At 52.4% G+C, this 57,671-nt stretch carries 54 protein-coding genes and 2 tRNA genes (1 of these 56 cut by a window edge); 11 read left to right on the forward strand and 45 right to left on the reverse strand.

The annotated features are described in order from the left end of the window. Positions 1 to 556: the 3' portion of a response regulator transcription factor gene (locus FRIGORI9N_RS10605; RefSeq protein ID WP_159570585.1), read on the forward strand. It extends 80 nt beyond the left edge of the window; only the last 556 of its 636 coding nucleotides appear in the window; its start codon lies beyond the left edge, outside the window; the stop codon is at positions 554 to 556. Here the strand turns inward: FRIGORI9N_RS10605 and FRIGORI9N_RS10610 are convergent. Then, complete coding sequence (locus tag FRIGORI9N_RS10610; protein WP_159570588.1) at positions 542 to 1,933, reverse strand: ATP-binding protein; 1,392 nt, start codon at positions 1,931 to 1,933, stop codon at positions 542 to 544. The genes FRIGORI9N_RS10605 and FRIGORI9N_RS10610 overlap by 15 nt on opposite strands. A gap of 74 nt (positions 1,934 to 2,007) precedes the next feature. Then, positions 2,008 to 2,175, reverse strand: a complete 168-nt coding sequence (locus FRIGORI9N_RS10615) for a DUF1328 domain-containing protein (RefSeq protein WP_138518522.1) — start codon at positions 2,173 to 2,175, stop codon at positions 2,008 to 2,010. Between the two features lie 192 nt (positions 2,176 to 2,367). Here FRIGORI9N_RS10615 and FRIGORI9N_RS10620 point away from each other — a divergent pair, with 192 nt between their 5' ends. Beyond that, entirely contained in the window at positions 2,368 to 3,300 is a 933-nt protein-coding gene (locus FRIGORI9N_RS10620) for a diacylglycerol kinase family protein (RefSeq protein ID WP_159570591.1), read from the forward strand. Positions 3,301 to 3,335: 35 nt separating this feature from the next. Here FRIGORI9N_RS10620 and FRIGORI9N_RS10625 read toward each other — a convergent pair. The 22 genes from FRIGORI9N_RS10625 to FRIGORI9N_RS10730 form a co-directional block, all read right to left on the reverse strand. Next, positions 3,336 to 3,426, reverse strand: a tRNA-Ser gene (locus tag FRIGORI9N_RS10625). 100 nt (positions 3,427 to 3,526) lie between these two features. After that, positions 3,527 to 4,783, reverse strand: a complete 1,257-nt coding sequence (locus tag FRIGORI9N_RS10630; protein WP_159570594.1) for an aspartate kinase — start codon at positions 4,781 to 4,783, stop codon at positions 3,527 to 3,529. 91 nt (positions 4,784 to 4,874) lie between these two features. Next, positions 4,875 to 6,389, reverse strand: coding sequence for an amidophosphoribosyltransferase (gene purF, locus FRIGORI9N_RS10635; RefSeq protein WP_159570597.1), 1,515 nt, complete (start codon positions 6,387 to 6,389; stop codon positions 4,875 to 4,877). A gap of 9 nt (positions 6,390 to 6,398) precedes the next feature. After that, on the reverse strand, positions 6,399 to 6,890 hold the full coding sequence (locus FRIGORI9N_RS10640) for a CvpA family protein (protein ID WP_159570600.1): 492 nt from the start codon (positions 6,888 to 6,890) through the stop codon (positions 6,399 to 6,401). Then, the gene (locus FRIGORI9N_RS15535; RefSeq protein ID WP_159570602.1) at positions 6,887 to 7,582 is read right to left on the reverse strand and encodes an SPOR domain-containing protein; all 696 of its coding nucleotides are present in this window, start codon (positions 7,580 to 7,582) and stop codon (positions 6,887 to 6,889) included. The genes FRIGORI9N_RS10640 and FRIGORI9N_RS15535 overlap by 4 nt, the downstream gene beginning before the upstream one ends. An 18-nt stretch (positions 7,583 to 7,600) precedes the next feature. Then, positions 7,601 to 8,998, reverse strand: coding sequence for a bifunctional tetrahydrofolate synthase/dihydrofolate synthase (gene folC, locus FRIGORI9N_RS10650; RefSeq protein WP_159570605.1), 1,398 nt, complete (start codon positions 8,996 to 8,998; stop codon positions 7,601 to 7,603). A gap of 6 nt (positions 8,999 to 9,004) precedes the next feature. Beyond that, on the reverse strand, positions 9,005 to 9,883 hold the full coding sequence (accD, locus tag FRIGORI9N_RS10655; RefSeq protein WP_159570608.1) for an acetyl-CoA carboxylase, carboxyltransferase subunit beta: 879 nt from the start codon (positions 9,881 to 9,883) through the stop codon (positions 9,005 to 9,007). Between the two features lie 24 nt (positions 9,884 to 9,907). Continuing rightward, the gene (gene trpA, locus FRIGORI9N_RS10660; RefSeq protein ID WP_159570611.1) at positions 9,908 to 10,720 is read right to left on the reverse strand and encodes a tryptophan synthase subunit alpha; all 813 of its coding nucleotides are present in this window, start codon (positions 10,718 to 10,720) and stop codon (positions 9,908 to 9,910) included. Positions 10,721 to 10,735: 15 nt separating this feature from the next. After that, the gene (gene trpB / locus FRIGORI9N_RS10665) at positions 10,736 to 11,989 is read right to left on the reverse strand and encodes a tryptophan synthase subunit beta (RefSeq protein WP_159570614.1); all 1,254 of its coding nucleotides are present in this window, start codon (positions 11,987 to 11,989) and stop codon (positions 10,736 to 10,738) included. 23 nt (positions 11,990 to 12,012) lie between these two features. Beyond that, entirely contained in the window at positions 12,013 to 12,648 is a 636-nt protein-coding gene (locus FRIGORI9N_RS10670) for a phosphoribosylanthranilate isomerase (protein WP_159570617.1), read from the reverse strand. Then, positions 12,645 to 13,409 (reverse strand): tRNA pseudouridine(38-40) synthase TruA, encoded by a 765-nt coding sequence (truA, locus tag FRIGORI9N_RS10675; protein ID WP_159570620.1) that lies wholly within the window; start codon positions 13,407 to 13,409, stop codon positions 12,645 to 12,647. The genes FRIGORI9N_RS10670 and truA overlap by 4 nt, the downstream gene beginning before the upstream one ends. After that, entirely contained in the window at positions 13,410 to 15,539 is a 2,130-nt protein-coding gene (locus FRIGORI9N_RS10680) for a FimV/HubP family polar landmark protein (protein ID WP_159570623.1), read from the reverse strand. It abuts the gene before it with no gap. 114 nt (positions 15,540 to 15,653) lie between these two features. Next, complete coding sequence (asd, locus tag FRIGORI9N_RS10685) at positions 15,654 to 16,775, reverse strand: aspartate-semialdehyde dehydrogenase (protein ID WP_159571799.1); 1,122 nt, start codon at positions 16,773 to 16,775, stop codon at positions 15,654 to 15,656. Positions 16,776 to 16,821: 46 nt separating this feature from the next. Further along, positions 16,822 to 17,916 (reverse strand): 3-isopropylmalate dehydrogenase, encoded by a 1,095-nt coding sequence (gene leuB / locus FRIGORI9N_RS10690; protein ID WP_159570626.1) that lies wholly within the window; start codon positions 17,914 to 17,916, stop codon positions 16,822 to 16,824. Between the two features lie 23 nt (positions 17,917 to 17,939). Then, entirely contained in the window at positions 17,940 to 18,581 is a 642-nt protein-coding gene (gene leuD, locus FRIGORI9N_RS10695) for a 3-isopropylmalate dehydratase small subunit (protein ID WP_159570629.1), read from the reverse strand. A gap of 91 nt (positions 18,582 to 18,672) precedes the next feature. Beyond that, on the reverse strand, positions 18,673 to 18,810 hold the full coding sequence (locus tag FRIGORI9N_RS10700) for an entericidin A/B family lipoprotein (protein WP_159570632.1): 138 nt from the start codon (positions 18,808 to 18,810) through the stop codon (positions 18,673 to 18,675). An 18-nt stretch (positions 18,811 to 18,828) separates the two neighbouring features. After that, positions 18,829 to 20,229 carry a 3-isopropylmalate dehydratase large subunit gene (gene leuC / locus FRIGORI9N_RS10705; RefSeq protein WP_159570635.1) on the reverse strand — a complete coding sequence of 467 codons (1,401 nt, stop codon included), beginning with the start codon at positions 20,227 to 20,229 and terminating at the stop codon, positions 18,829 to 18,831. 146 nt (positions 20,230 to 20,375) lie between these two features. Then, the gene (locus FRIGORI9N_RS10710; RefSeq protein WP_159570638.1) at positions 20,376 to 21,209 is read right to left on the reverse strand and encodes a M48 family metallopeptidase; all 834 of its coding nucleotides are present in this window, start codon (positions 21,207 to 21,209) and stop codon (positions 20,376 to 20,378) included. A 90-nt stretch (positions 21,210 to 21,299) separates the two neighbouring features. After that, positions 21,300 to 22,481 carry an MFS transporter gene (locus FRIGORI9N_RS10715; protein WP_159570641.1) on the reverse strand — a complete coding sequence of 394 codons (1,182 nt, stop codon included), beginning with the start codon at positions 22,479 to 22,481 and terminating at the stop codon, positions 21,300 to 21,302. 27 nt (positions 22,482 to 22,508) lie between these two features. Beyond that, entirely contained in the window at positions 22,509 to 23,615 is a 1,107-nt protein-coding gene (aroC, locus tag FRIGORI9N_RS10720) for a chorismate synthase (protein WP_159570644.1), read from the reverse strand. A 94-nt stretch (positions 23,616 to 23,709) separates the two neighbouring features. Continuing rightward, on the reverse strand, positions 23,710 to 24,738 hold the full coding sequence (locus FRIGORI9N_RS10725) for an NAD(P)/FAD-dependent oxidoreductase (RefSeq protein WP_159570647.1): 1,029 nt from the start codon (positions 24,736 to 24,738) through the stop codon (positions 23,710 to 23,712). A gap of 32 nt (positions 24,739 to 24,770) precedes the next feature. Beyond that, positions 24,771 to 25,244, reverse strand: coding sequence for a CBS domain-containing protein (locus tag FRIGORI9N_RS10730; RefSeq protein ID WP_159570650.1), 474 nt, complete (start codon positions 25,242 to 25,244; stop codon positions 24,771 to 24,773). Between the two features lie 145 nt (positions 25,245 to 25,389). On the opposite strand from FRIGORI9N_RS10730, the gene FRIGORI9N_RS10735 reads away from it, so the two are divergent. Then, positions 25,390 to 25,710, forward strand: coding sequence for an Mpo1-like protein (locus FRIGORI9N_RS10735; RefSeq protein WP_159570654.1), 321 nt, complete (start codon positions 25,390 to 25,392; stop codon positions 25,708 to 25,710). On the opposite strand, the gene der is transcribed toward FRIGORI9N_RS10735, so the two are convergent. The 8 genes from der to ndk all read right to left on the reverse strand — a co-directional run bounded on the left by der (position 25,707) and on the right by ndk (position 34,538). Next, complete coding sequence (der, locus tag FRIGORI9N_RS10740) at positions 25,707 to 27,032, reverse strand: ribosome biogenesis GTPase Der (RefSeq protein WP_159570657.1); 1,326 nt, start codon at positions 27,030 to 27,032, stop codon at positions 25,707 to 25,709. The two genes, FRIGORI9N_RS10735 and der, sit on opposite strands and share 4 nt — an antisense overlap. An 8-nt stretch (positions 27,033 to 27,040) precedes the next feature. Next, on the reverse strand, positions 27,041 to 28,219 hold the full coding sequence (bamB, locus tag FRIGORI9N_RS10745) for an outer membrane protein assembly factor BamB (protein ID WP_159570660.1): 1,179 nt from the start codon (positions 28,217 to 28,219) through the stop codon (positions 27,041 to 27,043). Beyond that, positions 28,219 to 28,860 (reverse strand): tetratricopeptide repeat protein, encoded by a 642-nt coding sequence (locus FRIGORI9N_RS10750; RefSeq protein ID WP_159570663.1) that lies wholly within the window; start codon positions 28,858 to 28,860, stop codon positions 28,219 to 28,221. The genes bamB and FRIGORI9N_RS10750 overlap by 1 nt, the downstream gene beginning before the upstream one ends. Further along, complete coding sequence (hisS, locus tag FRIGORI9N_RS10755; RefSeq protein WP_159570666.1) at positions 28,857 to 30,182, reverse strand: histidine--tRNA ligase; 1,326 nt, start codon at positions 30,180 to 30,182, stop codon at positions 28,857 to 28,859. The genes FRIGORI9N_RS10750 and hisS overlap by 4 nt, the downstream gene beginning before the upstream one ends. Before the next feature lie 50 nt (positions 30,183 to 30,232). After that, positions 30,233 to 31,480 (reverse strand): flavodoxin-dependent (E)-4-hydroxy-3-methylbut-2-enyl-diphosphate synthase, encoded by a 1,248-nt coding sequence (gene ispG / locus FRIGORI9N_RS10760; protein WP_159570670.1) that lies wholly within the window; start codon positions 31,478 to 31,480, stop codon positions 30,233 to 30,235. Positions 31,481 to 31,545: 65 nt separating this feature from the next. Continuing rightward, positions 31,546 to 32,640, reverse strand: a complete 1,095-nt coding sequence (locus tag FRIGORI9N_RS10765; RefSeq protein ID WP_159570673.1) for a helix-turn-helix domain-containing protein — start codon at positions 32,638 to 32,640, stop codon at positions 31,546 to 31,548. A 266-nt stretch (positions 32,641 to 32,906) separates the two neighbouring features. Next, entirely contained in the window at positions 32,907 to 34,046 is a 1,140-nt protein-coding gene (rlmN, locus tag FRIGORI9N_RS10770; RefSeq protein WP_159570676.1) for a 23S rRNA (adenine(2503)-C(2))-methyltransferase RlmN, read from the reverse strand. A gap of 66 nt (positions 34,047 to 34,112) precedes the next feature. Beyond that, positions 34,113 to 34,538 carry a nucleoside-diphosphate kinase gene (gene ndk / locus FRIGORI9N_RS10775; protein ID WP_159570679.1) on the reverse strand — a complete coding sequence of 142 codons (426 nt, stop codon included), beginning with the start codon at positions 34,536 to 34,538 and terminating at the stop codon, positions 34,113 to 34,115. Between the two features lie 172 nt (positions 34,539 to 34,710). Here ndk and FRIGORI9N_RS10780 point away from each other — a divergent pair, with 172 nt between their 5' ends. Then, on the forward strand, positions 34,711 to 35,415 hold the full coding sequence (locus FRIGORI9N_RS10780; protein ID WP_159570683.1) for a Bax inhibitor-1/YccA family protein: 705 nt from the start codon (positions 34,711 to 34,713) through the stop codon (positions 35,413 to 35,415). Positions 35,416 to 35,637: 222 nt separating this feature from the next. On the opposite strand, the gene rlmD is transcribed toward FRIGORI9N_RS10780, so the two are convergent. The 5 genes from rlmD to yaaA are packed head-to-tail and all read right to left on the reverse strand — an operon-like array spanning position 35,638 to position 40,119. Beyond that, on the reverse strand, positions 35,638 to 37,011 hold the full coding sequence (rlmD, locus tag FRIGORI9N_RS10785; RefSeq protein WP_159570686.1) for a 23S rRNA (uracil(1939)-C(5))-methyltransferase RlmD: 1,374 nt from the start codon (positions 37,009 to 37,011) through the stop codon (positions 35,638 to 35,640). A gap of 18 nt (positions 37,012 to 37,029) precedes the next feature. Then, the gene (locus tag FRIGORI9N_RS10790; protein ID WP_159570689.1) at positions 37,030 to 37,839 is read right to left on the reverse strand and encodes a peptidoglycan DD-metalloendopeptidase family protein; all 810 of its coding nucleotides are present in this window, start codon (positions 37,837 to 37,839) and stop codon (positions 37,030 to 37,032) included. Beyond that, positions 37,836 to 38,576 (reverse strand): protein-L-isoaspartate(D-aspartate) O-methyltransferase, encoded by a 741-nt coding sequence (locus FRIGORI9N_RS10795; RefSeq protein WP_159570692.1) that lies wholly within the window; start codon positions 38,574 to 38,576, stop codon positions 37,836 to 37,838. The genes FRIGORI9N_RS10790 and FRIGORI9N_RS10795 overlap by 4 nt, the downstream gene beginning before the upstream one ends. Before the next feature lie 8 nt (positions 38,577 to 38,584). Continuing rightward, entirely contained in the window at positions 38,585 to 39,346 is a 762-nt protein-coding gene (gene surE / locus FRIGORI9N_RS10800; protein WP_159570695.1) for a 5'/3'-nucleotidase SurE, read from the reverse strand. Between the two features lie 2 nt (positions 39,347 to 39,348). Further along, positions 39,349 to 40,119 carry a peroxide stress protein YaaA gene (gene yaaA / locus FRIGORI9N_RS10805; RefSeq protein ID WP_159570698.1) on the reverse strand — a complete coding sequence of 257 codons (771 nt, stop codon included), beginning with the start codon at positions 40,117 to 40,119 and terminating at the stop codon, positions 39,349 to 39,351. A gap of 299 nt (positions 40,120 to 40,418) precedes the next feature. On the opposite strand from yaaA, the gene lexA reads away from it, so the two are divergent. From lexA to FRIGORI9N_RS10825, 4 genes are read left to right on the forward strand one after another with little or no spacing between them, the layout of a single operon-like run. Then, positions 40,419 to 41,081 (forward strand): transcriptional repressor LexA, encoded by a 663-nt coding sequence (gene lexA, locus FRIGORI9N_RS10810; RefSeq protein ID WP_159570701.1) that lies wholly within the window; start codon positions 40,419 to 40,421, stop codon positions 41,079 to 41,081. 39 nt (positions 41,082 to 41,120) lie between these two features. Next, positions 41,121 to 41,870 (forward strand): translesion DNA synthesis-associated protein ImuA, encoded by a 750-nt coding sequence (gene imuA, locus FRIGORI9N_RS10815; protein ID WP_159570704.1) that lies wholly within the window; start codon positions 41,121 to 41,123, stop codon positions 41,868 to 41,870. After that, positions 41,794 to 43,167 (forward strand): hypothetical protein, encoded by a 1,374-nt coding sequence (locus tag FRIGORI9N_RS10820; protein WP_159570707.1) that lies wholly within the window; start codon positions 41,794 to 41,796, stop codon positions 43,165 to 43,167. Before imuA ends, FRIGORI9N_RS10820 begins: the two co-directional genes overlap by 77 nt. Beyond that, positions 43,164 to 46,304, forward strand: coding sequence for an error-prone DNA polymerase (locus FRIGORI9N_RS10825; protein ID WP_159570710.1), 3,141 nt, complete (start codon positions 43,164 to 43,166; stop codon positions 46,302 to 46,304). Before FRIGORI9N_RS10820 ends, FRIGORI9N_RS10825 begins: the two co-directional genes overlap by 4 nt. A gap of 12 nt (positions 46,305 to 46,316) precedes the next feature. Here FRIGORI9N_RS10825 and FRIGORI9N_RS10830 read toward each other — a convergent pair whose 3' ends face one another. Beyond that, on the reverse strand, positions 46,317 to 48,278 hold the full coding sequence (locus FRIGORI9N_RS10830; protein ID WP_159570713.1) for a DNA topoisomerase IV subunit B: 1,962 nt from the start codon (positions 48,276 to 48,278) through the stop codon (positions 46,317 to 46,319). A 288-nt stretch (positions 48,279 to 48,566) separates the two neighbouring features. On the opposite strand from FRIGORI9N_RS10830, the gene FRIGORI9N_RS10835 reads away from it, so the two are divergent. Together FRIGORI9N_RS10835 and FRIGORI9N_RS10840 are read left to right on the forward strand one after the other, a co-directional pair. Further along, positions 48,567 to 49,142 (forward strand): RNA polymerase sigma factor, encoded by a 576-nt coding sequence (locus FRIGORI9N_RS10835; RefSeq protein WP_159570716.1) that lies wholly within the window; start codon positions 48,567 to 48,569, stop codon positions 49,140 to 49,142. A gap of 59 nt (positions 49,143 to 49,201) precedes the next feature. Then, complete coding sequence (locus FRIGORI9N_RS10840) at positions 49,202 to 49,573, forward strand: hypothetical protein (protein WP_159570718.1); 372 nt, start codon at positions 49,202 to 49,204, stop codon at positions 49,571 to 49,573. A 5-nt stretch (positions 49,574 to 49,578) separates the two neighbouring features. Here FRIGORI9N_RS10840 and FRIGORI9N_RS10845 read toward each other — a convergent pair whose 3' ends face one another. The 4 genes from FRIGORI9N_RS10845 to FRIGORI9N_RS10860 all read right to left on the reverse strand — a co-directional run bounded on the left by FRIGORI9N_RS10845 (position 49,579) and on the right by FRIGORI9N_RS10860 (position 52,186). Next, entirely contained in the window at positions 49,579 to 49,917 is a 339-nt protein-coding gene (locus FRIGORI9N_RS10845; protein WP_159570720.1) for a hypothetical protein, read from the reverse strand. A gap of 14 nt (positions 49,918 to 49,931) precedes the next feature. Further along, positions 49,932 to 50,141 (reverse strand): hypothetical protein, encoded by a 210-nt coding sequence (locus FRIGORI9N_RS10850; RefSeq protein WP_159570723.1) that lies wholly within the window; start codon positions 50,139 to 50,141, stop codon positions 49,932 to 49,934. Between the two features lie 25 nt (positions 50,142 to 50,166). Next, complete coding sequence (locus tag FRIGORI9N_RS10855; protein WP_159570726.1) at positions 50,167 to 51,501, reverse strand: sigma 54-interacting transcriptional regulator; 1,335 nt, start codon at positions 51,499 to 51,501, stop codon at positions 50,167 to 50,169. A gap of 79 nt (positions 51,502 to 51,580) precedes the next feature. Beyond that, positions 51,581 to 52,186, reverse strand: a complete 606-nt coding sequence (locus FRIGORI9N_RS10860; RefSeq protein WP_159570729.1) for an RNA polymerase sigma factor — start codon at positions 52,184 to 52,186, stop codon at positions 51,581 to 51,583. 220 nt (positions 52,187 to 52,406) lie between these two features. Between FRIGORI9N_RS10860 and FRIGORI9N_RS10865 the strand changes: the two genes are divergently transcribed. Beyond that, positions 52,407 to 52,481, forward strand: a tRNA-Arg gene (locus FRIGORI9N_RS10865). 56 nt (positions 52,482 to 52,537) lie between these two features. On the opposite strand, the gene FRIGORI9N_RS10870 is transcribed toward FRIGORI9N_RS10865, so the two are convergent. The 3 genes from FRIGORI9N_RS10870 to FRIGORI9N_RS10880 all read right to left on the reverse strand — a co-directional run bounded on the left by FRIGORI9N_RS10870 (position 52,538) and on the right by FRIGORI9N_RS10880 (position 57,539). Next, positions 52,538 to 55,255 (reverse strand): TRAP transporter large permease subunit, encoded by a 2,718-nt coding sequence (locus FRIGORI9N_RS10870; RefSeq protein ID WP_159570732.1) that lies wholly within the window; start codon positions 55,253 to 55,255, stop codon positions 52,538 to 52,540. A 131-nt stretch (positions 55,256 to 55,386) separates the two neighbouring features. Further along, positions 55,387 to 56,427 (reverse strand): putative solute-binding protein, encoded by a 1,041-nt coding sequence (locus FRIGORI9N_RS10875; protein WP_236550871.1) that lies wholly within the window; start codon positions 56,425 to 56,427, stop codon positions 55,387 to 55,389. Between the two features lie 83 nt (positions 56,428 to 56,510). Beyond that, positions 56,511 to 57,539 (reverse strand): hypothetical protein, encoded by a 1,029-nt coding sequence (locus FRIGORI9N_RS10880; protein WP_159570735.1) that lies wholly within the window; start codon positions 57,537 to 57,539, stop codon positions 56,511 to 56,513. Positions 57,540 to 57,671: the final 132 nt, after the last annotated feature.

Here is a 57,671-nt window from a genome sequence, read left to right on the forward strand (position 1 = left end):
GTCCATTCAGTTCGAAGCCGCATGCGCCGAAGAAGCAAAAACATTGCTTGGACAACACCCCTGCGACGTACTCATGCTCGACTTGTCACTGCCTGATCAAAACGGCATCGACCTGCTTCGAACCGTGAAACAACGCCACGATGAAACACAGGTATTAATTATTAGCAGCTTTTCGGAAGACCGGTACGCCCTGCCCATGATTCGCAGTGGCGCAAGCGGCTATTTGTGCAAGGACTGCGATCGCAACGACCTGATCAATGCAATACACACCGTTGCACAGGGTCGCCGCTACATTTCTGCCAACACGGCCGAACTGCTTGCCCGTGAAGTGATGGGAGAAGCAGAAAAAACCGCTCATGAACAATTGTCGGAGCGCGAAATGCAGGTGTTCATTCGACTGGCGAAAGGCGAAAGCGTGTCACAGATCGCCGAGGCACTTCATCTTAGTGTGAAAACAGTCAGCACCTATCGGTCCAGGTTGCTTGAGAAACTGAGTGTTGGCAGCAATGCCGAACTTGCGACTTATGCCCACCAGCATGGATTAATCTTTGCCTGAACACATGCCTTTGATCATGGGTAGATGTACTTTGATCCGGGTTCCTTGACCCGGGCTCGAGCTTAACAGCAACTTTCCATTGAACATTTGGGCACGGTGTTTCATTCCGGCAATGCCGTGACCATGCAATTCAATGTCTTGGGTATCAAATCCAACACCGTTGTCTCGAATACTCAGGCACACCTCACCCGCCTCCTCACTCAAACTCAGCCACACCCGGCTGGCCTTCGCGTATTTTCGAATGTTGTTCAGCGACTCTTGTGCCACGCGAAACAATGCCAAAGACTGTTCAGCATTCAGATTCAATTCACGATCCGGGAAACTCATTTCAATCGGCAAATCAATTTCAAATTGCTGCCCAAGTGAGCGCAGTGCCTCGACCAACCCCAAACCTTTCAGCAAGGGGGGTTGTAAATCGTCCACCAAGCGGCGCGTCAGCGTAATGGTGCTGCCTATATTCTCGATCAAGCGCAATAAGCGCTCTTGCACATCGTCTGCCAATTGCCCGCCTAGCGAACGGCGTAGCCAGCCAGCGTCCATTTTTGCTGCAGTCAGTGCAGACCCCATTTCATCGTGCAACTCACGGGCAATGTGCTGGCGCTCCTCCTCTTGCGCAGTGGTCAGGTTGCTGGCCAGGTTAGTCAACTCCAGTGTGCGCGCCGACACCTTCGCTTCAAGGCGATTGTTTTCGGTTTTCAACAGCTCCTGAATGCGGGCCCGCAGGGCCACCTGCCTTTGCTGCACCACAAACAAACCAACAATCAACAACAGGGACGCAATACCCAAGGCATAGCCCACATACTGAATTTTGTCGGCTCTTGCCAAATACATGTTCTCAAGGTCCTGATGAGCCTTTTCCCGCCGCGCTTTCAGTATCGCGAGTCGAACACGAATTTGGTCCATCAGTTGTTTGCCAAGTTCCCCGTGCTCCTCCGACAAAGCCACTGGTGCCTTGCCTTGGCTCAACATTTCGCCCAGATACTGAAACTTCGCCTCAACCAGGCGCTTCAAAGCCTGCAAGTCTGCATGATCATCTGAACCTGGTGGAATATCAAAATTCATGGAAGCCATCAACGGCTCCAGTCGGGCTGCGGTGCTGCGGTAGGGCTCAAGATAAACGTCGTTGCGCATCAGCAGGAACGACAAGGCACTGGCCTCGGCATCCACCAGCAAAACCCACAACTGATCAAGGCGATCAATTCTTTTTTGATTGATTTCGGCCATGGCCATCACCTCGGCATTCATTCTGGAATGGGTGTAGGTGATGCCCAACAAGGCCAGCACCATGGCGCAACCAAAGATGAAAAGCCAATAGGGACGACCATGCCGAATCTGGCTTCGCACGGATCGAATTGACGAGTGAACAGAATTATTCAAACAGACCTTTAAAGACGCACAAAGGCCACTTCTCAGGTGGCCCGGCTTTGATTCAACCCAAGCGTTTCAAATAACTACGGCCTGGATTTAATCAAGTTCACGACAAAAGTAATTGCCGCAAGCACAATGAAAATGAAAAACAATACTTTTGCAATTTCCACCGCACCGGCCGCAATACCACCAAATCCAAACAAAGCAGCGATTAATGCAATTACAAAAAACACAACTGCGTAGTGCAACATGATCAACTCCTTGGGGGTTTAGTTGGTTGACGCTTTACAGTAAACGCCTTAAGTGGAAAAGTAGGTCAGCTTTTGCCGAAGAAGTTGTGAGCAATGTCCTACAAGCTGGCAAAACACGCCTCTATTTTCTGGTTTGCCGCCTGAAGAATAGGTTAAATTAAATACAGATCATCCCGTAACAAAAGGATCATCGTGATTCTTGTCATCGCAAACCCAAAAGCTGGCTATCTCAAAACACGCAATTCCAGCGGCAGCCTTGCGGAAATTCACCGCATTCTGGGCAATGCCGGACATGTGGCATTGACTCAAAATGCACAAGAACTAGAACAGGCCCTACTTGCCTACCAAAGCAGTCCACCCACTGTAATTGTGCCTTTTGGTGGGGATGGCACCGTGTCTGCGGTTTTGGGTGCAGCGGCCAAAGTGTGGGGGGAACAGGCGATTCCGCCAATTTTTCCCTTGCATGCAGGCACCATGAACATGATCGCCTGGGACGTGTATCCAAAAACAGCGCCGCTAAAAGCACTGCGCTGGTTGGTTGAACACCAGGCAAACGCCCTTTTACACAGCACACCGCGCTACCCCGTTAAAACCTCGGGCGAACAATACGGATTTGTATTTGGTTTCGGCGTCACGGTGAACTTCATGCACGCCTATTACAGCCTGGGCAGTGGCCCTGTTGCTGCCGCCAAACTCTTGGCCAAAATTGCCTGGGGAATTATTCGCCGAAGCGAATTTGTAGACAGGCTTTTTTCAACAGTTAAAGGGCAGCAAATCCGCAACAGCGCAGCACCACAGCAATTTGCCTGGCAGGCCTGCCTTGCGCTGAGCATTAAGTGTTTACCACTTCGATTTCGTGTATCCACCAGCGGCGGGCCACAGGCCCAACAAGACATGTGCCTGATCGCAGGCGTACCCAACAAACTTGCGCTTGTGTTGAACCTGTTGAGAATCTGGTTCGGGAGCATGCCAGCCAGCATCGGCGTCGAGCGCAGCACCATTTCCAGCATTGAATTTCAGTTTGACGCGCCAACAGCATGGCAACTCGACGGCGATGTGCACCCGCCTGTGAATTCAATTCAGATCAGCAGTGCCCCTGCTGTTCAATTTGTGGCCATGGAATAAAAAAAGGGATCCCAAGCGGGATCCCTTTTTCATTCTGGCGGAGACGAGAGGATTTGAACCTCCGATACCCTTTTGGGGTATGCTCCCTTAGCAGGGGAGTGCCTTCGACCACTCGGCCACGTCTCCAGAAGGCCGAATTATACACGGTTTCGGCCAAAATGTTGAATGCAGGCGCAAATCGCTTTCACACAACTTGCGCCACATTCATGTCATGCAAAGTCCCGGTTCAAGCCGCTTCTTTTTCAAGGCCAAAAGCCTTGTGAAGTGCACGAACCGCCAACTCCATGTACTTGTCATCGATCAACACCGACACCTTGATTTCCGAAGTAGAAATCATCTGGATGTTAATGCCCTCTTCTGACAAGGTTTTGAACATCAAGCTGGCCACGCCAACATGCGAGCGCATGCCAATGCCCACAATCGACACCTTGCACACATTCGTGTCGCCGGCCACTTCACGTGCACCCACGCTGCCTTGAATCTTGTTTTTCAACAAGTCCATGGTTTTGTTGAATTCATTGCGGTGTACGGTGAAGGTGAAATCGGTGGTGCCATCCGAACCCTGGTTCTGAATGATCATGTCCACATCAATATTGGCCTCAGCAACCTGACCCAGAATTTGGTAAGCCACACCGGGCTTGTCGGGCACGCCACGAATGGTCACTTTTGCTTCATCACGGTTGAAAGCGATACCGGAAACAACGGCCTGTTCCATATGTTCATCATCCTCAAAAGTAATCAGCGTGCCGGAAACCTTTTCTTCGTCCAGCGACATCATTGGATCGGTCAGGCTGGAAAGCACTCGGGTAGGCACACGGTACTTGCCGGCAAATTCCACTGAACGAATTTGCAGAACCTTGGAGCCCAAAGAGGCCATTTCCAGCATTTCTTCAAAAGACACCACACGCATGCGGCGCGCCTCAGGCACCACACGGGGGTCGGTGGTGTACACACCATCGACATCGGTGTAAATCAGGCACTCTGCCGCACCCATGGCTGCAGCAATGGCCACAGCCGACGTGTCTGAGCCACCACGGCCCAACGTGGTTTGGTTACCGGCATCATCAATACCCTGAAAGCCCGTGATGATCACAACCTTCCCGGCATTCAATGCAGCTTTCACGCGTGTGTCGTCAATCGACTCAATGCGTGCCTTGGTGTGGCTGCTGTCGGTTTTGATGGGCACTTGCCAACCAGAGAAACTGATTGCATCCAGACCCTCTGCTTTCAAAGCCATGGCCAACAAAGCCACAGACGCCTGCTCACCAGTGCAACACAGCATGTCGAGTTCACGGGGATCAGGCTCAGCCTGAATTTCCTTGGCCAGGCCAATCAAGCGGTTGGTTTCGCCAGACATAGCCGACGGCACAACCACCATTTGAAAACCTGCGCGGTGCCATTTGGCGACACGCTTGGCTACATTCTTGATACGTTCTGTGGACCCCATGGAGGTGCCACCGTATTTATGTACTATCAGTGACATAGTCAGATCGCCCTGCACAAATAAAAAGCGCGAACCATTTCGCGCTTTTAAATCAATCAGTTGAACATTTTACCTGAAATTCCCGCTGCACTTATTGATTCGCGGAATAACCCAGATTCATTTGCAAGCCAGCCGACTCCAGCACCTCCGGGTGCTTGCGCATGTACTCAAGCCGATCCAGATACTCTGTGGTGACGTCGCCGGTGATGTACGAGCCATCAAAACAACTTGCGTCAAAGGTTTGAATTTTGGGATTCAAATCACGCACAGCGCGTTTCATGTCGGCGATGTCTTGATAAAACAAGGCATCGGCACCAATCTCCGCACAAATTTCCTCATCGGTCCGGCCCGACGCAATCAGTTCATCACGCGTGGGCATGTCGATACCGTAAACGTTGGGGAAACGCACAGGGGGCGCAGCCGACGCAAAAATCACCTTCTTGGCACCCGCTTCACGGGCCATTTGTACAATCTCGCGGCTTGTGGTGCCGCGCACAATCGAATCATCAACCAAAAGCACGGTTTTGCCTTTGAACTCAACGGAAATTGCATTCAACTTTTGGCGCACGCTTTTCTTGCGAACCGCCTGGCCGGGCATGATAAAGGTACGACCGATATAACGGTTCTTGATAAACCCTTCCCGGTAAGGCACGCCCAATTGATTCGCCAACTCCAAAGCTGCGGGGCGGCTTGAATCAGGAATGGGCATGACTACATCAATTTCACCGGCAGGCATGCCTTTGCGAATTTGATCGGCCAGGTATTCACCCATTTTCACGCGGGCTTCGTACACGCTAATGCCGTCCATCACTGAATCGGGGCGCGCCAAATACACATACTCAAAAATACAGGGGTTCAGTGACGATTTCTCGGCACACTGCTGCGCATGAAGCTTGCCGTCGAGATCTACGAATACGGCCTCGCCCGGATCAATGTCGCGCACAAACTCAAAACCCATACCGACCAGCGCCACAGATTCCGATGCAAACATGTACTCGGTGCCCTGCTCTGTTTCAGCCTTGCCCAAAGCCAGCGGGCGAATACCAAACGGGTCACGGAAGGCCAGCAAACCGTAGCCTGCAATTTGAGCCACACAGGCATAGGCACCACGCGCACGGGCATGAACGCCAGCAACAGCACGGAAAATAGTGACTGGATCAAGCGAGTAGCCCGATGCATTCGATTGAAGCTCGTGGGCCAGTACATTCAACAGCACTTCGGAATCGGAATTTGTATTGATGTGGCGACGATCGTTCTTGAACAGCTCGGCTTTCAAACGCTCGCTGTTGGTCAAGTTGCCGTTGTGGGCCAACACCAAACCATAAGGCGCATTCACGTAGAAAGGCTGTGCTTCATCGGAGCTGGCTGCAGAACCCGCAGTGGGGTAACGCACATGACCAATGCCCATATTGCCAGGCAATGACCGCATATTGCGGGTGCGGAATACATCGCGCACCAAGCCGTTACCTTTGGACATCGAGAACGAATTGCTGTGCGCCGTGGCAATACCTGCGGCATCTTGACCGCGGTGTTGCAACAACAGCAAGCTGTCGTAAAGAATTTGATTAACAGGAGAAAAACCGGCAATACCGACAATCCCGCACATTGAAAGCTCCTAGTAGCGCACCCATTTGCCCACACTTTCAGGCAAATGCGGCTTGATTTCTCTCATCGCATCTACCGCCAAGGGGGACAACATGGCGTTTCGCCAAAATGGCTGTTCCGGAAGCGAGGTAAACCCAGCCCCAGTAACCAGCACCAACACAATAAATAAACCACGCGCGAAGCCGAACGTAGCACCCAGGCCACGGTCCGCAAAACCCAAACCTGCTGCAGCAACAATTTTGCCCAACAATGAAATCAGAATGGCACCCACCAACATGGTTGCAAAAAACGCAGCAGCGCAGCCAATAAGGGCTTTCATGGGAGGGCTCAGCGATTCCGCCCAGTCCATGTACACCGCCAAATCCGCGCCATAGCGGTTTGCAACCCAGAAAGCCAACACCCAGTTGGCCAGGGAAAGCACTTCTTTGACCATGCCCCTGAACACACCCAAAATGACCGACAGCACCACCACGGCAATGACGATGTAATCAAATATCGTCACTGCACCACTCTCCCGGAGGAGTAACCAGCAGCAGCCAGCTTGGCCTTGGTTTCATCCGCCTTGGTTTGACCCGCGATTGGGCCAACCCTGACCCGGTACACGGTGCCGTCGGCAGTGCTGGTGGACTCCACCTTGGCAGGAAAACCCTTGCCACTCAATTCTTTGCTCAATGCATCCGCACGAAGCTTGTCGCTGACCGCTGTCACCTGCACCCAAAACACCTCGGCTTTTGCAAAAGCCGCGATGGGGTCCTCAACCTTAGGTTCCACCTTAGGTTCCACTTTGGCCTCTGGCTTAGGTTCCACCTTAGGCTCTACCTTAGGTTCCACCTTCGGTGTTGGCTTTGGCGCTGCCTTGGGCTCGGACATGACGGGGGGTGGCTCTACAGCGGGTGCAACGGGCGCAATGGCCACGGCTTGCTCCTGAGTAGACTGAGGTGCTTCTATTTTGGGTGACTCGGGTACCTGGGCAGCTTGCGCAGGAATTTCAGCTGAGGGACGATCAGGTACCACCAGCTCAACGTCGCTGCTGGTTTGGGAAGGTTCATTTTCCACCAATGCGGGAACGATGATAATGGCCGCCAGAAAAAGTGCTATGGAGCCTACCAATCGCCTTCTGGATCTGCGTTTTAACTCATCAACTGGATCGTTGTTGACTTTGTTCCTGGCAGTAGAACGCGAATTTGAACTCACCTGCACTCCTGAAAAAAATTAACCGGGACGTTTTCGAAGCGCTTCTTTGGCTTGCATGGCTTGCGCCACAACCAGGAAGGATCCAAAAACCAGAATTCTATCATTGGGCGGCACTGCAGAAGTGACCACCGCATACGCTTGACTCACACTCTCGTAGCTCTGCACACTTTTTTCAGGTGGCTGCTTCGCAATACCGCCTTTGGCCAATGCCTGGGAATTGGCCACCCAGTCAAAAGCCGCTGAATCCACACCAGCCAGTTCAAGCTGCTGCTTCAACTGCGCAGTGCTGCGACCACGATCGCCTTGCAGCGGCACCAAATGCCAATGGTCGACCCTGTCTTTCAACGCTTTGACCACCTCCACTGCATCTTTATCGGCCAGCATCCCGAAAATACAATGGGTGTAGGGGAAAAAACCCATGTTGTCGAGGCTTTCACGCAAATGCGCAGCTGCATGCGGATTGTGTCCAACGTCTAAAACAACAGTGGGTTGACCCGGCAACACTTGAAAACGCCCCGGCCATTCCACCAAAAGAAACCCCTGACGAATGGATTGCGCAGGAACCGGCAAGCGATCGCGAACCGACTCAAGCGCAGCCAGCGCAGCCGAGGCATTCAACAATTGATTGGTGCCACGCAATGCTGGATAAGCCAAAGCGGCACGGCGCATGCTGCGACCACCATAGGCCCACTGCTGCTTGTCGCCACCGTAGTTGTAATCGCGGGCAAACAACCACAAATCAGCACCGATTGCGTTGGCGTGGTCAATCACGCTTTGGGGCGGTTTGGGGTCGCCCACAATCGCGGGTTTGCCGGCACGGAAAATTCCCGCCTTCTCGCGACCAATGCTTTCGCGGTCTGGCCCCAGAAAGGCTTGGTGATCAATGTCAACGCTGGTACATATCGCGCAATCCGCATCAAAAATATTGACCGCATCAAGTCGCCCGCCCAAGCCCACTTCCAGAATTACAGCATCCAGCTCAAGGCGAGAAAACACCAGGGCGACCGCGAGCGTGGTGAATTCAAAGTAAGTCAGGGAAATGCCGGTTGCCGTGCGAGCCAGCTCCACCTGCTCAAAGGCTGAAATCAACTCGGGCTCAGCCACCTCTTGCCCATCGATTCGTGCCCGCTCGGTAAAGCGAATCAAGTGGGGCGAAGTGTACATGCCCACCTTGTAACCCGCCTGAATCAGAATACTTTCCAACATGGCACAAGTGGACCCTTTGCCATTGGTCCCCGCCACAGTGAACACGACCCCGTTCAACACAAAACCCATGTGCTGCTGAACCACCTTCAGGCGGTCCAGACCCATGTCGATCGGCTTGCTGTGTATCAATTCCAGATAGGCGAGCCACTCGGTAAGCGTGGCGTTGGCTGCTGGTTTTGCGGGTTTCTGTTCGGGTACTGCTTGAGTCATAAGTGTTCAGGCGGCCTGATCAATCTGTTTTTTCAACAACAGCGCCAAAAGGCTGGCCAAGGTTTTTTTCATTTCACGGCGATCCACGATGCAGTCTACTGCACCCTTTTCCATCAGGAATTCAGCGCGCTGAAAACCTTCCGGTAGTGTTTGGCGCACAGTTTGTTCAATCACGCGGGGCCCGGCAAAACCGATCAACGCTTTGGGTTCTGCAACCACCACATCGCCGAGAAAGGCGAAGCTTGCCGACACGCCACCCATGGTTGGGTCGGTCAACACGGAAATGTAAGGGAGTTTGGCTTGGCTAAGTTTGGCCAACATGGCTGAGGTTTTCGCCATTTGCATGAGCGAACCCAAACCTTCTTGCATGCGGGCACCACCAGAAGCAGCAATGCTGATGAACGGCACATTGGCATCTAGCGCAGCCTGTACGCCACGGCAGAAGCGCTCACCGACCACCGAACCCATCGAGCCACCCATGAAATCAAATTCAAAGCAGGCAATCACCACTTCCATGCCGTTCATGGTGCCTTTCTGCACCACCAGGGCATCGGTTTCACTGGTAGATTCCTTGGCTTCATTCAAACGCGCTGTGTAGCTTTTGCTGTCCTTGAATTTCAAGGTGTCCATGGGCAGCACTTCCTGACCAATTTCCACACGCTCATCGTTGTCGAACAACAAATTCAAACGCTCACGCGAACCAATGCGCATGTGGTAGGTGCACGAGGGACACACCATGGCGTTGCTCACCAAGTCGTTTTGGTACAGCACCGCATCACAGCTTTTGCACTTCGCCCAAATGCCCTCCGGCACGCTTTTTTTGGCAGCGTCGCCGGGAGTTTTCGACGAAATACGTGGTGGAATAATTTTGTCAAACCAACTCATACACTTTCCCTTGCTGAGGTATTTTTATTTTGAGCCGAACTTTGAATCAAGCGCGGCACGAATCGGGGCAATAAACTTGCCCGCCAAAGCGGCTGCCTCTTGTGGGCTGCCTGCTTCCAGAGTTTGTATCAAGGCTGAACCAATCACCACTGCATCGGCAGACTCGGCCACGCGGCATGCTGATTCAGCATCGCGAATGCCAAAGCCAACGCCCACAGGCACGTTGGTGAATTTGCGGATGATAGGCAATTTGGAGCTGACTTCAGCCGCATTCAGATTCTGCGCACCCGTCACACCCTTCAGTGAGACGTAATACACATAACCACTTGCCACTTTGGCCACTTTTTCAATGCGTTCATCCGACGAAGTGGGTGCCAGCAAAAAAATCGGATCCAGTTCAGCTGCCCGAAGAAACTTGGAGAACTCGATCGATTCTTCTGGTGGATAATCCACCACAAGCACACCGTCTACCCCAGCCTTTTTGGCTTCAGCCACATACTTTTCAACACCCATGCGTTCGATGGGGTTCGCATAACCCATCAACACAATGGGTGTGTGTTGGTTGGTTTGGCGAAACTCGGCCACGTAATCAAGAATTTTGCGTGAAGTAACGCCTTTTTCCAGCGCGCGCTCGCTGGAACGCTGAATCACAGGGCCATCGGCCATGGGGTCAGAAAAAGGAACACCCAACTCAATAACGTCAGAACCTGCGTTGGCCAAGGCATGCAACATGGCCACGGTTTGACCAGGATCAGGATCACCACCGGTGACAAAGGGAATTAAACCCTTGCGCCCTTCTTCTTTTAACTTCGCGAAAACTGCTTTGATTCTTGACATGGTGTGTTGTAAAAATTATTTCTTGTTGCAGGCCATTTCTGCGCCTGTTTTGCAATCGGGGTGGCAGTAAAACTCGGCACCACTCAGGCGCGCCACAGTGTGCATGTCCTTGTCGCCGCGGCCTGACAAATTCACCAGAATCACCTGGTCTTTCGGCAGGGTTTTGGCCAGTTTGGCAGCATGGGCAAGTGCGTGGCTGCTTTCCAGCGCGGGAATAATACCTTCAATGCGACAGCACTGGTGGAAAGCCTCCAAGGCTTCCGCATCGGTAATTCCCACGTATTCTGCTCGGCCAGAATCTTTCAACCATGCATGTTCGGGACCCACGCCGGGATAATCCAGGCCGGCAGACACAGAGTGGGTTTCAGTGATTTGACCGTCGTCACTTTGCAGCAAATAGGTGCGGTTACCGTGCAACACACCAGGTGTGCCAGCACTCAGTGATGCGGCATGCTTGCCGGTTTCAATGCCCTCGCCCGCAGCTTCAACACCCACCAGTTTCACACCCTCTACATTCAAATAGGGGTGAAAAATACCCATGGCGTTTGACCCGCCACCCACACAAGCCAGTACGTAATCAGGCTGCTTGCCCACCATGGCTGGCATTTGCTGAATACATTCCCGGCCAATCACGCTTTGAAAATCGCGAACCAACATGGGATAAGGGTGCGGACCGGCCACTGTGCCAATGATGTAAAACGTGTCTTCCACGTTGGTAACCCAGTCGCGCATGGCTTCATTCAATGCGTCTTTCAGGGTTTTGGAGCCTGAAGTCACCGGAATGACTTCGGCTCCCAGCAATTTCATGCGAAACACGTTCTGTGCCTGTCGGGCTACATCTTCCTGCCCCATGTACACCACACACTTCATGCCATAACGCGCTGCCACGGTGGCAGTGGCCACACCGTGCTGACCCGCGCCAGTCTCGGCGATTACGCGGGGCTTGCCCATGCGCTTGGCCAACATGGCCTGCCCAATGCAGTTGTTTACCTTGTGCGCACCCGTGTGGTTCAGGTCTTCGCGCTTAAAATAAATTTGCGCACCGCCAACCAGATCAGACCAACGCTTGGCGTGGTAAATGGGGCTGGGGCGACCTACAAAATACTTCAACTCACTTTCAAATTCTGCCAAAAACTCTGGATCGTTTTGATAATGTGCGTAAACGCTTTTGAGTTCTTCAAGGGCGTGAACCAGGGTTTCAGATACGAAGGTGCCGCCGTAGGGGCCGAAATGGCCTGTAGCGTCTGGAAATTCATAGGGTTTGTTCATGATGCTGCTCTATCTGGGTTCACTTACAACAGCCCTGCATCGGCCTTCTGGACCGCTTTGCAGAACATTTCAATTTTCTCGATACTCTTTACGCCACGCGTTGACTCAATCCCGCTGGACACATCGACACCGTAAGGCCTCAAGCCTTGAATGGCTTGTTCAACGTTGCTTGCATCCAACCCCCCGGATAATACCAAAGCCTGCTTCAGTTCATCCGCTTTGGGCAGCAAAGACCAGTCAAAAGTATGCCCTGTTCCACCATACGCCTCGCTCCACGAATCGACAAGGAGCGCCTGCGCAGAATGAAACCGGCTGCTCTCCAGCCTCAAATCCACTCCCGCTTTCATTCGAATCGCTTTAAGATAGGGTCGCTGAAAGCTGCCGCAAAATTCCGGGCTTTCATCACCGTGAAACTGCAACAGCACGTTGGGAATTTCAGCAATCACAGAATTCACGAAATCAGCCTGCGGATTCACAAACAAGGCAACTGGCGTTTGCCAGGCACCCAAACAACGGGCAAGCTGGCCTGCCTGCTGCACCTCGACATGGCGTGGAGAGGGCGGATAAAACACAAACCCCACCGCATCAGCCCCAGCCCGAGTGGCCGCACGCACTGTGTCTTCGGTTTGAAAGCCGCACAATTTGATTCGGGTTCTCATGCAAACAATTCCTGTATTCCGTATTGCGCAGGGTATTCAATATTCCACAAGCTTAAACCTTGCGCGGGGTAAGTTTTAGCAGCAAGGCTTCTATTTTTGGATTCAAGAACCTCTTGCAGCCAACCCTCAGCTTGCCGGTGCAAACCCACTTCCATCAGGCTGCCCATCAAATTTCTAACCATGTGGTGCAAAAATGCATTGCCGTGAATTTCAAAATAACTGTGATCACTGGCTTCAATCAGATTTAGGGCGTGCAAAGTGCGCACCGGGCTGGCTGCCTGGCATTGGGAAGCCCTGAAAGCGCTGAAATCATGGGTACCCAACAAACAGGCACTGGCATTTCGCATGGCTTGCAAATCAAGGGGGTAATGCACCCAGGTCATGAAGCGCTTGAACGGATCGCGAACAGGAGCGCTGTAAAAATAATAGCGATAGGTGCGGGACACTGCACTGAAACGTGCATGAAAACTGGAATCAATCTGCTTGGCGCCTTGAACCGAAATGGATGGCGGCAAGCTGTTATTGACGCCTTTTACCCAAGCGGTCAGTGGTCGGTCGGCCACGGTATCAAAATGCACCACCTGCTGACGGGCATGCACACCCGTGTCGGTTCGGCCTGCACAGGTTAATGCAACTGGTTCTTGGGCAATGGCCTGTATGGCTTTGGTCAAGTAGTCTTGAACGGTACGGCCATGCGGTTGGGTTTGCCAACCTTCAAACTCATGACCGTCATAGCTCAGGCCCAAGGCCACTCTGTTCATTTAGTTCAACGTGGCCAAAAGCGCCTTGGCCTTGCGAACCTGATCAGCATCGCCCTTTTTCACGATTTCGTTCAACAACTCTTTGGCACCGTCTGCGTCACCAATTTCAACATAAGCGCCCGCCAAGTCCAACTTGGTGGCCACTTCCTGCCAGGTGGCATCGTCCACTTTGGGGTCTGGAACATCCACATCCAGATCAACCAGCGATTTATCAGCTGCCTCTTCAGGCACATCGTCAAGCGCAGCTGCGGTTGCGGAATCCGTGTTATCAGGGTCTCCCGGATCGTCCACCAAATCGTCAAAGGCTGCATCAATTTCACGCACACCCTCTTCCTGCGGCGTGGGTTGCTTGCGCAATTCGTCGAGTTCTTCCTGCGCAGCCAAAGTGCCCTTCTCGATTTCATCCAAATCGTCCAGAATCGAACCCGATTTGGCTTGAACCACATCTTCTTCCGGGAAATCCAGCGTGACTTCGCTGTCCAGCGATTCTTTGTGTTGCTGCGCCTCATCTGACGCTTCGTTCAACTCAGGAATATCTGCAGCAGCAGACTCAGCTGTCACCTCGCTGGAAGCAGCACGCAGTTGTGTTGTTTCCTCTGTGTCAGCTTGCTTGAGTCGGTCATTGAGCACTTCATCCAGATCAAAGTCAGAATTCTCAGCCTGATTCAAACTGTTTTCACGTTCAGCCGCAATTCCTGCGCTGGCGGCCGCAATCGCTTCGTCAAACTCATTCACTTCGCTGAAAGAGGATTCATCCTCAGTATCCAGCTCCTCTTCCTGATTCTCGGCTTTGTTCTTGCGGGCACGGGCAATCAGCAGCAAAACAAGCAGTACCGCCAAACCACCTGCACCTGCCAAAATCCAGGGCAGCCAGTCAAAAGGCGTGTCTTCTACCGGGGGCTGCGCTACAGGCGCCTGCACGCCTTCCGTGGGCTCCGGGACCTGATCAGCAACAGGTGTGTCGTCAGTTGCCTCGGTGCCACCATCTCCCAGTGTTTCCGAAGGCACATCGACAGCAGCGGGTTCAGCGGCATCAAGCTGCCCGGCCTCATTCGCTGTTTCAGCTGGCACGGTGGGTTCAGCGCCCAAATCTTTCTGCATGTCGAGCAAACGTTGCAAGTCGCTTACGTTTTTCTCGAGCAGGGCAATTCGCTCGTTGGCCTCAGCAAGCGCTTTGTTTTTCGCCAACAACTCCTCAGCGTTGGTATCGGCGCTGCCTGCACCTTGAGCTGCACCGGGAGCAATCTGCAAACGATCCGCAGGAGCGGCTGCGCTGGCCTTGGGTGCCTGGTCTTGTGGAGTAATACTGCCTTGGCTACTTGTTGAGGCGGCTGCCGCCACCTGATTGTCAACAGTTAACAAGCCAATTTGACGGGCGTAGGCCGAGTAAACATTTCGGTCATCGTTTTGGGCCAAAACCAGCAATGCCTCGTTGGCATTGCGGGATCGCAGGGCTGCACGGTTGGGCACCTGAATTTGTGCGCCTTCACGAATCAGGTGCACACTGTCATTGATAAATGAATCTTTGTTGGCCTCGTAAATTGCTGCCATGGCCTGATTCAGCGACACTCCGTCGCCCACAAGCTGCAAAGCAAGCCCGGACAAGGTGTCACCGCGCTGAACATTCAAGGTGCCTTCCGGCGCTGCCGGCGGCGTCACGGCCGGGGCCGGGGCTGGTGCAGAAACAGCGGGGGACTTGGGTGGCGCCGCCACTGGCGGAGGCGTCATGGGTGGGCGAATTTCAGGAAGACTCGTTGCGGGTTCAGCAGCCTGAGCCACGCCAACAGGCACGGTCAAAGTGTATTCACGGGCAACGCGACCGCCCGCCCAGGTCAATTCAACCAAGGTGTCGATAAACCCTGCCGGCAAGGGCTGGGCAGACGTAATCTTCACCGTGGCCGTACCGGGCTTTGGACCATCCTTCACGGCAAACTGAAGGTTCTTCAGGTTTGGATCCATCGTCAGGCGAGCCGCCTTGAATGCGTCGGCAGAAGCAAGCTTGGCCTGCAAGGAAGCGCGTTCCTCTGGCAACACCAAATCAACCTGGATTTCCGCCAAGAAAGGCTCACCAGCACCCGACAAAACCTCGAGCTTACCGAGCTGTGCCGCTTGCGCGAAGGAACTTGCCAACAAACCTGATGCAAAAACAAAGGGCAGAATCTTCTTTTTGGTATGCCTCACCCGTTTACTCCATGAATGTTCAAGCCACCTTCGGCAGCTTATTGTGATCAATATTGGTGCTGCTTAGCGTTCGATCAAAATGCGCAACATACGACGCAATGGCTCGGCCGCACCCCACAACAACTGATCGCCCACCGTGAATGCGCTCAAATAACTACCACCCATGGCCATTTTTCTCAAACGCCCCACAGGCACGTGCATGCGACCTGTTACCGCGGCTGGAGTCAAATCGCGCATGGAAGCATCGCGTTCATTGGGAATTACTTTAACCCAATCATTGGCCTTGGCAAGCATGTCATTGATCTCATTCAACGGAATGTCTTGCTTCAACTTGATCGTCAACGCCTGCGAGTGGCAACGCATGGCGCCCACACGCACGCACAGACCGTCTACAGGCACGCAACCGGGCGCGCCCATGGCAGGTTTGCCCAAAATTTTATTGGTCTCGGCGCCACCCTTCCATTCTTCTTTGGACTGGCCGTTGCCCAGGTCTTTGTCGATCCATGGAATCAGGCTTCCACCCAGTGGCACGCCAAAATTATCGCTGGGGTAGGCATCGGAATTGATGTGCTGAGCAACCTTGCGATCAATTTCCAGAATGGCAGACGCGGGGTCAGCCAAGAGGTCTTGGACCGAACCATGAATGCTGCCCATTTGCGAAATCAGTTCGCGCATGTTTTGTGCGCCAGCACCCGAAGCCGCCTGGTAAGTCATGGAAGTGACCCACTCGATCTTGTCATTCTGGAACAGGCCGCCCAAAGCCATCAGCATCAGTGACACGGTGCAGTTACCACCCACGTAATTCTTGACGCCTTTGGTCAGGCCGTCTTTAATCACGTTCATGTTCACGGGGTCAAGAATGATAATGGAGTCGTCTTTCATGCGCAGGCTGGAGGCCGCATCAATCCAGTAACCATTCCAACCCGCTTCGCGCAGCTTGGGGAACACCTCGTTGGTGTAATCACCACCCTGGCAAGTCAACACCACGTCCATTTGTTTCAGGGCGTCGATACTGTTTGCATCTTGCAAGGGGCCCGCATTGCCGGCGAAAGCCGGTGCCTTGCCACCCGCATTGGAAGTCGAGAAGAAAATCGGCTCGAAATGCGCGAAATCATTCTCTTCCTGCATGCGTTGCATGAGCACGGAACCCACCATGCCACGCCATCCGACCAAACCAACTTTCAACATAAAAAACTCCAGTACTTTTAAATTCTTGAATTGCGATTTCGCTTTAGCGCTGTTTGGCCAGCGCAGCCACAATCGCATCGCCCATGCCCACAGTGCCGGTACGCACCTTCCCATCGCGCCAGATATCGCCGGTACGCGGCCCCGTGGCCAGCACGGTTTTCACCGCATTCTCAATACGGATTGCATAGTCCTCAAGACCAAAGGTGTAACGCAGCATCATGGCCGCTGAAAGCACCGTGGCCATGGGGTTGGCCAAATCCTTGCCCGCAATGTCGGGTGCTGAGCCATGAATTGGCTCGTAAAGACCAAAGTTCGATTCGTTCAGCGAGGCCGAGGGCAACATGCCAATAGAACCGGTCAACATGGACGCTTCATCTGACAAAATATCACCGAACAGATTACCGGTCACGATCACGTCAAACTGCTTGGGGTTTTTCAGCAACTGCATGGCGGCATTGTCCACATACATGTGGCTCAGTTCGACATCGTTGTATTCCTTGCCCACTTCGGTCACGATATCGCGCCAGAACTGGGTTGTTTCCAGCACATTGGCCTTGTCGACAGAACACAGCTTGCCACCGCGCTTTTGCGCAGCCTGGAAGGCCACATGTGCAATTCTGCGAATCTCGGTTTCGGCGTAACGCATGGTGTCGAATGCCTCACGTTCGCCCTTGAATGGACCATCTTCGGCAATTCTGTTGCCACGCGGGGTGCCAAAGTAAATGTCGCCAGTCAATTCACGAACAATCAGAATATCCAGACCAGCCACCACTTCCGGGCGCAAGGTCGACGCATCGGCCAGCTCGTCGTACACCATGGCCGGGCGGAAATTGGCAAACAGGTTCAAAGCCTTGCGAATCCCCAGGATGGCCTGCTCGGGGCGCAGGTGGCGCGGCAGTGTATCCAGCGAAAAATCGCCAACGGCACCAAACAACACAGCGTCGGACGCCTTGGCCAAAGCCACAGTTTCCTCTGGTAGCGGCACACCTTTCTCGCGATAAGCCACACCTCCGATCAAGGCATGCTCGAACTCGATGTTCAAACCGTCAGTTTTCAGTGCTTCAAGCACCTTAACGGCCTGCGCTGTAATCTCTTGGCCAATGCCGTCACCGGGCATTACGGCGATTTTCAATGTCATTCTGATTCTCTGCTTGTTTTTATTTAGATAGTGTTTGCAAGCCAAGGCTGGTTTGCCAGGCGGTTTTTCTCGAACGCAACAATGTCGTCACGGTGCTGCAAAGTCAGGCCAATGTCATCGAAACCATTCACCAGGCAATGCTTGCGGAATGCATCCACGTTAAAACCATAGCTTTTGCCAGCAATACTCACGGTTTGGTGCTCAAGGCTGACTGTGATTTCAATGCCAGGCTTTGAGTCAATTGCCGTCAAAATCTCTTTCACCTCTTGTTCTTTTAAAACAATGGGTAAGAAACCATTCTTAAAGCAATTGTTGAAGAAAATATCGGCAAAACTACTGGAAATAACAGCCTTGAAACCATATTGCTGAAGTGCCCAAGGCGCATGTTCGCGCGAGGAACCACAACCAAAGTTGGGGCCAGCCACCAACACGGTGCCACCTTGAAACTCGGGTTTATTCAACTCGAAATCAGGATTCAGGGGGCGTGTGGTGCAATCCATGCCAGGCTCACCTTCGTCGAGATAACGCCAGCCATCAAACAAATGCTCCCCAAAACCTGTTCGCTTGATGCTTTTCAAAAACTGTTTGGGGATGATGGCGTCGGTGTCCACATTGGCGCGGTTCAACGCAACGGCGATACCAGTGTGGGTTACAAATTTGTCCATAATTAATCCGTGAATATTCCGGATTTACCGGAGTTCAAGCCGCGCTGGAAAAACAACATTGCCAGCGCCACTTCAGAATGCAAGTTAAAAATTACTTCTTGTTTTCATCGGCAGTGCGCTCAATGGCTTCACCACCGGCTTTGATGTCTTTGCCCATGCCTTCAATGGTGTTACAGGCAGACAATGACAAAGCTGACAAAGCGAGCAAAAGTGCGGAAACGATTTTCATATCAAACACTCCTTTGTTTTAAAAAGTTCTGGAATCAGTGAAATGGCCTGCAATCGCCGCCGCGGCCGCCATGGCCGGGCTAACAAGGTGTGTACGGCCGCCCGCACCTTGACGTCCTTCAAAGTTCCGGTTGCTGGTAGATGCACAACGTTCACCACTGCCCAGGCGGTCGGCGTTCATGGCCAAACACATGGAACAACCAGGCTCACGCCATTCAAATCCGGCATCCAGGAAAATTTTGTCCAGACCTTCTTTCTCAGCCTGCGCCTTCACCAGGCCAGAGCCTGGCACCACCATGGCCAACTTGACTGACTCGGCTTTTTTCTTGCCCTTCACCACCGCTGCGGCGTCGCGCAAATCCTCGATGCGTGAATTCGTGCAAGAACCGATAAACACGGTGTCTACATTAATTTCTTCGATTTTCTGCAAGGGTTTCAGGCCCATATATTGCAAAGCACGCTCGTAGCCTTGGCGTTTTACGGGGTCTGACACCGCTGCGGGATCGGGGACCACACCGTGCACGTCCGTGACCATCTCTGGTGAAGTGCCCCAGCTGACTTGCGGCTGAATGTCTTCTGCGCGCAGTTCAACCACCTGGTCAAAATGTGCGCCATCATCCGTATGCAAGGTTTTCCAGTAAGCGACTGCTGGGTCCCACATTTCGCCTTTCGGGCTGAACGGACGCCCTTTCACGTATTCAATGGTTTTGTCATCCACAGCCACCATGCCGGAACGCGCCCCACCCTCGATGGCCATATTGCACATGGTCATGCGACCTTCGACGGACAAGCCACGAATTGCCGAACCGGCGAATTCAATCGCGTAGCCGGTACCACCAGCCGTACCAATTTTTCCAATGATGGCCAAGATGACATCTTTGGCAGACACGCCTTTGCCCAAGGTGCCCTCAACACGCACCAGCATGTTTTTGGCCTTCTTCATCAGCAAACACTGAGTGGCCATGACATGCTCAACTTCTGAGGTACCAATGCCAAACGCCAGTGCACCGATGGCCCCGTGGGTACTGGTGTGCGAATCGCCACAAACCACGGTCATGCCAGGCAAGGTTGCGCCCTGCTCAGGTCCAATCACATGCACAATGCCTTGGCGCAGGTCTTTGATGTCAAAGTAGGTCAGGCCATGGGCTTTTGCATTTTTATCCAGGGTTTCAACCTGCAAACGCGAAGTGGGGTCGGCAATGCCCTTGGAGCGATCGGTAGTTGGTACGTTGTGATCCACCACCGCCAGGTTGGCACTGTTGCGCCACAAGTCGCGGCCAGCCAACTCCAGGCCTTCGAATGCCTGGGGACTGGTGACTTCATGCAGCAAATGGCGGTCAATGTAAATCAGTGAGGTACCGTCTTCTTCGGTACGCACCACGTGACTTTCCCAGAGTTTGTCGTAAAGAGTTTTTGCCATTTTCAAGGACCTGCTTCGGGCTGAATCATTCAGATTCGTCGATCTGAATTGACCAGCAAATTGCGTAAAAAATAACCCCTTATTATGCCACAGCCAGCCTTGGGCTTACAGCGCAGCCGACAAGGCGGCACCTCAAATCAAGGCCTTTAACGCTTCTTGGCTTGCTCATACAAGGGTTGAACTCGGGCTGAGTAAACTTCGAGATCCTGAATTCGATTCTCAGGCGAAGGATGCGTAGACAACAACTCGGGAGGTGAACCACCACCAGCCCGGCTCATCTTTTGCCAAACACTGATCGCAGCACGGGGGTTATAACCCGCACGCGCCGCTAACTCCACGCCAATTCGATCCGACTCCACCTCATGAGAACGGCCATACGGCAGAGAAATAGCCACATTCGCTGCCATACCCGCCAAGTCTGATGCGCCGCGGGACAAACCCAAACCCGCAGAGATCAAATCAAGCCCCACCGATGTGGCCAACTGCTGCGAAATTCGCTCGCGACTGTGTTCCCGCAAAGCATGGGCAATTTCATGCCCCATGATGGCCGCGATTTCATCATCAGTCAGGGCGAGTTTTTCGATCAGGGCCGAATAAAACGCAATCTTTCCACCAGCCATACACCACGCATTGAGCTGGTCTGATTCGATCACATTGACTTCCCATTTCCACTGCGGCGCATCGGTTCGAAAGGCCGCTGTCTGGGGAATCAATCGATTGGCGATTGCCCGAATTCTGGCCACCTGCTTGGCGTCCTTATTCAATTTGCCTTCTTTCTGGGCTTTGGCGATCACATCGGCGTAGCCTTTGGCAGCAGCCGCATCGACTTCTGCCGAAGAAACCAGCACAAACTGGGAGCGATCAACCCCGACCGCCCCACCTGAGGTGGTTTGAGTAGTTAAACACGCAGTCAACACACCAGTTGAAAACGCAAGGCTTAGTGCCAGGGCTGTGCGTCGCTTGAGTCCAGAAAATACCATTATTTTTCACCTGTAATTTTCAGTAAAACCGTTTCTTAAAAACGGCACACAATGCTGCAAAGTTGACATCAACTACCGACATGAGACAGTTTATCGCGACAAAAGTGCCGAAGGTGCCAGCTTGCTGGCAATCGTAAAACGCCACCCCAAAAGCAAAGCGATCAATCCGCTTAACGACGCCATCGCAAAAGCGCTGGAGGGCCCGCCCAGTTCCCAGGCAAAACGGCCCAGAAACGTACCCGCTGATCCACCAAGCCCATAGGCAATGGTGGCATACATTGCCTGGCCACGAACCACCAGTTTTACCGGCAAATTCTCGCGCAACCAGGAAATGGTGGCGGTGTGGTGCGCCGCAAATGTTAAAGCGTGCAAACCTTGGGCGGACAACATGATCCAACCGTATTCGGGAAATGCCGCGGTGAGTGCAAAACGGAATGCACAAGCTGCAAAACTGACGCAAAGCCAGGTGTTGAGAGAGAAACGTTTAAAAAATCGTGTTTGAAGGGCAAAAAACACCACCTCACACATCACGCCAAAAGCCCACAAGCCGCCAATGCTCATTTCTGAATAATTGAATTCAAGCAAATAAAGCGAAAAGAAGGCGTAAAAAACCCCGTGGGCAAAAATCATGAAGAACGCAGCCAGCCAGAACAGCGGCATTGGACCGGGCAATAAAAGGCGTTTGAATCCGCTGCCTGTGAAGGCAATTGAGCTTTCAGTTGCGGGCACGCGGGCGGAATCCGGCGCAAACTTCAGCGCAGCAACAAACCCGAGCAACAACATGGCACAGGCCCACACCGGATAAGAAGCAAAACCGAAACGATCGGCCACTGCGCCAAAAACCAATACAGCTGCCACAAAGCCCAAGGAACCATACAAACGCACCTGGCCGTACCGGCCCGTACAGCCGGCACAACGCTCCATGGCGTAGGAGTCGGACATGGGAACCAACCCCGAAATGCTCAAATTCAACAGAAGGATCAGCACGATCAGATACGAGGGCGTTTGCTGATACCAAAATGCCAGGGCTGCAAAGCAAAAGCCCGCAAAAGTACCCAGCCGAATCCAGCGAACCCTGTTACCGGTGTGATCCGCGATCCAGCCCCACGCAAAGGGCCCTACGATTCGCATCAGTTGCATCATGCCCAAGGACAGGGCAATCACATCCAGGCTGTGGCCAATGGACTTTAAGTACGGCCCCAGGAACGGCGAATACAGGCCAACAAATGCGAAATACGCTGCGTAAAAAAGCGCTAACCAGCCCAGTTGCAAATGCCTGCCCGTTTCGAGATTGACGATTTAATAGTTTGAAATACCTGGTGGAATCTGTGGCGTATCCACCTGCACATCCGCACACTGCGCACGGTGCATCAGCAAATGATCCATGATGACCAATGCCAGCATGGCTTCAGCAATCGGAGTTGCGCGAATTCCAACGCAGGGGTCATGACGACCGTAAGTTTCGACTTCGATCGGATTGCCTGATTTGTCTATCGACTTTCTCGGCAGTCGAATGCTCGATGTTGGCTTGATTGCCATTCGAACTTCAATATCTTGCCCGGTGGAAATGCCGCCCAGAACACCGCCCGCATGGTTGGAGCCAAAACCCTCGGGGGTCATTTCATCGCCATGCACCGAGCCTTTTTGTGAAATACAGGCAAAACCAGCACCAATCTCAACGCCCTTCACGGCATTGATACTCATCATGGCATGGGCAATGTCGGCATCCAGCTTGTCATACAAAGGAGAACCCAAACCCACGGGTACGCCGGTGGCTTGTACACGCAGCCCTGCACCACACGAATCGCCCGACTTTCTCAAGGCATCCATGTAAGCCTCAAGCTCGGCAATTTTTCCATTGTTTGGCGCAAAGAACGGGTTGGTGTGCACATCGTCCCAAGTGGAAAATGGAATGTCCACCTCACCAATTTGAGTCATGCAACCGCGAATCTCGATACCCAGCTTACTGGCCAACCATTTTTTTGCGATGGCACCCGCAGCCACCATGGGCGCGGTCATGCGGGCAGAGGAGCGACCGCCTCCGCGAAAATCGCGAATGCCGTATTTGTGCCAGTAGGTGTAATCAGCATGGCCTGGGCGAAAGGTGTCCATGATGTTGCCGTAGTCTTTGCTGCGTTGGTCCTGATTGCGAATCAGCAAGCCAATTGGTGCGCCCGTGGTAAGGCCTTCAAACACACCGGACAAAATTTCGACTTGGTCAGCTTCCTGGCGTTGCGTCACATGGCGGGAAGTCCCCGGCTTGCGCCGATCCAGGTCGGCCTGCAGATCTGCTTCGGTCAGTGGCAAACCGGGTGGGCAGCCGTCAACCACGCAACCAATGGCAGGCCCATGGCTTTCTCCAAAATTACTGACCACAAAAAGGCGACCCAAGCTGCTTCCAGACATGCGCGTTTACTCGAATAGGCAAAACGTTATTTTATCGGATTATCCCGCACCTGAACGGCGCGGGCGTTGAGCTTGCTCAATTGCAACCAAGTTGCTACTGAATCAAAGTGCTGTCAAATGCATTCGACAGCTGATGACCAAGGGTGTGACCACTCAAAAACGCGTCTTCAACACGCGCACCATTGAGCCAGTCACCGCAAGCACCCAACATGGATTCCTCGCTGAAATAACAGGGCATGCCCACCGGATTGCTGGGTAATGAATACAGCCAACGGTGTGCAGTCAAGGTCAAGGGTCCTTCAATCAATTGACCTGTCACATTGCAAAACACATCCAGCAGCATTTTGCCCACCTCATCGGCTGCATAATCTTGATGCAATCGGGACCAGTCTGCGGTGGCCTGCAACATCCAGCGATCACCCACCGCCCTGCCCGGTTTGGATGAATCGCGACAAATCCAGCCCAAAGGACTGTCAACCACAAAAGCCCCATCGAAATCGACTTTGACCGCTTCGCGAGGAGTCAGCATAACCGACCACGTTACATTGGACTGAACACCGGAAGCCAGGCTTGCCAAAGGCTTGTGAATTTCATCAAACAGGGGAACAACCTGTTCTGCAGGCACCGCGCACACCACAGCATCAAAACCGGATTCAACCCGCACTGTGCCATCACCAAGGTGAATAGTCAGTTGATAGGCACCATCCATGCGGGCCATTCCAGCCACTCTGCATTGCAGGCGAATATCCAACCCGTGAGCCATAAAACGCCCCAGGCTAGCCATGCCCGGCGTGCCAACCCATCGTGTTGTGGTGCTGTTGTGTGGAGAAGAAAACCCATAACCGAGATTGACGACCGTACCGGCCCAAGGCGCAACCGCTTGCGCTTTTTGAGCCTGCTCAACCAACTGAACAAAGGCTGGGGTCGATGCCTGAAAATACTGGGTTCCGTGATCAAAACCCAAGGGGGGTTCGACATCACGGTTCAACCAGCGCGTGGGCATGCGCCCGCCCGGACCACGACTTTTTTCAAATAAAGTAACTTCGTGGCCCTGCTGAACCAATTCTCTTGCGCATGCCAAACCCGACACACCCGAACCGATAATCGCAACTCTCTTCTTCAATTTAACACCACCTGTACTGCTTGGATTTCAACTCAGTTACTGCTTTCTTCCATTGGCCAATCGCGAATATAGCCTTTCAGCATTTTGTTCTCGAACCCTTGCTCTTCGAGCACGGCCTTGGCCACATCGTGAAAAGAAATTACGCCACACAGGGTGTTTCCATCCATCACCGGCAAATAACGCTGGTGGTTCTCAAGCATCAATTTTCGAAGACTGTCCACTTCCATATCCAGCGTGGCCACTGTGGGTTCTGTGTTCATCACTTCACGAACCACGATTTCTGCCACTGGCGGTGTGGGGCCTGTGCGGTGCTCTTTTTGCCGCTTGGCCAACACGCGAATTACTTCACGGAAGGTTACGATGCCAGCCAGCACGCCTTTGTCCATGACCACCAAAGAGCCCACGTCATGATCAGCCATGGTGACAACACAATCCGATAAATTGGTTTCGGGAGTGACCGTAAAAAGCGTGTTGCCCTTCACGCGCAGGACTTCTTTAACTTGCATCACAAACCTCCTAGAATATTCTTATGGTCGTTTTATTCATCCTACCCGAAATGCCACAGCTTTCAAGTCCAAATTTCTGGGCAAATACAGGCCTGAAGCGGCAAGGGATGTAAACTACAACGATTAAAAATAAATAAATGGAGACATGGGCATGCCAAAAACCGGAAACAGATTTCAAACTTTTGCTGATTTTTACCCGTTTTACCTGGCCGAGCACAACAACCTGATCTGCCGCAGACTGCATTTTGTGGGCTCAACACTGGCACTGGTGTGTTTGTTCAAATTGATCACCACCGGCCAACCAATGTGGCTGCTGTATGGTTTGTTGACCGGATATGCATTTGCATGGGTGGGGCACTTCTTTTTCGAGAAGAACCGCCCCGCCACATTCAAATATCCGTTGTATAGCTTGATGGGTGACTGGGTCATGTACAAAGACATTCTGACCCGCAAAATTCCGTTTTAATCCTTCTTGTCAAACGGGTTCACGTTGCTTCGGAATTCAACCCGAAGCGGCGTGCCATCGAGTTTGAAACGCTCACGAATGCGGGTTTCCAGGTAACGTTTGTAATTGTCTGGAATGGCATCCAGCGCTGTGCCATGCACAATAACAATGGGTGGATTTTGGCCGCCCTGGTGCGCATAACGCAATTTCGGCCGGAAAATACCCTTGCGCGGAGGTTGCTGGTGCTCAACACACTCTTGAATCAGGCGTGTCAACTTCGGTGTAGACAGTTTTGCGAAAGCGGCTGCGTGCGCCTCGTCCACTGACTTCATCATGGCGGCGATGCCGAAAGGCTTGGTCGCCGATACATAGTGAAACTTGGCATAGTTCAAAAAGGTCAACTTGCGGCCCACTTCTGCCTTGATACGTTCTTTGCGATAGTCGTCCAGACTGTCCCACTTATTGACAGCCAGCACCAGCGAACGCCCTGCTTCTACAATAAAGCCTGCAATTGACGCATCCTGATCAGAAATATCCTGCTGCGCATCCAGCATCAGAATGACCACATTCGCGTCTTCGATCGCCTGCAGGGTTTTGATCACAGAAAACTTTTCAACCGATTCGAACACTTTGCCACGTTTGCGCAAACCAGCAGTGTCAATCAGGGTGTAGGGCTTGTCGTTGCGTTCGAAATCAATGTAAATGCTGTCTCGGGTGGTGCCGGGCAAATCGAAGGCAATCACGCGCTCTTCACCCAGCAAAGTGTTTACCATCGTCGACTTGCCCACATTGGGACGACCGGCAATTGCAACTTTGATTCGTCGCCCGCCCTCATCATCTTCTGGCAACACCGGCAATTTTTCGCAGGCAATGTCCATCAATTGACGAACGCCATCCCCGTGACTGGCAGAAATGGTTTCCGGCTCGCCCAAACCCAGCTCGAAGAAATCGGCGGCAGCCATCGAGTGCGTGTAGCCCTCGGTTTTATTGACCACCAAAATCACTTCTCGCTTGGCTTTGCGCAGCTCTGCAGCAATCACGTGGTCATGAGGGGTTACACCCTGGCGACCATCCACAAGAAACAACACCAGATCAGACTCAACAATGGCCTGCCTGCTTTGCTTGGCCATTTCAGCGTAAATGCCCTCTTTGGCGACAGGCTCAAGACCACCGGTGTCGACTACAAGGTATTCACGCGGACCAATACGCCCCAGGCCATAGTGGCGATCACGGGTTAAACCCGGCTGGTTGGCCACAAGGGCGTCTCTTGTTCGAGTCAAGCGATTGAACAATGTGGACTTACCCACGTTTGGGCGCCCAACCAGGGCAATGACAGGTTTCATGTTTTACTTTACTGGACAGATATCAGGGCCACACTGCCGCCACGCGATTGCGCAATCAGCGCATCGGTTTCAGCAGGCACCGGCTGGCTGGTCAAGGCGGTTGAACCCACTCTTGTTCGCGCAATGGTTTTGCCGGTGTCTCGATCAATGAAATGAACATAACCTTCGTAGTCACCCACGGCCACGGCACGGCCAATGACGGTCGGCGTGGTAGGCTGGCGGCGCTGGAAATTTTCAATTTTCCAAACCTGCTTGCCGCCACTGCGGGAGAATGCGAATAAATCGCCCAGTTCATTGGGGGCGATCAGGTAACGGTCGTCTACGGAGGCACCGCTGGGTGCGGAAAAATCGCTTGTCCAGATAGGGCGTGCACTCACGGAATCCAGGCAACCTACCTTGCCTTGAAACGCAGCCGCACACACTTCGCGGAAGTTGTAGATTGGCGTGCCGGTCACATCAGTAATGCGTTCAATTTCAGTGGTGCCGCTGGGCGTGGCCAAAGTACCTTCCCAAACCACGGTGCCCGTGCTCAGGTCAAGTGCAACCAAACGACCACCCGGGAAACCGGCATACACGCGTGCATTGTTCACATCCACAGGCGTATTGACGCGCAGGGTCAGCGGTGGCAATTGGCGTGTGTACTTCCAGCGTTGTGCACCGTTCGACGCAGAATAAGCAATCACAGAGAAATCAATGCCGCGAACCAGGATAGTGCCGGCAGCACCCACGGGCACACTGCTTACATCGGCACCCACACCGACTTGCCATTTTTGTTTGCCGTTGGCATCAAACGCAACCAGGTTATTGTTCGCGTCGATCACAGCAATGGTGTCAAGCGTCGCGGCAACACCCGCTTTCAGCTTCGTGCCTACTTTCACTTTCCATTTTGTTTTGCCCGTGGCCTTGTCAATTGCCACCAACTGACCTTCTTCCGACGCGGCATACACGGTGGAGTCGAGCAACACCGGTGTAAAACTGCCCTGCTCAGAATCACCAACATCCACAGACCAGGCATTTGCAACTTTCAGTTGTGAAGTAAAGGGCTGCAATTCAGCAGGCTTTACGGCGCTGTTACCAAATGGGTTCAGGCTGCTCATGGTCGAACTGATTGCAGCACAACCGCCCAGCAAGGCCAGAACCGTTACAAGGGATGAGACTTTGATGGCTTGCTTCATTGGCGTACTCATTATTTGGTCTCCAGTTTGGGCAAGGCGCTAATTTTGCGCTCGATTACTTGCTTCCATGGGCTGTCTGCCTGAATGGTAGCAAGCGCCAACTCATACTCCTTGCGAGCTGTTGCCACATCTTTCTGGGCCAGGGCCAGATCGCCCAAGCGATCATGAAACAGGCCTTCAAAACCAGGATAATTGTCACTTAAAGCGGCTTTGGCACCGTCGAAATCAGATTGTTCGATCAAAATGCCAGCCAGCATCAGTCGGGCAGTGGCCGCATATTCATCCAGCTTGGCTTCTTCAGAAGCCCACTTCAGTGATTCTTTGGCCTCATCGAGCTTGCCTTCGTCAAAAAAAGCCTTGGCTGCAATCAGGGCACCGCGTTGTGCGTAAGGTGAACCCGCATGATCCTCGATCAAGGTTTTCTGAGTTTGCCCCACCAGGTCGATATTGCCCTCTCGCGAGGCCGCCTCCAAACGTTCGTAGACCACAACCGCTTCTGTGGACTGGCGCGTTTGCCACCATTTCCAACCGTTGTTCAAGGCAAAGGCACCGAACACAAGAATCAACACGGTCAGAATAAAACTGCCGTATTTGGACCAGAATGCCTTCAAACTGGCCAGTTGTTCTTGTTCTTCAAGGCTGTATCGACTCAAGACTCCTCTCCTTCTCCGTAAAGCAGACCGAAAATGGCTTCGGCCAATCCCTCTTGTTTGAATTCTTCCTGTTTGCTTTCACCACGCAGCAATTTGACTGCCGCAGTGCCTGCATTCAATTCGTTCTCACCCAGAATAACCGCCACAGCTGCGCCGCTGATATCGGCACGCTTCATCTGGCTTTTAAATCCACCACCGCCTGCGTGCAATACCACCGCAAAACCTGCATCCCGAAGCTCTTCAGCCAGAGTAAATGCGCGGCGGGAGGTGCCCTCACCCTGGTGAACAACGTACACATCCAGATCTGCAGTGTCATCGGGCTGATTCACTTCGAGGTACAACTCGAGCAAACGTTCCAGGCCAATTGCAAATCCAATGGCAGGCGTGGGTTTTCCACCCAGAACTTCGATCAAACCATCGTATCGACCACCGCCACAGATAGTACCCTGTGTTCCCAATGCGTCGGTGATCCACTCGAACACGGTGAGGTTGTAGTAATCCAGACCACGAACCAAACGCGGATTCTCGATGTACTGCACACCTGCGTCGTCGAGCAGACGTTTCACACCCTGATAGTGAACCAGCGATTCTGCGCCCAGAAACTCGGACAGGCGCGGCGCTCCGTTAACCATGTCTTGCATGGCTGGATTTTTGGTGTCCAGAATGCGCAATGGATTGCTGTGCAGGCGCCGTTTGGCATCTTCATCGAGCAATTCAGTGTGTGCTTCAAAATAAGTAATCAAAGCCTGGCGATGAGCCAAACGTTCTGGCGCTTCGCCCAGGCAGTTAATTTCAAGCCGCACGTCTTCAAGGCCCATTTCACGCCACAGGCGTGAAAGCATGACGATCAGTTCTGCATCAATATCGGGGCCAGCGAAGCCCAAGGCTTCGACATCAAGCTGGTGAAATTGACGATAACGACCGCGCTGGGGGCGCTCATGGCGGAACACTGGCCCCATGGAGTACACACGCTGGGGCGCTGCATAGGTCAAATTGTGCTGGATGGTGGCGCGTGCAATACCGGCCGTGAATTCTGGCCTCAGCGTGAGTTCATCGCCATTCAAGCGATCCACAAAGCTGAACATCTCTTTTTCAACAATGTCGGTGACTTCACCAATGCCACGGCGAAACAGCGACGTAGGTTCAAGTACAGGCGTTTTAATCAAACGGTAGCCATAGGAAGTCAACCATTCGCGCAGCATGACCTCAAGGTTTTCCCAGTGAATGCCCTCTACAGGCAATACATCGTTCATGCCCTTAACGGATTGAAGACGGGGTTGCTTCTTGGCTTTGGATTGTTCCGGCGACTCAGGATGACTCATTGACGCATTCAACTTAATTTCTCAACCCGGTATTGTCGCCTATTCTTGGGCTACTTGTTGCCGCCAGCGTACCTTTGCTCAACATAACGCTGCACAATTGCCTGAAATTCCTGGGCAATATTCTCACCCTTCAGTGTCACCGTGCGCTTTCCGTCCAAAAACACAGGTGCTGATGGTGCTTCGCCGGTACCAGGCAAGGAAATACCAATGTCGGCATGCTTGCTTTCACCGGGGCCATTCACCACGCAACCCATCACAGCAACTTTCATTTCTTCAACACCCACGTATTGATTTTTCCAAATGGGCATTTGGTCACGAAGATAGGTTTGAATTTGATCGGCCAACTCTTGAAATACAGTACTGGTGGTGCGGCCGCAGCCCGGGCAGGCAATAACTTGTGGCGTAAAGGCACGCAAGCCAAGGGACTGCAAAATTTCCTGACCAACCAGGACTTCCTTGCAGCGGTCGCCATTGGGCTCAGGGGTTAGCGACACTCGAATGGTGTCGCCAATTCCCTCTTGCAACAACACAGACAAAGCCGAGGTCGACGCCACAATTCCTTTGGTGCCCATACCCGCCTCGGTCAAGCCAAGGTGCAAGGGAAACTCGCTTCGACCAGCCAATTCACGGTACACAGCAATCAGGTCTTGCACCTGACTTACCTTGCACGACAATATAATTTTATTGGCTGGCAAACCAAGCTCAACGGCTTTGTGGGCACTACTCACAGCCGACTCAATCAGGGCCTGGTACATCAGCTGTTGCGCTGGCAGTGGATCGGGTTTTTTACCGTTTTCATCCATCATCCGGGCCAACAGGTTTTGGTCCAGGCTGCCCCAGTTCACGCCAATGCGCACTGGCTTGTCGTGCTCGGCCGCAATCGCAATCATGGCGGCAAAGTTGTCGTCTCGCGAACGGGATGAGCCCACGTTGCCAGGGTTAATTCGGTACTTCGACAAGGCCTTTGCGCAATCTGGATACTTTTGCAACAACAAATGGCCGTTGTAATGAAAATCACCCACCAAAGGTACAGGGATCCGCATCTTGTCCAACTGCTCACGAATGTAAGGCACGGCTTGTGCAGAGGCATCGTTGTTCACTGTAATTCGAACCATCTCGCTGCCGGCAAGATAAAGGGCCTTGATCTGCAAGGCAGTGTTCAAAGCATCTGCCGTGTCAGTGTTGGTCATCGACTGCACCAACACGGGCGCGCCGCCGCCAATGGACACGACGTGTTCTTTCCAGCGGACATCCACTTGATGGGTTTTTTGTCGCTTCAAGGGGGTATTTGGAATCACGATGAACTTCTGGCGAGATAAAAACAGGTTGCTGACAAAATGGGGGGCACTACCCCCAAATGATTTTACTGAACAGTAATCCGTGCAACTTCACCGCGAATGGACGAAGTTAGATCAACTGGTTTTCCGTTGCTTGACACATTCACTGCCGTGGCATTGCCAACAATCAGCTTGAATGGAGCCAAACCCTTCACTTCCAGGTTGCTGCCACCATCGTTAAGCTGGGAAATCAACACCTTGTCGTTTGCATCGCGCACGGTAACCCAGGATTGTTCCTGGAAATTAAAGCGCAACACACCTTCCGAACCGCTGGCCACCGGTGGCACCACAGCGGCAGGCGCGGCAGCTTCAGCCGCTGGCGCAGAGACTGCGGGTGCAGGAGCTGCGGGCGCAGCTACCGCAGGCGCTACAGTTTGACTTTCAGGGGCTGATGGCTGTTGAAGCGCAGGGAACACCGCAGTGCCACCTGCGGCTGCCGGTGCTTCCAGAGCCAATGGCAGTGAACCATCGGCCTGCACCGCACTGTCAGGCGCTGGTGCAAGCGCAACAGGTGCCTCGTTGGGCTCAATGACCTCGGCATCGCCCACAGCAACTTCTTGACTCGACATGAACACCGGAATGTAAAACACAGCCATGACAACCACTGCTGCAAGCACAATGCCGTAGCTCAGCGATTTCTTGCCAGTTTTGCGGTCAAAGTTCAATGTGGACAAGCGCTTGGAGCTGTTGGGCATTTTAGGTTCAAACGGCTCTGGGCGACCGCCTTCGGCTTGCCCTGGCCTTGTGGCCTTCATCTGAACACTGCTCTCGGAAAACCCGAAAGACAGGATAACAGGGGCAGCATCCATTTTCAGGGCTTTGCAATAGCTCTTGATGAAAGCCTTGGCAAAGGTTTCAGGCGGCAAACGACCCACGTCTCCGCTTTCAATGGCTTCAAGCTGGCGCTCGTTGATTTTGGTTTGAGCGCTGATGTCGCTCAAGGTATAGCCGGCCTTCTCGCGGGCAGCGCGCAGAATTTCACCTGGGTTTTGACCAGATTCCAGCAGAGTCAAATTGGGGTGCTTTTCGGCCACGGAGCCCATGTTCTGCTCCGATTTAACATCTTGACCTGCACTGGCATCTGATGATTCAGTTTTGCTCATCGCACGATTTTCATTCATTTGGTCTTTCCAAGCGTCGGCAGGCACAACTGGCCCCGATTATTAATTGTAGTTCTTTACCGCCACCACCTTTGCAGCATAATCGATGCTGGCAGATGGATTCAAGCGATTTGTATGAAAATTCAATGTGTTGAGGAGTTTTTTGAGAAATTGCCACAAGTTTGGCAACAAAATATGATTTTCATAAATCAATCAATACAAACCTACACCGCCACAACACAGACAATCCTGTTTTCATTGTATGACAAAGCGTGCAGGGTGTTTGCCTAGCTCCTACGTTTGGAGGAACCCCTCAGTTCTTCAAGCGAAACAGTGCTAACCGATCTTTCCCGGACTTTTGTCCGATCCCGAACTTCGCCAGCCAATTGACCACACGCTGCGTCAATATCGTCTCCGCGAGTTTTGCGAACTGTGGTCACTACACCTGCACCAGCCAACACATCAACAAACGTTTTAATCGCAGGGGTGGTTGACTTGAACAAACCCGATTCAGGAAAAGGATTAAATGGAATCAGATTGAATTTGCAAGGCACAATTTTGGCAATTTCGAGCAGTTGTTGAGCATGCTCTGGTTTGTCATTGACGCCATCGAGCATCACATACTCAAAGGTAATGAAGTCGCGGGGGGCAAATTTCAGGTAACGCAGGCAGGCGTCCAGCAACTCGCGCAACGGATACTTTTTATTCAGTGGCACCAGTTGATCGCGAAGCGCGTCGTTGGGTGCATGAAGCGAAACGGCCAAGGCCACAGGACAGTCTTGAGAAAGCCTGTCCATGAATGGCACCACACCCGAAGTTGACACTGTGACCCTGCGGCGCGACAGGCCATAGGCTGTGTCGTCCAGCATCAATTGCAAAGCGGGCACCAAGGCATCGTAGTTCAACAAAGGTTCGCCCATGCCCATCATGACCACATTGGTAACCGGGCGTTCTTGGGCGTAAACGCGATCGCCAGCCTCGCGAAGCAACACATTGGCTTTCCACAACTGGGCGACGATTTCAGCCGTGCTCAAATTGCGCGAAAAGCCTTGTTTGCCTGTGGAGCAAAAGCGGCAATTGACCGCACAACCAGCCTGCGAACTGACGCACAACGTTCCGCGGCGCTCTTCGGGAATAAATACAGTTTCAACCGCATCGCCATTGCCAACATCAAAGAGCCACTTGCGTGTGCCGTCTTTGGAGACATTGTCGGAAATGATGTTGGGGGCCTTGATACAGGCACGGCTATTCAAATTCTGGCGAAATGACTTCGCAAGATCAGTCATGGACTCAAAATTGTCCATGCCAGACTGGTGAATCCACTTGGCCAATTGTTTGGCACGAAATGGTTTTTCACCCAAATTGCCACACCACTGAATCAACTCGGGTACCGAGTAGTCCAGCAAGTTATCGAGTTGTTCACTCATGGTGTGTCCTTTCAAAACAAACGGGGACGCCAGTGCGCCCCCGGAATTCAACGCAATCTGGTTAGATTAGCGTGAAAATACATATGACGCTGGGAAGAAGTAAGCGATTTCATTCGCAGCAGTTTCAGGGGCATCAGAGCCGTGAACAGCGTTGGCATCAATGCTTTCAGCGAAATCAGCACGAATGGTACCGGCGGCAGCTTCCTTGGGGTTTGTGGCACCCATCAATTCACGGTTCTTGGCAATGGCGTTCTCGCCTTCCAGAGCTTGAATCATGACTGGGCCGGAAATCATGAACTCAACCAGGTCATTGAAGAACGGGCGTGCTTTGTGTACAGCATAGAAGCCTTCAGCTTCAGCGCGTGACAGGTGCGCCATGCGTGCAGCAACTACCTTCAGGCCAGCAGCTTCAAAGCGGCTGTAAATTTGACCAATAACGTTTTTTGCAACAGCATCAGGCTTGATGATGGACAGGGTGCGCTCGATTGCCATAGTGTAACCACTCCGAAAAGATTAGAAAAGCGTGAAAATTAACCCGCGATTATAGCTGGTTTATGTAAAAAACCCAATCACAGGACTGACCCACACCTTGAATTGAAACTTTTCGCCATTACCATTACTCTAAATCCATACAAATTCGCGTTTTACAAAGGAGCGAGTACACATGTCTGAATTCAGAACCGCACAATTTGGCCGCACGGCCGGTGGTGTATCTACCGTAGAAACCAACCGTGTTCTGCGAAACACCTACTTCTTGCTGGCCCTGTCAATGATTCCGACAGCCTTGGGCGCGTTTGCAGGTATTCAATTCGGCTTCTTCCGTTTGTTTGCTGGCAGCCCTATTCTTTCATTCGTGGTCATGCTTGCCGCCATGTTCGGTTTCATCTGGGGTATCCAGCGAAACCGCAACAACTCGTTTGGTGTGGTGCTCATGTTGGGCTTCACCTTTTTCATGGGTCTCATGCTGTCGGGCATTCTATCGGTCGCCCTGAGCCTGTCGAACGGTAGTTCCATCATCATGATGGCTGCGCTGGGTACAGCGGGTATTTTCTTCGGCCTGGCCAGTTACGCTGCGGTCACCAAACGTGATTTCACCAACATGGGCAAAGGTCTGTTGATTGGCTTGGTCATGGTGATTGTGGCTTCTGTGGCCAACATTTTCCTGCAAATGCCAGCACTGTCGCTGACCATTTCCACCATTTGTGTGGGCCTGTTCTCGCTGTTTATTCTGTATGACCTGCAGCGTGTAATGCGCGGTGGCGAAACCAACTACATTTCCGCAGCGCTGAGCATTTACCTGAGTTTGTACAATTTGTTTGTTAATTTGCTGCAGCTGCTCATGGTGTTTGCAGGTGGCAGCCGCGAGTAAATACGCGAGTTCTGGAAAAAGTTACTGCGAAGTAACTGATTTTTAAGCAGTTTTTTTGACACTTTGCAGCATCGAAAGTTGTTGCAAAGTGAATTTCAAAAGCGCAGTATGAAGTTTCAGTGGGTCGGTATCTATACTGACCGCCGAGTTGGTGAGGCAAACGCACCAACGAAAACGGGGCCGCAACGGCCCCGTTTGTTATTTATACGCTCAGTAAAGTAATCACAAATAATCGCTGTAGGCCAACCGCTCAAACACCGCAATTGATTCAACATGCGCCGTGTGTGGAAACATGTTGACCACCCCTGCTTTCATGAGTTTGTATGAACCTAGATTGCACAACACGGCAGCGTCACGCGCCAAGGTGCCAGGATTACAACTCACATACACAATACGTTTGGGCTGAAATTCAGCACGCGCGCCCACAATGGCCTTACAAATTTCCAAAGCGCCATCACGCGGTGGATCGACCAACACTTTGTCGTACTGCCCCCAGCTTTCCCACTCGGGTGTTTCCACTTCGAACAGATTGCGTACATGAAATTCTGTTTTGTCTGCCAAACCATTGAACTGCGCGTTTTCACCAGCCCGGTCAACCAGGTCTTGCGAACCTTCAAAGCCTCTCACGTAACTGCTTTTTGTAGCCAAAGGCAAAGAAAAATTGCCCAAACCACAAAACAGGTCAAGCACACGGTCTTCGGCCTTTAGGTCGAGCAATGAGACAGCACGGCTAATCATGGCGTCGTTGATCAGGTGGTTCACTTGCGTGAAGTCGGTGGGCCGAAAACGCATACGAATTCCAAAACTGGGAATTCGATAGGTCAGGTCCACTGGTTTGTCTGCTTCCAGACGATGCGCAGTGGCCGGGCCACCAGGTTGCAACCACCAGTCGATTCCCCACTCAAGGCCGAAGGCACGAAGTGTATCCAAATCGGAGTCACTAAAAGGTTCGAGATGGCGCAACACCATTGCGGTAACGCCATCGCCCACGGCCAACTCAATTTGGGGCACACGCATGTAAATGCTGAGCGTAACCAACATATTGCCAAGCGGCACAATCATGTTGGACACATGCTTGGGCAACACATGGCATTGCTGCATGTCGGCCACATACGAGGAAGCTTTCTCGTGAAAACCCACAAAAAAGCGATCTTTCTTGATCACGAAACGGGTGCTTAGGCGTGCACGGTGACGATAACCCCAAAACGAGCCGTAAATAGGCGGCATCATTTGTTCAGGGGTTTGGCGGCCAATTCGTTGCAACAGGTCTTCAAGGGCACGATTTTTAATGGCCACCTGGGCATTGGGTTCGATGTGCTGCATGGCACACCCGCCACACACGCCGTAATGCGGGCACTTGGGTGTGGTTCGCGTGGACACGCTGTTGAGCACCTGAAGCGTTCTGCCCCTTGAATAACTCGGCTTGACGCGAGTAACTTCAGCAACAACAGTTTCGCCGGTGATGGCACCATCGATAAAATGCACCTTGCCATCGACATGACCAATACCATTGGCATCCAGATCAATCGACTCAATGGCAACTTGCACCTGTGGAAACACCACAGGTGTTCTTTCTTTTTTCTTTTTGCGGCCCATGGCTACTTTCGATAAAAATTAACGGGCTGGCAGGTAATCCATTGGGTCAACAGGTTTGCCCTGCTTGCGAACCTCAAAATGTAATTTGGGGCGATCGGAATCGGACTGCCCTGCTTCCGCAATTTTTTGGCCCTTGGTCACGGGTTCACCTTCTTTGACCAACAAGGTTTTGTTGTGCGCATAGGCTGTCAACAAATTGTTGTCGTGTTTCAAAATGATCAGGTTGCCATAACCACGCAAGGCGTTACCGGAATACACCACACGCCCGGCCTGAGAGGCCATTACGGGGTCACCCACTTTGGCAGCAAGGTCAATGCCCTTGTTCACACCTGCTTTGTACCCTTGAATAATTTCACCCGGGTGCGGCCAAATAAAGCCCAAAGTAACCGCCACTGGCGCAGGCGGCTTGATTTCGGGCGCTGGCGTTGCCTCAACGGGCTTTGCGCCACCCGCCGGGGTAATCGGGGTCACTTCAACACCGCTGTCTTCAATGGTTGAGCCTGCCACGACGCCAGGCGCGCCTGTTACACGCAGTTTTTGACCAATACTCAGCTTGCTGGGATCGCTCAAGTTATTGGCTCGAGCCAGTTCACGCCAATCAAGACCAAAATCAAGGGCAATGCTGTACAGGGTATCGCCGGCCTTCACGGTGTAAACACCATCGGTGGCCACTGCAGTATCGGAGGATCTGGACGGCAAACGATCCACAACCGGGGCTTGATTCCCAGTTGTAGTACACGCGCCAAGAAAAATAAGGGTTGCAAACCCAACTGCCAATGCACGTGTGTGACCCAGCAATGGGGTTCTAGTTAATGCGCCACGTTTCATACGATGCGAGTTCCTTGTAACAGGGGTACGAATTTTACCAAGTCTTTTTTCTCACGATGCCATTTATCGACCTTCAAGCGATCAACAATGACCAGATTTTGCTGATTTTGATCAGCCACGGGCACAATAAGACGCCCGCCAATTTTGAGTTGCTTTAATAAAGCTTGCGGAATTTCCAAACCAGCTGCGGCCACAATGATGACATCAAATGGTGCCTGTGCGGGCAAGCCCGCTAGCCCATCACCATGAATTACTTTGACTTTCGGAAAGTCTGCAAGCTTTAAATTACGCTGGGCCTTGTCATACAACGCCTCAATGCGCTCTATGCTGACCACTTGCTTTGCAATCTTGGCAAACACAGCGGCCTGATAGCCACAGCCTGCCCCCACTTCGAGCACATTGTCGAGCTCAGTCCGACCATCCAGCGCATATTCCGCAAAACGCGCCACGGTGAACGGGCGCGAAATGGTTTGTTGGTGACCGATGGGTAGTGCTGCATCTTCATAGGCCCGCGAAGCAAAGGCTTCATCCACAAAAAGGTGGCGCGGTACTGTGCCAATCACATCCAGCACACGCTGGTTCGTGATGCCCAATGTTTTAAGCTTTTGAACCAGATGCCCGCGTGCGCGCTCAGAGGTCAGGCTTGACCCACCGAGGCGTTCCGGTATGCGATCCAGTTTGCGCGCAGACTGGGTAATCAGCGCAGGTGCTGGCTTGAAGCGAGGCTTTTGATCCATTTTTTGTTTTACAGCCAATCGGCCAGGGTTTTCATTTGTTCAAGGTCAGTCAAATCAGCCTTCAATGGGCTGATTGAAATTTTACCCTGCTTCACCGCATAAAAATCGGTTCCAGGGCCAGCATCTTTCGCGCCACCGGGTGGGCCAATCCAGTAAACGGTTTCATCTTTGGGATTCTGGGTTGGAATAACTGGTTCAGCATGGTGCCGTTTGCCCAAGCGGGTGCATTCATAGCCCTGCATGTCGTCGTAAGGAATGGGAGGAATATTCACATTCAGCAAGCAGTGTTCAAGCCCCAGTGGATTGTTCAGAAAACGGTCCACGATTTCAGCAGCAACACGGGCCGCGCTGTCCAGGTGCGCATAACCCTTGCCGGCCAGCGAAAAAGCAATGGCAGGCAGACCACACTGGAAGCCTTCCATGGCTGCGGCCACGGTGCCCGAGTAAATGGTGTCGTCGCCCATATTGGCACCGTTGTTGATACCGGAAACGACAAGATCGGGGCGGCGTTCCAGCAAACCTGTTACTGCCACATGCACACAATCGGTGGGGGTGCCATTCACATAGCGAAAACCGTTGGCCGCTTTGCGCACAGTGAGCGGGCGATCAAGCGTAAGGGCGTTTGATACACCTGAACGGTCTTGTTCGGGCGCCATGACTTCCAGGTGAACTGTGTTGCCGAATCGTTCTAGCAAGGCACCATGCAGGGCCAGAATGCCAGGGGCGCTGTAGCCATCGTCGTTGCTGATTAAAATATGGGGAATGGTCAAAATCAGGCTTCCTTGCGGCGAAACACCCAAGTGTTTTCAGTGGATTCTTTGGCTGCAAAAGAATAACCGGCGACCTTGAATTTTTTCAGTTGCTCTACATCAGTGATGCGTTGATCAACAATGTGACGGGCCATCAGGCCGCGGGCCTTTTTTGCAAAGAAGCTAATGATTTTGTACTGACCATTTTTATAGTCTTGAAAGGCAGGCTGTACCACACGTGCATTCAAAGCCTTGGTATCGACCGACTTGAAATATTCATCCGAAGCCAGGTTCACCAGCACCGGGTCTTTTTTGCCGAGCTCTTTGTTCAAAGCGGGCGCCACAGTTTGCTTCCAGTACGCGTACAAATCTTTGCCTGCCGAATTGGGCAGCTTGGTGCCCATTTCAAGCCGATAAGGTTGCATTAAATCGAGCGGGCGAAGAATGCCGTACAAACCCGACAAAATACGCACATGCTTTTGGGCAAAGGCCAGTCCATCTTCGTCCAGGGTTTTGGCATCAAAACCATCGTACACATCGCCATTGAACGCCAGCAATGCAGGCCGCGAATTTTTCTTGGTGAACTTGGTTGACCATTCGCTGTAACGCGTTGCGTTAAGCACCCCCAACTTGTCAGAAACTGACATGAGTTTGGAAATATCAGCCGGACTCATAGGGCGAAGAATGTTCACCAACTCGGCTGCCTGCTCAACAAATTGGGGCTGCGTGCTGGTTGAAACGGACAAGGGTGTTTCGTAATCGAGCGATTTTGCGGGAGAAAGAACTACAAGCATGGACATGCATCACCTGGTTGTTACTACGGGTTTATTATCGCAGGATCTGGCAGGTGATTCAGGGACAGGGTGGTGTGAAGCCGGGAAAAATACCCAATACAAGGTATGCGAGACACTGGTTTTTTTGAGGTTGGCCGCGGATGCGACATTGTCGCTCCGCTTCTGGCCGTGTCTCCCAGGCTGTCTCTCCCGAAGATGAATGTATTACCTGTCATATGCACAAATGGATTCAAGCAAATGTGTTGGCAAGTTTTGATTTACTGTATATAATCACAGCATGTCAATTCGAGATTGGTGCCATGAAAGGTTTAACTGCTCGTCAACAAGAAATTCTGGATCTGATTCGCGATCAAATCGCGCAATTTGGCCGCCCCCCTACCCGTGCTGAAATTGCACGGCAATTGGGCTTTCGCTCTGCCAACGCGGCAGAAGATCACTTACAGGCTTTGGCCAAGAAAAACGTCATCGCGCTCGATGCCAGCACCTCGCGCGGCATTCGCCTGCTGGGTGAATATGCTGAAGGTTTGGAAGAAACCGCCAGCAAGGCAGCCGAACGTGCATTCGAGCATTTCATGCAACTGCCGCTAATTGGCCGTGTTGCAGCAGGCAGCCCGATTCTTGCGCAAGAACACGTGGAAAAACAAATTCCGGTTGATCCATCGCTCTTTCCCGACAAGCCCGATTACCTGCTGAAAGTACGTGGCATGTCCATGAAAGACATCGGCATTATGGATGGCGACTTGTTGGCAGTAAAAAAAGCAAGCACCGCACGCGCAGGTCAGGTGGTGGTTGCGCGTGTGAACGACGATGTCACCGTGAAACGTTTTTTTCAGAAAGGCCATGTGGTTGAGCTGCAAGCTGAAAACAGCGATTTCGCCCCCATTGAAGTCGACTTGCGAACAGAAACATTCGCAATTGAAGGTTTGGCTGTTGGTTTGATCCGCCAGGGCCAGTTGCACTAAAAAGCAGTCATTGCACCAAGAGCAATGTCGGGGGTTGTTGTGTCATCTGATCTTGCCAACATTCACCCTGGCGTTTGGCGCGCCCATCAGCTTGCCAGCGACACCAGCGCACGCATACCTAGCGGCTTTGCTGCCCTGGATCAACAATTGCCAGGGGGTGGCTGGCCCACCCGAAACCTGATTGAACTGCTGTTGAAACACCACGGCATCGGCGAGCTTCGCTTTCTGATCCCCGTGTTACGCAAGCTTTCGCTGGAACAAAAAAAACTGGTGCTGATTGGCGCGCCACTGCTTCCACTTACACCCGTATTTGAACAGTTCGGTGTGGCTTTAAACCAAGTCCATTTAATTCAAACCGACAAACCTCAAGATCGGCTTTGGGCGATTGAACAAGTACTTCAAAGCGATTCATTTGGTGCGCTTTTCATGTGGTTGCCCGAGGAAAAAGCATTGTGCAGCCCCACCGTGTTACGCCGCTTGCAATACCAGGCCACACGCTCACAAGGTTTAAGTTTTGTATTTCGCCCTATTCGGGCACAAATTCAGCCCTCCCCGGCTTCGCTGCGTTTGTGCCTGACCGCGCAAAGCCCCAACAGCTTGCGCGTGCATTTGATCAAACGCAGGGGCCCTGTGCTGGAACAAGCAGTATTGATTGATTTACCCAAACCGCAAGGTGCTTTACCCGACACCCCGCACTCACAGGAGCTTGTTCGTGCGCTGGATCGCCCTGAGTTACAAACAAACTTTCAAACAACCCTGCAAGCCACAGGAAACTACACCTCAGTTTGACGCCAATTCACTATTTGAATTGGCAGCACATTACAGCCCGATGGTGTGTTGGCGACAAGACCAACACCATGAATATGCGGGGTGGTTGGTTGAAGTGCACAGCAGCTTCAGGCTGTTTGGTGGTGCACAGGCTTTGCTTTCGCAATTGTGGCAAAGCGCAGAAGAGTTTCCTGGTGAACTGCAACTGGCCAACCACCACACCGCCACTGGGGCTTGGTGGCTTGGTAAATGTGCACCTGCGCACACTGAAAGTGACTTTCTGGCCATGCTGAGTTTCAATGACAACAGCTTGTTGTCCCTGCCAACACATGCACTGGATTGCGATTTAAAGTTACAAACCACCTGGCAACAATGCGGCTTTAATCGCATTGGTGATTTGTGGCGTTTGCCGCGCGACGGGTTTTTAAAACGCTTTGGCGCACAGGCACTGGCAGAACTTGATTCAGGCTTTGGCGTTCAAAACAAATTGGCACCAGGCGCGGTTACCCACACACCTGCCAACACCTTTGAACAAGAAACAGAATTGCCGTTTCACAGCGACAGGCTAGACCTGATTGAGCACCATGCACAAACCCTGCTTCAAGCAGTGTGCCGCTGGTTAAAGCAGCAAAAACATGGTGCGCGTGAATTGCACTGGTCCTTCAAGCATGCGCATGGTGAAGAAATCTTGCGCCTTCGAAGTGCGCAGCCCACCGACTGCCTTGATACCTGGAAACGGCTGCTGCACCACCAACTGGGGCGAATGCAATTTGAAGATGACGTACGCAACCTGCGGGTACAGTGCGCGCACAGTGAATTGCTGCCCAATATAAACACCAGTTTTTTACCCGATCCTGGGAAAAGCTTGCACAATTGGGACAATACCTGCGATGTTCTGCGCGCGCGCCTGGGCGAACAAACCGTGTTGTTTGCAGCCACTGAAAGCGACCCAAGACCGGAATGCAGCGTTGTGTTGCAGCCTGTCCCCTTAATTAAAAATTCAAATACTGCCTTTAAAAAAGGCGATAAAACACACGCCCCTGAACTGAACAACGCCACCTTGCCCTGCAGTGCGCCAAGGCCTTTGTGGTTGTTGCCACAGCCCAAACCCTTGCAAGGTAAAACCCCAAGCTGGCAAGCCGGTGGCCCCTGGCAGTTGCTCAGTGGCCCTGAGCGTGTTGAGTTTGGCTGGTGGGATGCCCAACCTTGCAAACGCGATTACTATTGCGCACGCGACAGCAACTCGAGTTTGGTGTGGCTGTACCAAGACCTGCTTGAAAACAACACACGCTGGTTTTTACACGGTTACTTTGCATGACTCAAACCATGGAAAATCCGATCCGCTTTGCGGAACCACTGGCATTGAGCAATTTCAGTTTTTTAAAAAGTGCATCGCACCCCGAAGAACTGGTTCAACAGGCGAAACTACTGGGTTACAGCGCCATTGGCATTGCCGATGAATGTTCGCTTGCCGGCATTGTTCGCGCACACCAGGCCGCCAAGGAAAGCGGCATACAACTGCTGGTGGGTGCGCAATTTCTGTTTGCACACAGCAGTCAATTTGCTGGCCAGCGCATTGCCCTGGTTGTGAAAAATAAGACGGGTTACACCCACTTGTGCCGGTTGATTACACAGGCACGCAGCCGTGCATTCAAAGGCGATTACCTGTTTACCCGCGAAGACCTTGCCGACATTCCACCCGGACTGCATTTATTGCTGCTACCCGATGAGCGCAACAAAGAAAACTTGGCTGTACTGCTAAGTTGGTGCGCCAAACGCTTCACTGGCCGAATGCACTTGGTGTGCAATTTGCAGCACAGGGGGTTTGACAAAGCATGGTTGCTGCACTTGCAAACTTTGGCCCACTTGCACCATGTCGAATTAATGGCCAGCAATTTGCCTGTGATGCATTCAAGCGAACGAAAAAACCTGCATGATGTGCTCACTGCCATTCGGCTGAACTGCAGCCTGAACGAGGCCAGACCCTTTCTGGAAACGAATGCGCAACGTTGCCTGCAACCCTTGCAGGTACTTGCCCAAATTTACCCGCACACCTTGCTTGAGCAAACCACGACACTGGCGGCGCAATGTGTATTTTCGCTCGATGAATTGCGCTACCAGTACCCCCGTGAAATCAGCCCAGAAGGCCTGGAGCCCACAGAGTACTTGCGCCTGCTTGTAGAGCAAGGTGCGATGCAGCGCTACAGCAACGCAGTACCCGCAAAAGTTCGAAAACAGATTGAACATGAATTGACGCTGATTGAAGAACTGAAATTTGAGGCTTACTTTTTAACCGTTCACGACATTGTTCGCTTTGCGCGTTCGCGCAATATTTTGTGCCAGGGACGTGGATCTGCCGCCAATTCCGTGGTGTGTTATTGCCTGCACATTACTGAAGTAAACCCCGACAAAATGGCGGTGCTGTTTGAGCGTTTTATTAGCCGCGAACGCAACGAGCCACCCGACATCGACGTGGACTTTGAACACACACGCCGCGAAGAAGTGATTCAATACATATACAAAAAATATGGTCGTGACCGGGCCGCATTGGCCGCCAGTGTAGTGGTGTACCGGCCCCGCTCGGCACTGCGGGATGTGGGGAAAGCATTGGGATTGCCCACTGACGTGATTGAGCAATTGGCCAAGTCACAAGATGGCGGTTACAGCCGCAGCATGCGTGTCGACCACATGGTGCAGGCGGGAATTGATGTGCGTCAAACCACGATTCAACATTGCGTGCATTTGGCTGATGAACTACTGGGTTTTCCGCGGCATTTGTCGCAACACACAGGTGGCTTTGTGATTGCGCGCGACAGCCTGACTGAACTGGTGCCGGTTGAAAATGCATCCATGCCAGGCCGCAGCGTGATTCAGTGGGACAAAGACGACCTGGATGCCATGGGCCTGATGAAAGTGGATGTATTGGCGCTGGGAATGCTGAGCGCCATCCGCATGACACTGGACGAACTGCACAAAAAGCGGGGCGCCCCCCAAACCCTGCAAGCCATACCGCCTGAAGACAGCGCAGCTTACGACATGATGTGCAAGGCCGACACTGTGGGTGTGTTTCAAATAGAAAGCCGCGCACAAATGGGCATGCTGCCACGACTGCAACCCCGCGAATATTACGACCTGGTAATTCAAGTGGCCATTGTGCGACCCGGCCCCATTCAAGGCGGCATGGTTCACCCGTTCCTAAAACGCAGGCAACGCCTGGAGGCAGTGAACTACCCCTCGGATGCCTTGAAAGAGGCACTGGGTCGCACCGAGGGCGTACCGATTTTTCAGGAACAAGTGATGCAGGTGGCCATTTTGGCCGCAGGCTTTACACCGGGCGAGGCCGATGCGCTGCGCCGCGGCATGGCAGCCTGGAAGCGCAAGGGTGGCCTGCACCATTTTTATGAACGTGTGGTGGGTGGCATGGTAGAACGCGGCTACACCCGCGAGTTTGCCGAAAGTATTTTCAGGCAAATGGAAGGCTTTGGCGAATATGGCTTTCCGGAAAGCCATGCAGCCAGTTTCGCGATGCTGGTGTATGCGTCGGCCTGGCTGAAATGCCACCACCCGGATGCATTTTTGTGTGGCTTGCTCAACGCTCAACCCATGGGTTTTTATGCACCTTCGCAACTGATTCAAGATGCGCAAAGGCACGGGGTGAAAGTATTGCCCGTGGATGTGCAATGCAGTGCGTTTGAAACCCGGCTGGACAGTTGCAACGGCACCCTGCTCCCTGTTCGCTTGGGCCTGAACCGTGTGAATGGCCTGAAAAACGATGCTGCTTTGCGCATTGTTCGAACCCGTGAACAAGGCCTGTTTGAAAGTGTGGAAGACCTGACCAAACGCGCACAGCTTGACCGCGCTGACCTGCTTGCGCTGGCCGACGCCAATGCGCTGGAACAACTGGCCGGGCACCGCCGCCAAGCTGTGTGGCAAACTGCAGCAACCGAAACAAATGGCTTTCGACATGGCGCAAGAAACCCAGACTTGCTAACCCACACCCGAAGCAATGAAACACCGCTTGCATTGCCAAAGGCCAGCGAACTGGAAGACATGCTGGCTGATTACCGCGCAACCGGTGCAAGCCTTCAACACCACCCTATTTCATTTTTGCGCAAGCAACTGGCACCTTACAAAATAAGGCAGGTTGAAGAATTGCGCACCTACCCGAACGGCCGATTGGCGCGTGCCTGCGGCATTGTGACGCACCGGCAACGCCCGGCCACTGCGCATGGCACCGTGTTTTTAAACCTTGAAGATGAAACAGGCAATGTGAATGTCATTGTGTGGAACAGCCTGGCAGAGGAACAGCGGCAAGTGTTACGCAATGCGCAAATCATGGGCGTATTTGGCATATGGCAGCGCGAAGGCGAAGTATGTAATTTGGTAGCACGCAGGCTGGTGGACTACACCCACCTGCTTGCGCAACTACAAACACCTTCTCGCGATTTCAAATAGACCGGGGACAAATCAGATATCCACTTCAACCAAATTGCCTTTGTCTTCCAGCCAGATGCGGCGTGCACCACTTTCAGTGCGTCCCATCAACATGTGCATCATGGCGTTGGTTTGGTCTACATCGAGGCTGCCCAAAGTAACCGGCAACAAACGGCGCGTGTCTGGGTTCAAAGTGGTTTCCCAAAGTTGCTCCGCATTCATTTCGCCCAAACCCTTGAAGCGGGAAATCTTGATGTTCGCCTCTTTCACACCTTCCTTGCCCAGCTTGTCTTGCACGGCGTAAAGCTCGGCTTCGTCCAGACAATACAGTTTGCGTGCAGGCTTCTTGCCCTGTGCAGGCACATCCACGCGGAATAACGGCGGGCGAGCCACATACAAATTCTGGCTGCGAATGAGCGCAGGGAAATGTTTGTAGAACAAGGTGAGCAGCAACACCTGAATGTGCGAACCGTCCACATCGGCATCGGAAAGAATACAAATTTTGCCGTAACGCAAACCGCTCAAGTCGGGGTTGTCGTTCACACCATGGGGGTCTACACCAATGGCCACTGCAATGTCGTGAATTTCCTGATTGGCAAACAGACGGTCTTTGTCGGTTTCCCAGGCATTGAGCACCTTGCCGCGCAAAGGCAACACCGCTTGAAATTCTTTGTCGCGCCCCATTTTTGCAGAGCCACCGGCGGAATCGCCCTCGACCAGGAATACTTCGTTCAAAGTAATGTCAGTGCTTTCACAATCGGTTAACTTGCCCGGCAAAATGGCCACCGAAGAGCTTTTTCGTTTTTCAACTTTTTGCGCTGCACGCGAACGGGCTTGCGCTTGTTTAATGGCCAGTTCAGCAATTTTTTTGCCGTCTTCCACATGCTGGTTCAACCACAACTCGAACGCAGGCTTCACCAGTGAGGACACCAAACGCACTGCATCGCGGCTGTTCAAGCGTTCCTTGATTTGACCTTGGAATTGCGGGTCGAGCACCTTGGCTGACAGCACAAAGTTGGCCTTGGAAAATATGTCATCAGGCATCAATTTAATGCCCTTGGGCATGAGCGAATGCATTTCGCAGAATGCCTTGATGGCCTGGAACACAGCCTCGCGCAGGCCCGATTCATGGGTACCCCCGGCAGAAGTTGGAATCAGGTTGACATAACTTTCACGCACAGGCGCACCTTCGGCCACAAAGGCCAAGGCCCAGGCTGCGCCCTCGCCTTCAGCGAAACCTTCGTCGCGCAGCACATCCACGTTCAGGTCGCCACTGAACATGGGGGCGACCAGTTCACGGTCCAGCAACTCCTCGCGCAAAAAGCCACTCAAACCATCCTCAAACTTCCAGCGTTTGGCTTCACCGGTTTTCTCGGTCACGAGTACAACTTCCACGCCCTTGAGCAACACCGCCTTGCTTCTCAGCAAGCGATCCATTTCATTGAGAGGCAGTACAGCTGAGTCAAAGTACTGGGGATCGGGCCACACGCGCACCGTGGTTCCCTTTTTGGGATCGCCGCTGGCTTGGGGACGTACTTTCAGGGGCTCGATCACATCGCCACCGCTGAACACCAGTATGCCCACCTGCTTGTCGCGCACCGCGCTCACTTCAAGCCGGGTAGACAAGGCGTTGGTGACAGAAACACCCACACCGTGCAAACCGCCTGAGAAGCGGTAAGCTCCGCCATCGGCCTTGTTGAACTTGCCACCTGCATGCAAGCGGGTAAACACCAGCTCGATTACGGGTACTTGTTCTTCAGGATGAAGGCCGATCGGGATGCCCCGCCCTTCGTCTTGCACCGACACACTGCCATCGGTGTGAACGGTGACCGTAATTCTTGAACCAAAACCACCTAAGGCTTCATCAGCCGCGTTGTCGATTACCTCTTGAATAATGTGCAAGGGGCAGTCGGTGCGGGTGTACATGCCAGGGCGCTGCTTGACTGGCTCTAGCCCCTTAAGGACACGGATGGACGATTCTTGGTACTGGCTCATGACAACCTGATAGTTCAATGACCGCTTGATGATACCAATAATTTCAGCCCATTTCGGGCCGTACTGGAACCATCTGCGGCTGTGCCAGCACTCATGATCAAGATAGGAAATTTGTAGCGCGTGGTTAGCACACTTTTTAAGGCTAATAAAGCAGCATGTCACCCCACCCCCTATCCATGGTGACACCTCATTCGGACTTTTTGCAGCCTTGATACGCTGTGGCGTTATTTAAACCATTTGCCAAGGCCGACCATGATTCCACTTCCGTTTCAAGTAGAGAGGCTCGACATGAAACCGATTGCCCCCAAGTTAAAGATCACCGCAATTCAAAGGTGCTCGAGGGCGAATCTGGAAACAACCCGCTCGGAGTTCGAGTTGTTGGTGGCCAAGCAGGAAAAGCGGTTACGCAACTTCATCATCAAACATTTTCGTGATGAAAATGCAGTTGAAGATGTGTTCCAACAAACCCTGATTGAGGCTTACTGCTGCTGGGACAGTTTTCGGGGCGACGCAAAAAGAGCCACCTGGCTGTTCGGCATTGCACTGAACATTATTCGAAACACGGCCCGCCGCTCGCCACAGTATAAATTTCATTTCACCTCGGATGAAGATCTTGAACTGGAACAGGCAGAAGGCTCAGACCCCATGCAGCACTGCATGAAAAACGAGTTCAGCATCAAACTGGAATCGGCCATTGGAAATTTACCCAACGACCTGCGTGAGACCTTGATTCTGGTCGTTCAGCATGGCAATTCTTACCAGGAAGCGGCTGACATTCTAGGCATTCCAATTGGCACCGTGCGGTCACGCATTTCAAGATCACGTGCGCAATTGAAATCAATCTACGATTTGTACATGGACTAATGAACGCAAATTTGTCGACCCGATATGGGGCACTCAACAAAATTCTGGAGTCTTTGGGAATGAGTCCCAGCGACACCGAGCAATGTGCGGCCACAGACGGTTATCGAATCGATTTTGAAAAGAATTTCACAGTTGAATTGCAACACTTGAGCGGCTCAGATTGCCGAGTAAGCTCGAGAGTATTCAGCCTGGGGAAATCGCTTCAAGTTCAGGAAAACCAGATCAAATTGGCCTTGGCCTTGTTCGGCGCGCTGAAAGACGACATGCCCGCTGGCGTATCCATTGCAATTTCACACCACGACAACTGTTTGCGGCTGTGTCTGGAAATTGTGAGTGAGAACAACGACATTGTTATGACTCAATTTCAGGGATTTGTTCATGTGGCATTTGCCTACAAACAAACCTACTTCCAGAATAAAAGCGCAACCTAGCGTATTCAATCCCGACTTTGCGCCGCACTAAGTTGATCAAGTAAAACCGCTTGCAGCCAAGCTTCGAATTTTTCCCTGGCAGCAAGCAGATTGATTGCAGACATGGCCATGGATATTAGCAAGGTCGAATGCTCAGCCTCGTAAACACAGGTTTGCTCGAGAGACTTTGCTCGCCAACGTTGCGAAAGCCAGTTACGAAGGCAATTACTTTCATAGCTGTTCAAGACAAGCGTGGCTTGGAAATCGGAGGGGCAAGAAGAGGATTGCAACAATTCGCCATGCCCCAAACCCTCAACAGCCTGCTGATCAATCAAGAACCAGTTTCCGGAAGCGCCAGGCGACATGAATAAACCTGGCCCTACACGATACCAGCGGTATCGCTGTGAACTTGCTGTGCAAGACTGCGGGGCGAAGTAAGGCCCGCAAAACGCTGCATGGCAAGGGGTTTCAGGGGGCGCGTATTCAGCTCGGAAAGAATGGATTTGAAGGTGCTGCGCGCGACCGAGCCAACGGAGTTTGCCGCATTGACTGCACCAGCCTGAATTGACGGGGTATTGGGATTAATCATTTGCAAGATGCCAATAAACTTAGTTTCATGAAAATTGAGTGGCTTTGCCAGCCAAAGGGTTCCCGACTTTCTCAAGAATATCGAAGCGTTTCATGCGGTAGTACAAGGAATGAACAGGTATGCCGAGACTTTCGCTGGCAAGGCGCACGCACCCCTGATGAGCGTGAAGTGTTTGAATCAACACTGCCTTTTCAAATGCCAGCAGCCGCTGCTTCAAACCCGTTGCGGGCTCAACGCCAACGGCCATGCAAGAAGGTGTACCCAGGCCGATGACATGACGTTGTGCAAACGCGTGCAACTCCCGTACATTCCCCGGCCAGGGTTTGCTCAAGAGTTCATCAATATCGTCATGCTCAAGATCGGGCACCCCGAGTTTGAATTGTGTAGCCACTTCACCAAGAAAATGCCGATACAAGGGAATGATGTCTTCAAGTCGTTCAGCCAAGGCGGGAATGCGCACCTGAGATACGCTGAGTCGAAAATGCAGATCTTCCCGAAACTTCCCCTGCGCCACCAAAGTTTCCAGACTGGCTTTGGTGGAGGCAATGACCCTGAATGCAGCGCTGTAAGATGTTTGCCCACCCAGGCGCGTGGCCCCGCGATACTGCAAGGCATTTAATAACTTGGCCTGACAGGACAAAGGCAGGCTGTCCATTTCATCCAGATACAGCGTGCCATTGTGCGCCTGTTCCAGTTTGCCGGGTCTGTCTTTTAGGGCTCCGGTAAAAGCACCTGCCATCACGCCAAATACCTCGGCCTCGAAAAGTTGTTCTGGCAGCGCTGCACAGTTGACGTGAACAAACTCCCCCTTCACGCCAGACTGCGAATGTAACCAGCGTGCTGCGGTGTCTTTGCCAGCGCCTGTTGGCCCCAAAAGTACAGTATCAACAGGCAGTTGCTTTAATCGTTGAAGCTGGGATACCGCATGGCGCATGGGCTGTGAACGCACGAACTCCTCGCTGTAAGGCCCGGGATGATTGGCATGAAATGGTTTTCGGTCTGATCTGAACGGCTTGGTGCGTGTCAGCTTTTCCAGTACTTGCATGGCAGCCAATGGGTTGGCGGGGTGAACGATCGAAGCAAAAATAGGAATGTCGTGATAAACGTACTCTTGCCAGGGTGTTTCAATAAACCGGATGATCTGGGTTTCCGGATTACGCCCCTGTGCCTTGAAATGCTCGATTAAATCACCAATTGCTTCCAGCCCATGGTCCACCAACAACCAGTGTGCGGGCAGGTTGCGCTTGGCCATCAATTCAGCAAGTGACAATTCATGAACACTGGCCTGCATCAACAAAGCTGCTGCACGAAGTCGGCTTTTAAGTTCTTGCGATTCAATGCAAAGGATCAACTCGGTCATTTGTAGCCTTGGCACAATAAATTGAACAATATTTATTGTGAGGGCTGCTTACGCCAAATGAATCACCCCTTGGGATTAGTCAATGCTGTGATTCTGACTGCGCCATCACCTCCACCCGAAGCATGTCCCTTGCACGAGACAATCGGGACCGAACCGTACCAATGGGCAAATCCAGCTCAAGTGCGGCGTCCTGATAAGTAAAACCCTCGAGCAAAACAAGCTGCACCACTGTTTGCATTTTGCCCGGAAGTTGATCAATCGCCGACTTCAGGGTTTCCATGCGCTCCTGGCGCATCAAGGACTCTTCGGGCTCGCAGATTGAATCGGCGGGAATCATGCTGATCTGCTCATCGAAATCGTCGCCTTGAAACCGAAAACTGGTGTCGCGGTAGCGAAAGTTTTTCACCAGGTTCAGTGCAATGCCAAACAGCCATGTCTCGGGTTTGGAGTCGCCACGAAAACGGGCCCAGTTGCGAAACGCGGCCATGTGCGTTTGCTGGATAAGATCATCCACATAATCCTCCCGGCGAAGGTGCTTGCGAACAAAATGGGTCAAGCGCGATCGCTGCGATTTCAACAAGGCTTCAAGCGTGCAAAGTTGTGCTGCGTTCAGCGGTGCGGGTGTGCTTTCATCAATACCCGACACGGTGATTTCGAACTGTTGAACGTTTGCGATTTGTTCCATGGCCTGCCTCTATTTGCTTGTGTGTGGTAACAAGCGTTGTGCAGTGTGCATGCCAGGGACAGGTAATTTTCAAATGCCTGATTTCATGGTGTATTTATTGATTAGCTCTTGTAAGTTCTTTGATTTTTTATAAATTCCGTACTCAATATGATCCAAAATCTCTAAATCAGAACCCGGTCGGGCTCAGGCTGACGGCAGATGCGGTGTAAAATGCGCTCATCTCGCGGTAGTACAATGGATAGTACGAGGCCCTCCTAAGGCTTAGATACAGGTTCGATTCCTGTCCGCGAGACCAGGCATAAAAAAAGCCCCTGACAAGTCAGGGGCTTTTTCAATTGAACGGCAAATAAATTAGCTGGCTTGCTCAGTCAGAATCTTCCAGCGACCATCTTCTTTCTTCAATCGCAAAGTTTTGCGCACGTTGTCAGAATACTTGTCAGCTTTGTAGGCCTGATCAAACTCGGCAGTGGCTTCTTCGCCATTGATTTGAATATTCAGGTTGCTGATGTCAACCTCAATATTCGACTTGTTGGCAATTCGGGCACGGCGCTGGCTTTCCCACTGTGAACGGCTTAGTGCACCAGGCAGCTCGAAGTTGGCAGAATAAAAGCTGAGGTAACCCTCCACATCGCGGGCACTCCAGGCTGCAGCCCAATTGCTCACTGCTTCTGTCACTTCAATTTGCAGCTGAACCGGGCTGGGCCCAGCAGGTGCAGCGGGTACCGCCACAGGTGCTGCAGCTGCCATGGGGTCGCTTGCAGCAGGCATTTCACCGCCCAACAAATCGTCCGCAGGCGGCAACGTAGGATCCAGCAAGGTGTCTGCTGCTGGATCAATTGCGGGGTCTACAGCAGGTTCTGCAACGGGTGCAGGTGCGGCAGCCGGTGCGGGCGATTGGTCAAGTACTGCCGGGCGAAGTTGGTCAAGTCCCAGGAAATGACTGACTGGCTTCAAGTTGTCGGCATTGTTGATCAAGGCTTGACCACCATAGGTCACGATCAGCAAACCAATGAACAAGGTGTACACGGGCAGCAACCAACGTTCGTACCTGTAGTAGAACGGCTTGCCTTTCACTTCGTCGGCAACCTTGTCCATTTCAGCTTCACCCACGACCTGGCGAGTGAGCAGTTGGTTCAATGCCACCGGCGGCGAAAGATAACCCAACTCGAACGCTGTAATGACGATCATCCAGAAGTGGACCGGGTGTATGCCATTGCTGTAGGCAATTGGCGCCACTGTGGCCGACACAAGAATAACCGCGCCGAATGGATCCATCACCATGCCGATGAATACCATCATGATCATGAACAGCGTCAATGCACCCCAAATGCTGGCCATTTCGGCAGGAACAATGCTCATCAAGCCAGAACGTTCAATCATGCCGCCCACACTGATAGACAAGGCCATCAACATGATCAGGGCACCAATGTGACCAATGGTTTCAGAGGTGGCACTGCGCACCGCCATTTCCAGACCCTGGTTTTTCTTCTTGTCTGCTGGCGTATCACCACCTACTTTGGTGGGGCCGCCGCGCAGCTTGTCGAAAATAATCACGAACAGCATGATCACAGGCAGCATCACGGGCGCTGTGAACTCATCCAGTTTGGTGTCCAGCAAATACTCGTAACCAAATACCACCAGCATCACGATCACAATGTAAGGCGATACGGGTACCAATGCTCGCAGGGATTGTGGCAGTGCTTCCTTCGCCTTGGCACGTTCAGTGACACGCCCTTCTGCTTTTAGCAGCGCGATCAACATGAAGATAGTTGAAGTCAGTATGAATACGAACAGACCCCAGCCATACAGTTCACTGGTGGTCACTTCCTTGTTCAATGCGGCAATTACCACAATCAGCAAACAGGGGCGAAGCACCACACCGAGCGAGCCCGACATGGCTGTTGCGGCCAATGCAAATGGACGACGTGCGCCAGAGGCAAGCACTTCCCGATAAACAATCGCACCGGCGGCGATCACGAACACACCGGAGGCGCCTGTGTAGGCGGTTGGAATGGCCGCTGCGAGCAACACAATCCAGGTGAATATTTCAGGTGGAAGCTTCCAGGGCTTGAGAATGTCCATGAACAAGGACACCACACGGGTCTGCTTGAGCAACATACCGGCCCACAGATAGAGCGCCAAGTTCAGGAAAATGCTCGACAACTCGGTGATCTGGCCAAAGTAAATGGCCAAACCAGCAATGTAGTCGTCCATGAAAAAGTTGATACCCGCATTCAAGGCCATGAATGCATACAGCGGGATACTCAACAGGCCCATGCCGTAGCTTCCGCCCTCTTCAGCCTGTGCTGGAATTTTCAGCACGTCTTTCAGACTGATGAACGACAGGCTGGCAAACAGGGCAATGGCAACAATACTGATCAGCGGATTTTCAACCGCCACACCCGAGTCGTATTGAAGCTTCAGGTAGTAGGTAGCTGAAATGGTCATCAACAGGTTTGCACCCAGCATGGCCAACGAATAGACCTGGAAGTCTTTCTTGGTGCGTGGTGGACGCAAACTGATGTGGTGGAACTGCTTGGTGGTTGAAATGGCAGCAATTGCGACCATGATCAACAAAATCAGGGGACGGTTTTCAGTACCGAATTTGAAAATACCAAAAAAGCCGGTTTCAACTTCTCGAAACACCTCGACTTCGGGTGTGATGGCTTTGCTCACCCGTTCATATACAGCAAATCGCTCGCGGCATTGATCACGGGCGGCTTCCAAAGAAGCTCGAATCTCGTTGGGGTCAACAGCGACATCACCGAATAACAAATCCAGATCAGACTTCGGTGCACTCTCTGCATCGGCGACCTGTTTGGTCACAAGCGCGTCAATGTCGGGATTGGCTTCGCAGGTGGGTGCTGAAGGATCTGCACGCAGCAAAAAGTATTGAACCTGATTTTCAGGATCGCCGAACATGCGCTCGCCTAGCCGCAAGAGCTGACCGTGCACCATTTCACCCGTACCAATAATCAGGGTGAGTAACAACAGGGAGAAAATCGGTAGGCTGGATAACCACTCGGACGGTGTGCGACCCATCCATTTCTTGCCGGCGGAACTCTGCATAACGGATCCTTATCAGCGCCAACTTTGAGTTGGCTGATCAAATAGCGAATAAAAGTAATAAAAAGGGGGCAACGGCAAGCCCCCATTACTGCAAAGGCAAACAGGCGGGAATAAGCCCCGCCCTGGATCGATTACAGCTCAGTCTTTGTTGCGCACTCGGAGTCCGCGCGGTTCACGCTACAACGAATCTGCTTCATGATATTCAAGGCCTTGGGATCGTATGAACCGCTCTTGGCCAACGCCACGCGTGATTCACGCAGCAAAATAGTGTATTTCACAGAGTCGGCAGCAGGAATGTCCATCCACGCTGCGTTGGGGATACCCTTCTCAGCATTGGTAATGATTTGCATGCCTGCAGGGAATTTCTTGAACCAGTAGTCGCGAGATTTCTGGGCAAAACCCTCTGGGAACTTGCTCTTGTTCACGATGACCTGGTAGGTCAAAACAGCCACCGGGAAGCGAACAATTGCACCTGCGCTGCCCAAGCCTTTGTAAAGCTCAAGCGGTTTATAAGCGGCGGCGGGCGCAGCAATAATGTCGACAGAACCATTGTTGAATTTGGCGCCGAAGTTGGAAATATCGGCTGAAACAGGAGATGCACCTACCTTGGAAATCATTTCCTTTTGGGCAGAGTCGTAGTCAAACGAGGCGATCTTCTTGCCGGCCAGCTTTTCAACTGAGTTGATGTCACGGCTTTTTACATACAGGTACGCAGCGCCGAAAGGAATGATACCGGCTACTTGATAGTTGCCCTGAGTCATCAACGCATCTGCTTTTTCAGTTGCGAACAGTTGAATGGTGCGCTTGACCACTTCGTAGCTTAGTCCCATGTCCACTTTGCCGTCTTTCACCACGGACGCCGCGCCCAATGCGTCGATTGAACCGGCAACCGAGTTGTAGGCACGTGTGCGGAATGAGGTTGCTACCAACATGTCGCACTGGCCTGTTTTGAAGTTCTCAGAGGCGATTTTCTCGTCAGTAAACGCTTCCAGTTCCAGGTCGGCACCGAAACCTTTGGCTGCCAACACGTAGTCTTTGCTCAGGTTAAATACGTCGCCGCCTGCGCCCAGAATGTCGAATACACAAACTTTCTGTTTGGCCAAGGCCGGTGATGCGGATGCCATCAAGGCCAAGCCCAAGCCGGCGGTGATTGCTTTGATTTTCAACTTCATTGTCTGGTCTCCCAAAATTGTGTTTTTGCGAACCCGGGATTTTTTGCTAGAGAATCTAACCCAGGTCTGCTGTGAGCAAAAACTTAGTTCAACAAGTCGTCCACGTTCATGCCTGCTGGCATCGCGGCTTCTTCATCCCAATATTTACCCATGCTGTTCACGGGGGTACGGGTGCCCACGTTTTCTGTCCAGTAACGGTCTGAAAGATTCAGCATGACCGCACCAGCCAAGCTGTCGACCAACGCGTATTGTTGGCTTGACTTGAAGTCTTTCACGTTTGCAAAACGCTTGGTTGCGTCGCGGAAACGGGGGGTATCACCCACGGCCAGTGCGGACAAGCCGTACATCACGTGAGAAAGACGCACACCTTGGCGCTCGCCAATCAACATGGACAAGCGGAATGTTCCCCATACGTCTTTGCCTTCAGAGGCACCTGGCAAAATACTCCAGACCACGGCGCGGGCGGCATTTGGCGCGCCCCACCACTTGGCATTGGAAATACAAGTGAGCGCACGTTCGGATTTTGGCGCGATGTCGGTGGGCACACCCACCATTTGCTGGGAAGCAATGTCGTTCACCACAGCTTGCAAACCAGCAACGGTGCCCAACAGGTAAGTCAGTTCATCAAAATCACGTTCGAACTCGGGGCAACCTTCACCATATTCGAAGTTGTATTTGTCTTCCAGCTTGTTGCGCATGGCTTCAAATGCGCGCAACTGGCGACGTGCGGTAATTTCCAGCAAACGTTTCTGGCCAATACGCGCGTCTTGCGCTTCTACAATATTGTTTTGCTTGGAAGCGCGCAGGTAACGCAGTTCTTCTTCCACAGCACGCTGCTCAGAGCACGCGGCAGACGAGACCAGCAAAAGAGATTCGAGCAGTTGGGGATCGCCACCAAAGGCGCGGGTGCCGCCAGAAATCAGGGGAAAGTTGCCTGTGGCAAAGCGACAGGCCATGTCGACATCGTCAATTTCAAGCTGAGGCGGAATAATTCTGCGTTCAATCAGGTTGATCGCGAGGTTTGTAGCCCCTCTTTCGACGCTTGCGCAACCTGCCGCAAATGCAACTACTCCCGAAATGGCCAAAATACGCCATACGCCAGCTCTGATCATTGATGTCTCCGTTGATTTTTCTTTTATACCTTGTCTAGTCAATATTTGGATTTGACCTTTGAGTAACAAGATTTGCGCACGTTATTAAACCATGAAATATTCACCCATCCAAGTGAAAGTAAACAGTTGTTA

This window comes from Limnobacter sp. 130 (genome assembly GCF_902506325.1).
Classification (GTDB): Bacteria; Pseudomonadota; Gammaproteobacteria; order Burkholderiales; family Burkholderiaceae_B; genus Limnobacter.

Excerpts from the sequence above, each read along its gene's own strand:
- yaaA (WP_159570698.1), bottom strand. The coding sequence starts at position 40,119 with ATGCTTGTAGTTCTTTCTCCCGCAAAATCGCTCGATTACGAAACACCC.
- bamB (WP_159570660.1), bottom strand. The coding sequence starts at position 28,219 with ATGAGTACGCCAATGAAGCAAGCCATCAAAGTCTCATCCCTTGTAACG.
- FRIGORI9N_RS10730 (WP_159570650.1), bottom strand. The coding sequence starts at position 25,244 with ATGCAAGTTAAAGAAGTCCTGCGCGTGAAGGGCAACACGCTTTTTACG.
- leuC (WP_159570635.1), bottom strand. The coding sequence starts at position 20,229 with ATGGCAAAAACTCTTTACGACAAACTCTGGGAAAGTCACGTGGTGCGT.
- ndk (WP_159570679.1), bottom strand. The coding sequence starts at position 34,538 with ATGGCAATCGAGCGCACCCTGTCCATCATCAAGCCTGATGCTGTTGCA.
- FRIGORI9N_RS10880 (WP_159570735.1), bottom strand. The coding sequence starts at position 57,539 with ATGATCAGAGCTGGCGTATGGCGTATTTTGGCCATTTCGGGAGTAGTT.
- aroC (WP_159570644.1), bottom strand. The coding sequence starts at position 23,615 with ATGTCTGGAAGCAGCTTGGGTCGCCTTTTTGTGGTCAGTAATTTTGGA.
- FRIGORI9N_RS10830 (WP_159570713.1), bottom strand. The coding sequence starts at position 48,278 with ATGAGCCAGTACCAAGAATCGTCCATCCGTGTCCTTAAGGGGCTAGAG.
- FRIGORI9N_RS10840 (WP_159570718.1), top strand. The coding sequence starts at position 49,202 with ATGAGTCCCAGCGACACCGAGCAATGTGCGGCCACAGACGGTTATCGA.
- FRIGORI9N_RS10835 (WP_159570716.1), top strand. The coding sequence starts at position 48,567 with ATGAAACCGATTGCCCCCAAGTTAAAGATCACCGCAATTCAAAGGTGC.
- trpB (WP_159570614.1), bottom strand. The coding sequence starts at position 11,989 with ATGAACAAACCCTATGAATTTCCAGACGCTACAGGCCATTTCGGCCCC.
- FRIGORI9N_RS10630 (WP_159570594.1), bottom strand. The coding sequence starts at position 4,783 with ATGTCACTGATAGTACATAAATACGGTGGCACCTCCATGGGGTCCACA.
- folC (WP_159570605.1), bottom strand. The coding sequence starts at position 8,998 with ATGACTCAAGCAGTACCCGAACAGAAACCCGCAAAACCAGCAGCCAAC.
- FRIGORI9N_RS10780 (WP_159570683.1), top strand. The coding sequence starts at position 34,711 with ATGTCTGAATTCAGAACCGCACAATTTGGCCGCACGGCCGGTGGTGTA.
- FRIGORI9N_RS10735 (WP_159570654.1), top strand. The coding sequence starts at position 25,390 with ATGGGCATGCCAAAAACCGGAAACAGATTTCAAACTTTTGCTGATTTT.
- FRIGORI9N_RS10860 (WP_159570729.1), bottom strand. The coding sequence starts at position 52,186 with ATGGAACAAATCGCAAACGTTCAACAGTTCGAAATCACCGTGTCGGGT.
- FRIGORI9N_RS10670 (WP_159570617.1), bottom strand. The coding sequence starts at position 12,648 with ATGAGAACCCGAATCAAATTGTGCGGCTTTCAAACCGAAGACACAGTG.
- FRIGORI9N_RS10700 (WP_159570632.1), bottom strand. The coding sequence starts at position 18,810 with ATGAAAATCGTTTCCGCACTTTTGCTCGCTTTGTCAGCTTTGTCATTG.
- truA (WP_159570620.1), bottom strand. The coding sequence starts at position 13,409 with ATGAACAGAGTGGCCTTGGGCCTGAGCTATGACGGTCATGAGTTTGAA.
- FRIGORI9N_RS10710 (WP_159570638.1), bottom strand. The coding sequence starts at position 21,209 with ATGGTATTTTCTGGACTCAAGCGACGCACAGCCCTGGCACTAAGCCTT.
- purF (WP_159570597.1), bottom strand. The coding sequence starts at position 6,389 with ATGTGCGGGATTGTCGGTATTGCCGGTTTTTCTCCTGTTAATCAAATT.
- FRIGORI9N_RS10615 (WP_138518522.1), bottom strand. The coding sequence starts at position 2,175 with ATGTTGCACTACGCAGTTGTGTTTTTTGTAATTGCATTAATCGCTGCT.
- hisS (WP_159570666.1), bottom strand. The coding sequence starts at position 30,182 with ATGAGTCATCCTGAGTCGCCGGAACAATCCAAAGCCAAGAAGCAACCC.
- FRIGORI9N_RS10850 (WP_159570723.1), bottom strand. The coding sequence starts at position 50,141 with ATGATTAATCCCAATACCCCGTCAATTCAGGCTGGTGCAGTCAATGCG.
- FRIGORI9N_RS10765 (WP_159570673.1), bottom strand. The coding sequence starts at position 32,640 with ATGAATGAAAATCGTGCGATGAGCAAAACTGAATCATCAGATGCCAGT.
- lexA (WP_159570701.1), top strand. The coding sequence starts at position 40,419 with ATGAAAGGTTTAACTGCTCGTCAACAAGAAATTCTGGATCTGATTCGC.
- FRIGORI9N_RS10825 (WP_159570710.1), top strand. The coding sequence starts at position 43,164 with ATGACTCAAACCATGGAAAATCCGATCCGCTTTGCGGAACCACTGGCA.
- FRIGORI9N_RS10795 (WP_159570692.1), bottom strand. The coding sequence starts at position 38,576 with ATGGATCAAAAGCCTCGCTTCAAGCCAGCACCTGCGCTGATTACCCAG.
- rlmD (WP_159570686.1), bottom strand. The coding sequence starts at position 37,011 with ATGGGCCGCAAAAAGAAAAAAGAAAGAACACCTGTGGTGTTTCCACAG.
- leuB (WP_159570626.1), bottom strand. The coding sequence starts at position 17,916 with ATGACATTGAAAATCGCCGTAATGCCCGGTGACGGCATTGGCCAAGAG.
- FRIGORI9N_RS10790 (WP_159570689.1), bottom strand. The coding sequence starts at position 37,839 with ATGAAACGTGGCGCATTAACTAGAACCCCATTGCTGGGTCACACACGT.
- rlmN (WP_159570676.1), bottom strand. The coding sequence starts at position 34,046 with ATGAGTGAACAACTCGATAACTTGCTGGACTACTCGGTACCCGAGTTG.
- FRIGORI9N_RS10875 (WP_236550871.1), bottom strand. The coding sequence starts at position 56,427 with ATGAAGTTGAAAATCAAAGCAATCACCGCCGGCTTGGGCTTGGCCTTG.
- FRIGORI9N_RS10855 (WP_159570726.1), bottom strand. The coding sequence starts at position 51,501 with ATGACCGAGTTGATCCTTTGCATTGAATCGCAAGAACTTAAAAGCCGA.
- trpA (WP_159570611.1), bottom strand. The coding sequence starts at position 10,720 with ATGTCAAGAATCAAAGCAGTTTTCGCGAAGTTAAAAGAAGAAGGGCGC.
- der (WP_159570657.1), bottom strand. The coding sequence starts at position 27,032 with ATGAAACCTGTCATTGCCCTGGTTGGGCGCCCAAACGTGGGTAAGTCC.
- accD (WP_159570608.1), bottom strand. The coding sequence starts at position 9,883 with ATGAGTTGGTTTGACAAAATTATTCCACCACGTATTTCGTCGAAAACT.
- FRIGORI9N_RS10870 (WP_159570732.1), bottom strand. The coding sequence starts at position 55,255 with ATGCAGAGTTCCGCCGGCAAGAAATGGATGGGTCGCACACCGTCCGAG.
- leuD (WP_159570629.1), bottom strand. The coding sequence starts at position 18,581 with ATGGACAAATTTGTAACCCACACTGGTATCGCCGTTGCGTTGAACCGC.
- FRIGORI9N_RS10845 (WP_159570720.1), bottom strand. The coding sequence starts at position 49,917 with ATGTCGCCTGGCGCTTCCGGAAACTGGTTCTTGATTGATCAGCAGGCT.